Genomic DNA, 57,671 nt, shown 5'->3' on the forward strand with positions numbered 1-57,671 from the left:
GGATGAACACTTCCTCGAAGGGGATGTTGTTGGCGCGCAGCGCCAGCCATGGCCGCATCGACCATGACGAGTAGTTCTTGTTGCCGATGACCAGTTTCAACATTTGCGGGAAAAATCCTGTTGGAGCCGGCATCTTGCCATAGTGCACCGCACGCGTTCAACCTGTACATCACGATTGCCATAGCCACCATCGGGGATGCCGCCACACATGGGCGCCTATTGGATCGATATCGCCGCCGTCGCTTTCTTCGTCGTGGAGTGGCTGGTCTACGGCTTCACCCTCGAGCGCACCGCCTATGGCCGCGACAGCCTGTCGGCGCGCATGAACCGCTACCGCGAGGTCTGGGTGCGAAACATGCTCGACCGCGAGGCGCGGATGGTCGACATGCAGATCATGGCCTCGCTGCAGAACGGCACCGCCTTCTTCGCCTCCACCAGCCTGATCGCGATCGGTGGCGGGCTTGCGCTGTTGCGCGCGACCAACGATGCCCTGGCCGTGCTTCGTGAGCTGCCGGTCGATCTCACCCCCTCGCCTGCGCTGTGGGAGATCAAATGCGTCGGGCTGATCCTGATCTTCATCTATGCCTTCTTCAAATTCGCCTGGTCGTATCGCCTGTTCAATTATGTCGCGATCCTGTTCGGCGCGATGCCGCCCTCGTCGCAGCGCGACACCGCGGAAGCGGAAGCCCATGTGATGCGCACGACGCGCCTGTTCGAGGCGGCGGGCCGGCATTTCAACCGCGGCCAGCGCGCCTTTTTCTTCGCGCTCGGCTATCTCGGCTGGTTCGTCAGCCCCTGGGTTTTGCTGCTAACGACCGCGCTCGTCGTGATCGTGACCTGGCGGCGGCAGTTCGCCTCCAACGCCTGGCGGGCGATGGGGAGCTAGGCGCGGTGTCAAAATTCAGATAGTGGCCCCGGCAAGCAGGAAAGCGGACCCGAGCGCGAGCAGCGCAAGACCGGGCCAGTTCGATTTGAGCTCAAAGCCGCCACCCGGTCTTTCAGGTTCCAGGGTGTCGCCGGGTCGCCCGGCGCGAAGTCGCTTTCTACCGCTTAGCCGGCCATGCCAGATTGGCTGAAACGCCAGCTGCAGTATCCCGCCGAAAACAAGAAGCACACCAAGCCAAATGAGTGTCATGCTCGTCTCCCGCCAGTGAATGGGCCGCGAGCTGCCGCCGGCCGAAGGCTCGGCGTCTCTTGGTCGATTATCAACGTCCGGCCGGTGCTTCCGGTTCGCCGATCGTGGTTCCATTTGGCCCTCAAAGAGCGACCTCCACCTCTCCCGAGGCCGGGATGATCACGCGCTAGGAGGCGCCAAAATCCTGCGGCGTGAAGCTGAGATCGAGCACTTTCCATTCGCCGTAGCGGTCCACCGGCAGCATGGCGTAGGGCTGACAGGCCTGTAGCGCGCCGATTGCTTCCTGCATCAGCAACAGAGCTTTCATCGAGGCCTTGCCTTCGATTGGGACCGGAGCGGCGGCGAGCCTACCGTCCGGCGCCATCAGCACGCGGAGTTTGACTTCGATGTTGTCGGCCTCCGACAGCGAGGGCGGCAGCTTCGAGCAGGTCTTGAGATGCCGCCGGAATTCCGCGATCAGCGTGCTGGAGATCTTGGCGCCCTCGATCGCCGGCCCGTCAAAATCGTCGTCGCCCTTGCTGCGCCCGGGTGCGGTGGCCGACGGCAGCGGCGAAAGATCGGGCGGCAGGCCGAGCAGCACTTGGTACTTGATCGAGATGTCGGGCTCGGGCGGCTTGTAGGCCGGTGCCGCCGGTTGTGAGTCCGGCCGCACGAGCGCGGCCTGCCGCTGCGGTTGCGGCTGTAGCTGTCCGGACGGCGGCGGCGTTCTGGCAGCAGCGGTCCTGTCCGGCACCGGGAGATCGAGGGTTGGCGCAGGTTCGGGCTTGGTCTCGGCGACGGCCTGTTCGACCGGCTTCGGCTGCTCCGGAATATCCTGCGGCGTCACGATCTCGACCGGAATTTGCTCGGCGGTCACCGCGCCGAACGGATGCGCTTCCGAAAACAGCAGCAGAAGCGTCAGCAGCGATACATGCGCGATCGCCGACGCCGTGATTTCAGAAGGTATGATCCGCCGCAGCTCCATCGCATCGCAACGATGTTCGATATTCCCCTGCCGTCAGCATAGGTTCGGTGGCGCAGCTCCTCAATCCCATTTCGGCGCGAAGCCGAAATCGGTGAGCCGACCGCCGGCGCTGCCCATGTCGGATATCTGCTGCATGTCCTCTTCGGACAGCTCGAAATCGAAGATCTCGATGTTCTCCGAGAGCCGCTCGAGTTTCGAGGTGCGCGGTATAGCCGCCACCCCCTGCTGCACCAGCCAGCGCAGGCAGATCTGCGCCGCCGTCTTGCGATAACGCTCGCCGATCCGCTGCAGCGCGCGGTCGCTCTTGATGCGGCCCTTGGCGACGGGGCTGTAGGCCACCAGTGCCATGCCGTGACGCGCGCAGGCTTCGCGCACCTTGGCCTGGTCGAGATAGGGGTGGTACTCGACCTGATCGCAAGCCAGCGGCTCGGGGCAAGCGGCCACCGCCTCCTCGATCAGGGCCACGGTGAAATTGGATACGCCGATATGGCGGGCGAGCCCCTGCTGCCTGACCCGTGCCAGCGCGCCCAGCGTTTCCACCAGCGGCACCTGCGGATTTGGCCAGTGCAGCAGCAACAGATCGACCTCGGTCAGGCGCAGCCGCACCAGGCTTTCCTTGGCGGAGCGCTCCAGATCATGGGGCGCGAAATGCGATGGCCAGATCTTGGTGGTGAGGAAAACCTGATCGCGCTTCACGCCCGCCGCACGCAGCCCCTCGCCGACCTCGCGTTCGTTGTCGTACATCTGCGCGGTGTCGATGTGGCGGTAGCCGAGCCGCAGCGCCTGCTCGACGATCCGCGCGCAGGCGCGCCCGCGCAATTCCCAGGTGCCCAGCCCGATCGCCGGAATTTTTGCGCCATTTGCTTCGATAAACAGCATTGGTTGTATCCGCGGACCGGCCCCATTATGGGCTGCGGGAACAGCCGTGCCAACAGATAGCGTTTCGCGACTTAAGCGAATTCGGCTTCGCGTGAAGAAAACGCGACAAACGCAGAGACTTAAGCGGGCGACGGCTCGGTGGCCAGCGCTGCGAAAACGGTGTCCGGCGAATGCGCGATCACAGCGAGCAACGCCCGCGCCGGTCCCCGCGGCGCACGCTTGCCCTGCTCCCAATTTCGGATGGTTTCGACGGGCACGCCAAGCCTTGCCGCGAATTCGAGCTGGGTCAGTTGGGCGCGGCGGCGCAGATCGCGCACCGCCGGGAGCGGCGCCGTTTCGTTCGACGCGGGGACCGTAGACCCGGTCTCGGGCTCGGGCATCGCAAGTGCGAGGCCGGGCATCGACGGCGCGAGCCCGGGCATCGAGGGCGCGAGCGGGAACTCCTGCCCGTCCCGCAGTTCGACAATCCGTCCATCCGCTTTCAGCCGCAAGCGCTGCATGTTGACCTCATGGGCCACCATCATCGGCCAAGCGCCTTAAGGTCCACTTAACGATAAATGAGGCGCTTGCCTGACGCGTTTTCTTCACGCGCGCCGGCAGCAGCTTGAAAACGCTATGTTACTTCAGCCCGAACCACAGCGTGGCGATGCCGAGAAACGAGAAAAAGCCGACCACGTCGGTGATGGTTGTGACGAAGGTCCCTGACGCCACCGCCGGATCGGCGCGCACCCGGTCCAGCACCATCGGGATCAGGATGCCGCCGAGCGCGCCGGCCACCAGGTTGCAGATGATGGCGAGGCCGATCACGACGCCAAGGCCCGGGATCTTGAACCACGCCACCGCGGCGACGCCGGTGATGACGGCAAAGGCGAGCCCGTTGACGAGGCCGACCATCGCCTCGCGCATGACGACGCGGAACGCATTGTTGGAACCGAGCTCGCGGGTCGCCAGCGCCCGCACTGCCACTGTCATGGTCTGGGTCGCGGCGTTACCGCCCTGGCTCGCCACGATCGGCGCCAGCACGGCGAGCGCCACCATCTTCTCGAGCTGGCCCTCGAACAGGCCAAGCACGGAGGACGCCAGGAACGCGGTCGCGAGGTTGACGAGCAGCCAGTTGAAGCGGCCGCGTGCGATGGTCCAGACATTGTCGGACAATTCTTCGTCGCTGGTGACGCCGCCCAGCGCCTTCAGATCCTCGTCGGCCTCTTCCTCGATGACGTCGACGACGTCGTCGATGGTGATGACGCCGACCAGCCGGTTGGTGGTGTCGACGACGGGAGCGGCGACCAGATTATACTTGCCGAACATCCGCGCGACCTCTTCCTGGTCGTCGAGTACGGAGACGCGGCGGCGGTCTTCCTCGATCAGGTCGGCAAGCGGCACAGGGCGGCGCGCCCGCAGCAGCGTGTCGAGCGAGACCGCGCCTTGCCAGTGCTTTTCGGCATCGACCGCGTAGACCTCGTAGAAGCGGTCGGGCAGATCGGGGGTATCTCGCATGTAGTCGATCGTCTGGCCGACGGTCCAGTCCGGCGGCACTGCGATAAACTCCGAGCTCATCCGCCGGCCTGCGGAATTTTCCGGGTAAAGCAGGCTGCGCTCCAGCGGCTCGCGCTCGGCCGGCGGCAGCTTTTCGAGGATCTCTTCCTTGTCCTCCTGGTCGAGGCCTTCGAGCAGTTGGACGGCGTCGTCGGACTCCAGTTCGCGGACGCCCTCGGCGACCGTCTCCGGCTCGAGCTCCTCGAGGATCTCCTCGCGGACGGCGTCGTCGACCTCGTTGAGCGCCGAGAAGTCGAAATCGGTGCCGGTGATCTCGACGAGGGTGACGCGGTCCTCGGGTTCGAGGGCGGCGATCAAATCGCCGAGATCAGCCTCATGGAGTTCCGCCACCACCTCGCACAGCAGCGGCCGGTCGGCGGCATGAATGGCGCGCGCGATCTCCTCGACGAATTCGTGACGGAGCTGGCCCTCCTCATCCCGCATCGGGAGATGGTCAAGCACCGAGCCTTCCGTGAGCCGCGCTGCGGCGGCTTGGGCAATGTCGATATTCTCGGCCATGCCGCGCCCTCGCCGGTTTGACAGAATGAGAGAAATGTCTGAGCTATCGCCCCGCATTACCCAATCGCCTGCGCCATGCGCAATGCCAAATATCGCCAACTGCAAATGATGCGAAATTTTAGCGCGGCGCTGTACGCGGCAGTCGCGACATTGATGAGCTCCGTCGCGCCGGCCGCCGCCGCCGAATGTCCCCGCAAGGACGCGCTCGGCACCTCGCGCGTCCTTGCGGTGGATACCGCTACCTACCCGCGCGTGGGGCTCAAGAGCTTTCCACAAACGTTGCCACTGGCAGACCGCGAGGTGGTGCTGACCTTCGATGACGGGCCGTGGCCTGCGACGGACAAGAAGATCCTGGCGGCGCTGGCGCAGGAATGCGTGCGCGCCACCTTCTTCCTGATCGGAAGGTCGGCCTCAGCCCATCCCGAGCTGGTGCGAAGAATGGCAGCCGAGGGCCATACCATCGCCCACCACACCTGGAGCCACCGCAATCTGAAATACATGAAGCCGGAGGCGGCCATCGGCGAGATCGACAAGGGTATCGCGGCGGCCGAAGCGGCGCTGCACGGGACGGCCACCACGACCCCGAGCACACCGTTCTTTCGCTTCCCCTATTTTGATATGTCGCCCGCCACGCTGGAGGCCTTGCAGAAGCGCGGCATCGCCGTGCTGGGCGCTGACCTCTGGGCCAGCGATTGGAATCCGATGACGCCGGCCCAGCAGTTGAAACTGCTCACCGATCGGCTGCAGGTCGCCCGCAAAGGCATCATCCTGCTGCACGACCCGAAGGGACAGACCGCCACCATGCTGCCGGCCTTCCTGCGCTATCTCCGCGACAACCATTACCGCGTGGTTCACTTGGTTCCGGCGGATGCCAAAACCGTGGCCAGCAAAGCACATTAGATCACGATCTGCTTGGCCAGCGCGGTTCTTGCCCCCCGGATCGGGCGCCAGGGCCAAATTAAGTCTGGAATTCAGGTGATTAAGACGGCATTCATGATGCAATTGTAAGCCGTTGCGTGCGCTTGGAATGAAGCCGGGGTTCAATGATCGCTAGCGTATTTGGGGAGCTGCGGTGGTCGTGGACCGCCTTGTGCGTGGGCGTCGTAACCTCTGTCGCCGCACAGGCTGCGTCGGCCGCCGATTGCCCAGGTCATCCCGACGCCATCGGCACGTCACGCACCATCGTGGTCGATCCGCGCGCCTACCCCATCATCGGCACCATGCAATATGGCAAGACGCTGCCGCTGCAGGACCGTGAGGTGGTGCTGACCTTCGATGACGGCCCGCTGCCGAAATACAGCAACCTGATCCTCGACATTCTGGCCGCGCATTGCGCAAAGGCGACCTTCTTCATGGTCGGGAGCCAGGCCAACGCCAATCCGGAAGGCGTGCGCAAGGTTCGCGATGCCGGCCATACGGTGGCCACCCACAGCCAGAACCATCCCGCCGGCATGGATCGACTGCCGTTCGACCGCTCCAAACAAGAGATCGAACAGGGCATTGCCTCGGTGACCGCGGCACTCGGCGACGGCACCGCGCCGGCGCCGTTCCTGCGCATTCCCGGCCTGCGCCGGACCGACGAGATCGAGGCATTCGCCGCTTCCAAGGGGCTTCAGCTGTGGAGCGCCGATTTCCCGGCCGACGACTGGCGCGACGTCTCCGCCAATCGCGTCTATGAGCTTGCGATGCAGCGGCTGGAGCGAAAGGGCAAAGGCATCTTGCTGCTGCACGACATCCAGCCGCGCACGGTCACGGCGCTGCCGAGAATCCTGCACGAAATGAAGGCGCGCGGCTATCGCATCGTCCATGTCGTGCCGGCGACACCGGGGCGGCCGGCGACGCCGACCGAACCGCAGCAATGGCTGTTGCATCCGCCGTCAGAGACGGTGGCGATTTCGCGCTGGCCGAAGGTTCCGAAATTCGCTGCAGCCGGCCCGGCCGCGCTTCCTATCCCAGCCTTGTCCGATCTTGACTGGCGCAATCCGGATGCCGTTACGCGCGCACATCGGCGCGGAGGCGCTGTGCCCTTGCCGCTGATAGCGCTGTGGCCGCGGCAGATCACCTTGCCGCCGAACGGCGTGCTGGCCACACTCCCGGTGCCGGCTGCGAGCATTTTCAGGATTCCGGATCCGTTGACGCTGACCTCGCCCGTACGCCGGATCGACACGGCAGCTAATGCCCGTGCCACCGAAGTCTCCGCCAAGCTGGCCGGCAAGTCGCGCCGCAACGGGCACCCGGCGGCGGCGCGGCCGGCGGCATCGGCCGCCCAGCCTGCGCCACCGGGCGCCGCAACTACGCCCAAGCCGGCAGATTCCAGAAAGAACGGGCGCTCGGTCCGGGTGGCCGGCTTGAAGAAGCGCTGATCGGCCGGTTCTGATCGAACGGATCAGGACCGCGCTCCAATCATTTGTATTTATGCATTTTCCTGATGCCTGCCCTTCGTACAGGCCGCAATCGGGCAGACTCAGTTCGTTACGATCTTGGCGAGACAGAGCAAGATGACGATGGCGAGAAACAGCAGGTCGATATAGGCCTTTATCTCGCCGGCATGGCGGAGGCCGCTGACCTCGGAGATGACCTGCTTGCGCGTCGACGTCGAATTCGGCCCCTCGCCCAGCGCCGCCACCAGACGGCGCGCCTCCAGTTCCAGCCGCTCGATGCGCTGGAAGAAGTGAAACGAGCGCAGCGCGGACGCCGCATGCATGCCGGCATAGACCAGCACGAGAACCGCCACGACCACGCGGTGCTGATATTTTTCGAGGAAGTTCAGAGCGAAATAGACCAGCGCCAGGAACACGAAATTGGAGAGGAATCGATAGGCATAGCTCAGAAACAGCATGAAGATGCTCCGGGTGGTCTCAAGTAGCGCGAACTCTTGGAAGCGCCGAACTGCGGCAGGCGCGCGGACCGGAATCACCGGCCGGCGGGCTGGCGCACTCTACGCGAACGATGCGACGGCAGGGCACTATTAACCCGCACTCGCTTCCAAAGGAATCGCGCCCGTGTCATTGCGGACACGCCAGCTCTCGCTCCCGATGGTATGAAGACAATACCGCAACTTGTGATAAGGATACGATCCTGCCGATCAGGGCTGCGGCCGCAGCGGCATTCTCAGCGACTACCTGACATCACAAAAGAGAACCCGTCATTTGCGACGGGGTGCAGGTCTAGGGAGGACTACAAACTAAGCTGATTCGCGGCGCGGAGGTGTACCGCAATTCACATACGCTATTGGAAACTCATGGCCTCCCGTCGGGACGGCAAATCTGATCGATGTTCCTGATATCTCACGGCGGCTACAATTTGCCGTCGATCATCTTGAGCTTGACGGTCTCGCAGGTCTTGCGCACTTGCTCGGTAAAGATCGAGCATTCCTCGATGCGCTTGAAAATCTTCTTGGCTTCCTCGCGGTACGACGTTGCGGTATCGCGCATGAAGGCAATGGCATTATGCACTTCGGCGGTCATTGCCTCGCATCTCTTCGCCGCGTTGATCAGCTCTGCGCCCATTGCTTCGATTTCCTTTGCGGCGGCTTCATAGTCACGGACCACGGCTTCGGCCGAGAGCGCGCCAACGCGCGTAACGCCCTCTTCATGCTCGACGTAATCCGGCATCGGGCCCGATGGAGCCGTCCTGATCACAGGATGGCTTCCCACGACGTCCTCTTCAAGTTTGGCTAAGTCCAGCGGCGCAGTTCTGTGTAGTCGTTCGACACTCGCCATAGGTCATTCTCCGTAACTCAATGAACAACCCCCAGAGCGTGAGCATGGCGACCGATTCGTGGCGGAAACCTGAATCAAAGAGAGCAACTAAAAGGCGAACGTGTGAATGCACGAGCCGCGACGTCGTGCCCAGGGCGCTCCTGTTCACGCGAAGCCACGCCGCTTCACGCATAGCCAGGCCCGGCGCATCGGGATGCGCGCGGCCTACGCTTAAGGGGCGATTAACAGTTTTGCATCAATGATTGAGGTTCCAGCGCAATATCCTTTCAAGCCGCAAGAATTGCGGAGCCGCACTCAAACCTCTTCAGGAGGATCGATTGAGGACGCTTCTTGTTTGCGCGATGGCTACGACCCTGGTCGGTTGCAGCAGCCAACAACCAACCCAGCCATCATGCGTTGGACTGAACCCGCTGGCCTGCCTGACTGCGGTTCATGTGCCGATTGAACCTGAAGCGCATGACAACGATGCTGCCGCAATCAGACCGGTGCCTGCCGTCGCCGAGCGCGGCGACACCCCGCCGCGATCCCATGCGCACCGTGAAGTCCGTCGGACACCGAGGCCAATCAAGGTCGCGGCGAAAGCCGCTTCTCCCGTTCCGATACCGCTTCCTTCACCGCAAACAAGCCAGCAGACGACGGGCAATGCCGTTGCCGGACAAGCGACACCAGCAAGTACCACCGATCCGCATTCAACGACCGACGTTCCGCAAACCCGAACGATCGAGGAGCAGGTGGCGGCTGCCTCTGCCGTTGCGGAGCGAATGTCGGTCCCGACGCTGGATGCGTCGCTGGACGCTCTCGTGGCCGTGCTCGTGGCTGATACGGGCGTCAAGTCGGTCTCCGACCTGACCGGCAAGACAATTGCGATCGACGATCGATATTCCGAACAGTCCATCAGCCGCGTCCGGACCGCGATGGTGGCGGCGGGCGCGCTCGAAGTCCAGGTGAGCAAAGGTCAAACCGCGGCGATCAATCGGCTGGTCAGTAAAGAAGTTCCGGCCGCCATCGTCGGTTTAGTCTCTGCCGCCGCCGCGGATAGCTTTCCCGAGCTCGCACGATACAGGACCTTTCAAGTCCCGCTTAAGCCTCGATCAAGCCAGGCCAAGCCGTGACATGTTTGCCCCTCGGAGGTTCACCAGCCCGCGACGGGATGCGGGCGGAGCCAAAAACCAACAAAGAACAGGGCTGATCTCCGAGGGGCGCTCCGAGAGAGAAGAAGACATTTAGCAATTTCAACAACTTGCATCTCGCGCCAATAAACGCTTTTCAACGCCGGCGTTCGAGAGCGGCAACACATCCCAATGGGCGGCTCCCGGAACTAGAGTCGAGCCGTGACTAGCGCAAAGCCTGTTCGAGCCTTGCGATATTCCTGAAGCCTCGGGCCGGAATTGAGCCATGTTCTTTAAATGATATTGCGGCATGCCGTCGATATTGCAGCTCGCCTGCCCTGCTCCAACGCTGGTTGAATTGATTGTTCGTGCAGCCGTGATCTGCGGACGCTACCATGATCCGAATCGATCCCTCCCGGGTTGCGAGAGATGCCTTCATCAAGCCGCGCTGATGCCAGCGTCGGCCCTCAATCAAGAATTCATGCATGTTTGATTTTCTCAAATCGGTAATCGGCATCGGCAAACCGGCGGGAATCGCCACCGAGGCCGACAACGCCACGGCCAGGGAGATCGTAACCGACCTCAAGCGACTGGAGACGGTCAGCCCGGATCTCGCGAAGCGAGCCATCGGCTACGTCCTGACGGGTGAAGGCAGCTCCGTGCTGCTTCAGATCGAGCAACAGGCCAGCGCCGTTCAAAATGCCCTCAGCCACTATCACTACAACACCCCGACGACGGCGGCTCAGACCACGGCGCAGGCGGCCATCAAGGCCCGCAGCAACGTTATCGGGCGTCGACATGGATCCGAAGCAACCTGGATACGTCGCTATTTCGAGGTGCTCACGCTACCTCACAAAGGTTCGCGCTGGGGTATGTTCTCGCATCAGGGACCGAGCCCATTGTGGCTTCGGGGCCTTTTTGCCCAGGGGGAGCTCAGCCTGCAAACGAAGCTGGCAACCGATTTCAACACGGTCTTGAGCTGGCGCGATGCTGAAGATAGCGCGACGGTTTTCGCGTTAGACCTGCTCGTTCTGGAGAAGGTCAACCAATACTACTTTAGCGGCCACGACATCGGATCGAAGTTTGATTTCAAGAGAGGCCTGCTCGCGGAGAAGCAGGCGGCCATGGAGTCGTTTGCGAAATATGACCGCCCGGGCCAGGCCATTTTCATTCATATCCTGAAGCAATTCGACCTGGTCAAGGACGAATATTTTCACTTCATCTACCAGCAGTACCTGCTGACAACCAGCAAGGCGGTTCGCGAGGCGGCCCAGAACGCGTTGCTCGCCTCACCGCCCGAAACATTGGCCGCAAGCGCCACCCAGACTCTCGCCGACGGCAACCCGACGGCACGTGCGCAGGCCGCGCAGATCCTGCCGCTTGTGATGGGTGAACAGGCCCGGCCGCTGCTCGAAAACCATCTTGCCAAGGAAACGTCAAAGACCGTCCGCAAGGTCATCGAACTCGGGCTGGGACCGGCGGTCGTGCGCGACGGCGCCGCCGAGACCGCGCGCACACTGAAGGGCGATGGCGCCGAAGGCTACCTTGCCGCTGACGGCACCGAAGTGCTTTCGCCGCCGCTCGCAGCGATGCCGGGACCGACGCCGCTGCCCGACAGCGTCAAGGCCGGATATTGCAATCTGCTCGACAAAGCCCACGCCCAGTGGATGAAGCACTACGAGTACCAGAAAGCACTCCACGAAAACGCGACGGCCGAGCAACGGAAGGCTTGGCGGAAACCAGAGCTGCCCAAACCGATCGAACACTCCGTTGCCGACAGATACTGTGCGTTGTTGGCCTCGGACCGTCCGATCGATGAGGATGTGGTCGTCAAGATCGGTAACATCTCCCCCTTTGCTCCCTACAACGCAGGGGCCGCGGCCGATCCACCGTTCAACAATCCAGACCTGACGCTGTGGCATCTCTGCCGCGCGCGTTCCGTTGAAGCGGGCAGGACAAGGAACCACAACTGGCTCATGGGGAATCTGCTGAATGGCCACGGGGCTATCCCCGCAGCTATTCATGCGCGACTGACCAACGGCCTCGATTTGCGCACTCTGGCGACACTGATGCGGCAGGACCTCGAACCGAAGGCGCTGGCAATCCACGTCGTGAACGTCGGCATCTCGGAAGACCTGCCTGCGGAGACAATCTGGCCACTTCTCGCAGCTCATTTCGATGTACTCGATCAGGCGCTCGGGCAAGTAGCAGCAACGGATTTTCGCGAACCGCCGGTCTTGAACGCGTTGAGCCGGCTCCGCCTGTTTCCGAAATTGCCGGCGCGCTATTTCAACACGGTCCTGATCCACGCGCTGTCGGCCAAGAAATCCGTCAACAAGCCGGCCCGCGCGTTGCTGCTCGGGATCGACGGTATAGAGCAACGTCTGCTGCCGTTCCTTTCGGACAGCAAGCAGGATGTCCGCTCGGGCGTCGCCCAGATGCTCGGCGCCATCGGTGCCGAGAGCGCCATCGAACCGCTCAAGAAGGCGCTTGGCAAGGAGAAGTCCGAACTGGTGCGGGCAGCTGTGCTCGGCGCGCTGCGCAGGCTCAATGTCGATATTTCCAGCTACGTCTCGCCGGAAATCCTGATCAAGGAAGCCACCACCGGCCTGAAAGGCAAGAAGGCCAAGGATATCGGCTGGTTTCCGCTCGATAGCCTGCCCGCCCTCAGTTGGGCGAGTGGCGGCACTGTGCCTTCAGACGTTCCACGCTGGTGGATCGCACTTGCGGGAAAGCTGGCGCAGGCGGGCGGCAACACGCTGTTCTCGCTCTGGCTCGATCAGCTCACGCCCGAGAGTGCCGAGGCGCTCGGTCGTCACATCCTCGGCAGCTTCCTGCGTTACGATGCAACGCACTGCTCTGAAGACGAAGCAAATGCCCATGCCAAGGCCCATGCCCAACAGCGCTACGAACAATACCAGGAATATGCGAAGCGCTGGGACAACGAGTTTTACCGCTCCTATACGTATGAAAAGGCGTTTGCCGATCTGCGTGCCGAGAAGCTTGGGATCTATCTCAACAATGCCCAGGCCGATCGCGGTATCCTTGGATTGGCGACGCGCGCGGAGGGTACCTTCGCGGTTCAGATGGTCCGCACCTATATGCGCGATCACTATAAGCGGACCGCGCAGGTCAAGGCGCTCACTGAATATCTGAGCGGCAACACGTCTTCGGCCGCGCTGCAGTTGCTGCTGTCGATCGCCCGCCGCCATCGCACCAACGCGGTCCAGGTGCTGGCGCAAGAGCTGGTCGAACGCCTTGCCGACGAACGGAACTGGACCACCGACGAGCTGGCCGACCGCACCATCCCGACGGCAGGTCTCGATGAGCGCGGCACGCTCGACTTGGAGATCGGCAGCCGTGTCTATCAGGCAAGGCTCGATGCCGAAGACGTGCTCACGCTCTACAACCCCGATGGCAAGGTGGTGAAGAGCCTGCCCCAGGTCAGTGACGGGCCTGACAAGGAGAGTGCCGCGGAAGCCAAGAAGGCGCTCTCGAACGCCAAGAAGGAATTGAAGCAGGTTCACGAATTTCAGGCCAAGCGGCTGTACGAAGCGCTCTGTGTCGGCCGGCGCTGGCAGCTTGCCGATTGGCAGCGCTTCCTGCTCGAGCATCCGATCGTCGGGCGGCTGGTGCAGCGCCTGGTCTGGCTCGGCCTGGACGCGCAAGGCGAAATCGTCGCTTCGTTCCGGCCGCTTGAGGATCTGTCATTGACCGATAGCAGCGACAATGCCGTCGATCCCGCCTCTTTCGCCGCCGTCCAACTCGCGCACCGCTCTCTGTTCACGGCCGAACAAAGCGAAGCCTGGAAGCAACATCTCGCCGACTACAAGGTCGACCCGCTGTTCAATCAGCTCGACCGCCCGGTGCTCACGAGCGCCGTTGGTACCTCCATCGAGGACCGCACCGGCCACATCATCGAGGCCTTCAAGCTGCGCAGCGCGGCACAGAAGCTCGGCTATGAGCGCGCGCAGGCCGAGGATGGCGGCTGGTTTACGCAATACATCAAGCCCTTTGGCGGCATTGCGATCAACGCCGTGATCGAGTTCACGGGATCTCCGCTGCCTGAAGAAAATCGGGCGGTGGCCCTGGTTGCGGCCAAGTTCGTGCGGGCGCGCAAGGGCGCGCGGTCGGCTTACGGCGTGCAGATTGCGCTCAACGAGGTGCCTTCGGTGCTGCTGAGCGAAGTCTGGAATGACCTTCATCAGATTGCAGGCGCCGGCAGCGGATTTGCTGAGGACTGGCGCAACAAGGTGGGCTGGTAATGGAACAACGAAACGCGTTGCAACTGCGCCCCAGCGCCGAAATCCGGTTCGCCGACGAGCTCGCGGCGCTGAAGGCAGCCGATCAGGGAAGACGGCCGCCGGGATGGGCGCTCTCCGCACGCGCGGTCCGCAGCTTCATCCTCGGCGACAGCAAGCTCGCCATTCGGCGCAAATTCTATGGTGACGATGCGCTGGTCGAACGAGCATTGGTCGCCTTGATGAGCGAGCAAGGCCTGATGCTGGTGGGCGAGCCGGGCACGGCCAAGTCGATGCTGTCCGAATTGCTGGCTGCAGCGATCAGCGGTTCGTCGATGCTGGTGGTACAGGGATCGACCGGCGTCACCGAGGACCATGTCCGGTACGGCTGGAACTATGCGCTGCTGATCGCCGAGGGACCGACCCCGCGCGCGCTCGTTCCCTCCCCGGTGATGGAAGCGATGCGTCTTGGCCGTGTCGTACGCGTCGAGGAGCTGACGCGATGCCCGCCGGAGATTCAGGATGTCCTGATCTCCGTGCTGTCGGAAAAGGTGATGGCGGTACCCGAGCTCGGCGAGAGCGCCAGCGTCTACGCAGCGCCCGGCTTCTCGGTGATCGGCACCGCCAATCTCCGCGACCGCGGCGTGCATGAAATGTCGAGCGCGCTCAAGCGCCGTTTCAACTTTGAAACTGTGACCCCGCTGACCGACCCGGCCCTGGAAACCGAGTTGATCCGTCAGGAAGTCGACAAGCGGCTCGGTCAGGCTGATATCTCAGTGAACTTCCCCGACGAGGTCACCGATCTTCTCGTCACCACCTTCCAGGATCTGCGCCGCGGTCAGACCAAGGACCAGGTGCCGCTGTCAAAACCGGCAGCCGTGATGTCGACGGCGGAGGCCGTGAACATCGCCCACGCGGCGGCACTCGAAGCAGCGTTCCTCGGCAATGGCGATGTCGGCGGCGCCCATATCGGACGCCAGTTGCATGGCGTCATCGTCAAGGACAATGCGGAGGACGTGAAGAAGGTTCGCGCCTATGTCGATCACATCGTCAAGGAGCGCGCCCGCCGCAGTAAAGTGTGGTCGGATTTCCTCGGCGCAGTGAAGGCCATGAAAGACGAGAGCTGAGGCTCACGGCATGAGCGCACTCGATCCGGCCGCGACCGCCATTCGCCTGTTTGATTCAGAACGCAACCTTCACTTCTTTCCGATCCGTCATCACTCGCCGGCCTGCGCGTTGCACCTGCGCGAAGCGCTGCGCGCCATCCGTCCCACCGCCGTCCTGATCGAGGGGCCGGTCGATTTCGAACCTCTCATCGGCGAGCTGCTCGCGCCGGGCGTCGTGCCGCCGGTCGCCATGGTAGCGTTGCCCGACAACGAGGCGCGTGCCGAGAAAGGCCGCGGCGGCACCACCTATTATCCAATCTGCCGCCATTCACCCGAATATGTCGCGATCCAGCAAGCGACCGACCTCGGCGCCACCGTCCGCTTCATCGACCTGCCGTCCCGCCACCCCGCGATGCTGTCGGACGGTCGAGACAGGCAGGACCAGCCGCTGCTGCCGATGCGGGAGACCATGTTCGATCGCGGCGCCTATGTGGAAGCGATGTGCGCGCGAGCCGGTTTTCGCGATGGCCTGGCGTTGTGGGACGGTCTGTTCGAAGCGCGCGCCCGCAGCACCGACTGGCGCGGCTTCTTTGCCAGCGTCGGCGCCTATTGCGCGGCATTGCGAGCCGCATCGGACAAGGATGAATTGCAGGCTGACGGAACGCTGGCGCGCGAAGCCATGATGCGCGCCTGCATCCACGACGCGATTGCAAAGGCCTCCGGACCGATCGCTGTTATAACAGGCGGCTTTCACACGCCCGCGCTGATCGACGCGCAACCGGACGCGCCACGACCGGCCGGCGCCACCACCCGCTCGAATGCCTGGCTCATTCGCTACGACTTCCGCGCCCTCGACCGCCTCAACGGCTACGGCGCCGGTCTACCACTGCCGGGCTTCTACGAGCGGATGTGGGAACGCCTGATCGGAACGAACGATGATGCCAATAGCTCGCTGACTGAGGAGATCCTGGTCGGCTTTCGCGCGCATCTGATCGCGAACGAACCGGCGCTGGCGTTCGCGTTCCCGACCCTTCGCTCCATGGTCGAGGCGGCAAGGCGGCTTGCCGAGTTGCGCGGACTGTCCGAGCCCGGGCGAACCGAGCTGTTCGACGCGCTGCGATCGTCAGCGATCAAGGAGGAAATCGAGGTCGGCGCTCATCCGCTGTTGGCCGCCTTCACGACATTTCTCCAGGGCGACCGGCTAGGTGACCTGCCACCCGGCAGCCGGCTGCCGCCGCTGGTCGAGCGAGCCCGGGGCGAAGCCAGAGCTCTCGGCCTGTCGCTCGAAGACGCGGTGCCCAAGACACGCGAGCTCGATATCTACCGAAAACCCCGCCACGGTCAGACAAGCCGATTTCTGCACGCCATGCGGCTGGTCGCGCCCGCCTTCGCTCAACGCAACAAAGGCCCCGACAGGGTGCATGGCTTTCGCGCCGACATGCTGATGGAGACCTGGACCTATGCCTGGTCGCCCGCCGTCGAGGCCTCACTGATCGAGCGGGCGGCCGATGGCGAAACCGTCAGGGATGCCGCCGCCACGATCCTGATCCGGCGCCTTGCCGATCTCGAGAAGGAAGGCCAGCGCAACAACGCCGAGGCGGCTTTCAACCTCCTGAGTGTCGCCTTCGATGCCGGGATCGGCAGCGCCGCTGACACGCTGGCTGCGGCCGTCGGCGTCGCGGTAGATGAAGACACCAATCTGGCGCGCTTGACCAACGCCCTGGTGATCGGTCAGGCCCTCAACAGCCGGGCCAAGGGGATGCAGTCCGACAACGGCGTCCGGGCTTTCGCCTCGCTGCTTCCTCCCCTGCTCGATCGGTTGGCGCGGCGCATCGCCGAGTTGCTGTACGGCCTTGCCGCCGTCAGCGCCGACAATGTCGGCGAAGCGACGGGTTGTCTGGCGGCGCTGGCGGAGGCAATGGCCGATCCCGATCCGCCATTTCCGACCCAACCGCTCCGCGATGCCCTGCAGCATCTGATGACCGTCCAGCTCGATCCGCAACTTGCCGGCGCCGTCATTGCGCTTGCCGCGCTGATCGGCCTGATCGATGAGCCGGAAGCAGGACGACGCCTGTCGGCCGCGCTGGCGGGGGCATTCGAGCGCCCTGGTGAAGCCGTGCGCACGCTTTCGGGCGTGATGGCGCTGGCGCCGCAGCTGTTCGTCAACGACAGCAGCGTCATCGCGGCGATCGATGGTTTGTTCGGCGCCGTGGACGACCAGGGATTTCTCGCGCTGCTGCCGCAACTGCGCATGGCATTCGCCGAACTGAGCCCGCACGAGACCGATCGGGTTGCCGCAGTTGTCGCGGCAGCCCATGGTGCCGGCGAAGACGACATCGCGATCCTGCAGCAGGTCCCGGATGCGCGGGTGCTGTCGGAGCACCTGGCTCTCGGCGAACGGCTGCGCAGCCAATGGCTCCAGGACGGCCTGGCTGCATGGCTGGAGCCCTCGCCATGACGCCGCCGAACGACAGAGCCGGTCAGCGATTGTCCGCAGAGCAGACGCAGCGCCTCTTGCGCTGGCGCATGGCGTTGGGGCGCTACGCGGACAATCAGCTCGGCAGTTCGGGCCTCACGGCTGAAGAGCTGCGTCGCGACCAATTGCTCGAACGCATCTATGCGGAGCGCGGCCGCCAGCGCGGCCTGCGCCTGGGCAGCGGCCGCAAGGGCTCGCTCGATCCGAGCCAGATCACCATTCCCGACTGGCTCAACGACAGCCGCCGGCTGTTTCCGGCCTCGGTGTTCGAGACCATTCAGGGCCATGCGCTGAATGACCTCGGCCTGGCCGGACTGTTCGCCGATCCAGCCTCGCTGCAGAAGCTGCAACCCAATCTCGACCTGATGAAGGTGCTGCTTGCCTTCAAGGGAAAGGCGGACAGGAACCTGGTCGAGGCGATCCGCGGGGTCGTCGATACCGTGGTCGAAGAGCTCAAGCGGAAACTGAAGGCGGAGATGGAACGTGCATTGTCGGGCCGGCGCGATCGCTTCCGCCGCGGCAAGCTGCGATCGGCGGCCAATCTCGACCTCCGCCGCACCATCCGAGACAATTTGCGGCACTACAGCCCCGAGCGTAAGGCCGTCATCGCCGAGCGGCTGCATTTTGTCGCCCGGAACAAGCGACGCATGCCATGGACGATCATCCTGTGCGTCGACCAGAGCGGGTCGATGCTCAACTCGCTCATCCACGCCACCGTGATGGCCTCGATCCTGGCGGGGCTGCCGGCCGTGGACGTGCGCTTCGTCGCTTTCGATACCTCGATCGTCGATATGTCCGACAAGCTTGCCGATCCGGTCGACCTCCTGCTCTCGGTCCAGCTTGGCGGCGGCACCGATATCGCGCGCGCCATGACTTATTGCGAGGGCCTTGTCGTCAATCCCAGCCGTACCGTCATTGCGCTGATCAGCGACTTTGAGGAAGGCGGCTCGCTTGCCGACCTGCTGCGCTGTGTCCGGCGCCTTGCGGAAGCCCGCACCCGGCTGATCGGCCTCGCCGCGCTCGACACCAACGGCGCGGCCGTGTTCGACCGCTCTGCCGCCGCGAAGCTGGCAGGCCTCGGCATGCACATCGCCGCCATGACGCCCGACCGCTTCGCGGAATGGCTGGTCGGCATCATGGACTAAGCACGATCATGTCCAAGCTCATCCCGCTTTACGCCCAGATCGACGACGCAACCCTGGAGGCCATGGCCTCCAAGGGCATTGTTCGCCGCGGGCGCGCCGATGCGGTCAATGTGCGGTTCGAAGCGATCGGTGCTGACGAGATCGTCGGTACAATCGAGGGCGCCACGGTGCGGCTCGACGACAAGGGCCTCGCCAAGGCGCGCTGCACCTGCCCGGCTGCCACCACGTGCCGGCACAAGATCGCAATTGTTTTCGCGCTGCGAACCCAGGCTGGCGAGCAACCAGCCGCGCCGGCGGTCGAGACCGATTGGCCGGCCCGCCTCGCGACCTTCGACCGCAAAACCCTGCTGAACGCCGTCGGCAAGACTGGCTTGCGCGAGGCCATCCGGCTGTTTGCCCTGGCCGAAGCTGCGACGATCCACCCCGGCGGCCTCTCGCTCAAAGTGGTGTTGCGATTGAGCGCGGAGGAAATTGAGGTCGCGGTGCCGGCCGAGGGCGATTTCAGTTCCGTGGTTTCCGGCCTGCCCGAGCGCCGACGACCAGCCGGCCATGCCGCTGCGATCCTCGCGGCGCGCCGCCATTTCGGCCACGAGACGATCGAGATCGACGAGACGGATACTGTTGTCGATCAAAAGGCATTCGTTCCCGACGGACCGCTGCTCGCCGCCATGCGGGACGCGGTGTGCCGCGCCTATTCGCAAGGATTTGCCGTACCATCGCGCGCGCTTGAAGAGCGGCTGATGCTGCTTTCGGTTTCCAGCCGCGCCGAGGCGATGCCGCGTCTTTCCGCCAGCCTGCGGCGCATCGCCGAGGGGCTGGAACAGCGCCGCTCGCGCAGCGTCAACCATGACCCGGTGGAGCTGCTGCGCGAGATCGCGTTCGCCCACGCCTTGCTCCATGCGGTTTCGCACACCAGCGATGACGCGCGTTTGCGCAGACTTGCAGGCACGGTGCGCGCCGAATACGAACCCATCGGCGATGTTGGCCTGATCGGCCTCGGAGCGACGCTGTTCGAGACGATCGCCGGCGCGGTCGGCGTGACCGGCCATTTCGCCGAACCGGCAACGGGGCGGCGGTTCACGGCCACGCTGGCCAGGGGTACCACCCACGACACGCGCTTTGACCCGCGCGCTGCCTATCGCACCCAGTCGATCTGGGGCCACACACTGGCCCGGCTTTCGTCGGCCACATTTCATCTTTCCGGCGCGCATGCTTCGTCCACCGGCCGGCTTTCCTTGTCGCAAACGAGCCGCGCCGAAGCGATCCAGCCGTTCAAGCCAGGCCCGGAGGAAATCGCCGGCTGGGCCCGGGATCGCAGTGGTCCGCTCGCCGATCTGGCCCATATGTCCTGGCCGATCCTTGCCGACCATCTCGCTCGCTGCTTCGCGCCGTCGCTCGACGCGCCACCGCTTTCGGCACAGCCGGTCATCCTGCTGCCAAGCCGCATTGCGCCCGTGACCTTTGACGATCTGACGCAGCGTCTGCGCTGGCCACTGATGGATCTGAGCGGCGCGTGGATTTCGCTCACGCTCGACCATGACGACGAAGGACGTGGACTTGGCGCCAGTCGCATCGCGGCGCTCGAGGCCGCGCTCGGCGACGGCGGCAACAAGCGGCCGTTTGCCATCGTCGCGATCGCAAGGCCCGAGGGTGGAAAGATAGTGCTGGAGCCGATCGCGCTTTGGGGAGAGACCCAGACGTCGCTCGACTTCCCCGATCGAATCCCCGCACAGGGCGCCGATGTTGTCTCCCGCCTCATGGCGGGCCTGCGCAGGAGGGTGACCCAGTTCGCCCCGCCGCCGCCGGCCGACGTTACCGTGCGCCAGACGTCTCAACTGCTGCAGGCCGGCGTCGATGCGTTGATCGGCTTTGCGGAAGCCGGGCTGCACAGCCCCGCCCAAGAGAGGCTGCTGGCGCCGATGGCAAAGACCTATCAGCTTGCGTCGCTGACGCCGCTTGCTCAACTGTTTTCGCGGACGGTCGCAAGCCGCGGAAGCGACGCCTCCTCTGCAGCCCTGGCCAGCGCCCAAGGACTGTTCACGCTGCAGAGCTTCAATAGCCGCCTTCAGATCTGGACGTGATCGGTGCGACCATTTCTGCGCAGCGCCGAAGTGGCGGGAACGGTGTGGCACCGCTGCGCGGGTTATGCTCGAGAAAAGCCTAGCGATTTCAATGCCAAAAGTGGGGTGGTGCGCTCGGAGGGCGGAGAAGAGGTTAGCAACTTCAATAACTTGCCGAGATGAGCCAAAGGCGAGGTGCATTTCCCGCCTATAGGTGCTGTTCAAGCCCAGTGCCAAGCTGAACTAACTAAATCGGGCGCGACGCCGATTCAGTACGCGCGCCTCGCAATCGACCCTGCAATCGGAGCAATCCTCCGGGGACGACATTTGTGGACTGTGCCGCTATTTTGAGAAGCACCAAAGCGAAGGGCACCCGTTTACGCTACGTGCCACCAAGATTTCGGCCAGTAACAACCGGGGCCGGGGCAAGCAGCAGCCAATGAACCGGGCCTGGGCTGGCTCGGTGCTTCTATATGAATCCATGGAGACATCATGCGGGTGGTGATTTGCGGAGCCGGCGTGATCGGAGCCTGCACCGCCTACTTCCTCGCTCGCCGCGGCATCGACGTCATCGTGGTGGAGAGGACCGAAGTGGCTGCGGCGGCGTCCGGCAAGGCCGGCGGATTTCGGGCGCTCGACTGGTCCGCTGGCACTCCGCTCGATGCGCTGGCGCGCCGCAGCTTTCATCTCCACGCCGCCCTACCCGACGAGATTGCGGGTGATTGGGCCTACCAGCGCATGACCGCCTATAGCGGGCTCGTCGTCCCCGATCATGCTCGTAGTCATTCACCGGCCAAACTCGATTGGCTTTCCGACGGCGTAGTCGTTGTTGATCGACTCGGCACACCAGAAACAACGGCAATTGTTCACCCGCGCAAATTCACTTCCGCTATGATGAGCGCCGCACAAAGCTACGGCGCTGAACTGCGCGCGGGACGGGTCACCGGGATGGTGCGGAGTGCGGATGGATCTGCAGTTAAGGGCGTGGAGGTCGATGGCGCCGTTTTGGAGGCGGATGCCGTCGTGATCGCGATGGGGCCTTGGTCGTTGATGGCCGCCGCGTGGGTGCATCTGCCCGCCGTCTTCGGACAGAGAAGCCCGAGCTTGGTTTACGACACCGGCACCGATGTCACAGCGGATGCCCTCTTCCTCGAATATCATGAAGGGAGCGCCGTGGCTGCAACGGTCGAAGTCTTCCCGCGGGCCGACGGCAGCACACTCATCACCGCCTCCTCAGATCAAGCGCCGCTGCCACTCGACCCCGCGGTCGTTACGGCGGACCAAAACGAGGTTGATCGTCTCCAGGCGATCTCCGAACGGCTGTCACCGTTCTTTCGCCCGGAGAGGATCATCGCGCGGCAAGCCTGCTTCCGGCCGGTCACGCAAGACAGTCTGCCGTTGATCGGCAAAGTGCCGCAGATTGAGGGCGTCTACGTGGCCACCGGCCATAGTGTCTGGGGCATCCTCAACGCACCGGCAACGGGTCAGGCCTTGGCGGAGCTGATCGCCGAGGGCGTTTCGCTCACTACGGATCTGGAGCCTTTCGACCCGGCCCGGTTCCGGGTCCCAATATATCGACCTGTCCGCTGAGTAGGTTCAAATCCCGGACCTGCAAGCGCGTTTGTTATAACTTCTGTTTTAGGGGATCTCTCGCGGCCAGCGGCAAGGTTGAGAATGGCCATCAGCTCGCCGCGTAGGGTGGCATGGCTCTCGCCCCGTTTCTCACCTGGGGTTATCACTACCTCGCCAATTAGCGAGCGGATGTTCTCCCGGGCTTCCCCATTTGACTCCGGCTCGGCCAGGGTTTCCGCTAGTCGTATCGCCCTGGCGCGGTAGTGCTCAGCGATATTCGGATGCACGTCCGGCATATCGGCTGGAGCCTCTGAAAGTCGCGCCTCGATCTCGGCTTTCTGTTGCGCCAGCTCCGCCATCCTCGCTTTCATAGCCGGCTGGTACATCCCATCCTCGATAGCATCCATGATCCCTTTGATGCCCCTCTCAATCTTCTCAAGGGCGCGGCGGTCCGCTTCTGCTTGCGCTCGTCGCTCATGGTTCTGGCGATTGGTCTCCTCCGCATAGGCGCGCACCGCGACCGCCACCGCCTCGGGCGACACCAGCTTGTCCGTAAGACCCGCCAGTACGCGCCGCTCGATGTCGTCGCGGCGAATAGTGCGGCCGTTGTCGCAGGTCCCTTTGCGGAAATGACCAAGACAGCCGTAGCAAGTCGCGGCCCGATCATCTGCCGCGCGAAGGCGTTCTGCTCAACGTTGATAGTGAGATCTGCGGCTGTCGCGGTGGCGCGCTTCATGCCATTGGCGAGAAACATTGGGCACCCAATTGACTTTCGTCAGCGGCATGAAGGTTACCTTTCTTGTGGCGAGTCGCCGATGTGCTCTGTCACCTGCTCCGGACCCGATGATCGGCTTCGGCCGCTACTTCATGACCCTTCTTTGCCCTGACTAGCACGGCTCCTGCCGCTCTCACCGAAGGCTGCCCGATAGATAATCCAATACATCGCGCCGACGAGGCCGGCACCACCTACGATATTGCCGAGCGTGACCGGTACAAGATTGTGAATAATGCCCGTCATTGTTATGACCGACGCGTCGAAATCAGGAGGGACATTTCCTGCTCGCGTCATCAACCAGGCCAAGGGCAGGAAATACATGTTGGCGACGCAGTGCTCAAAGCCGGCGGCGATGAAGGCGGAGATCGGAAATACGAGCGCAACAATCTTGTCGGTAACCGACCGGCCGGCATATGCCAGCCACACCGCCAAGCAAACGAGCAGGTTACACAAAATTCCCTTGAAGAATAACGTCACTGCATCGGGCTGGATCTTGGCGACAGCCGTATTCAGTATCGACAGGCCGACGCGGCCTCCATTCATGTCGAGATGATGCGAAAGGAAGACCAGGACCACAAGTCCGAGCGCGCCGATCAGGTTGCCGAAATAGACGACGCCCCAGTTGCGCAGCATTTCCTTCGTCGTCACATGTCCGCTCGCCCAGGCCATCACGATCAGATTGTTTCCCGTGAAGAGTTCAGCTCCGCCAACCAGAACGATTGCCAGCCCGAGCGAAAAAACCAGTCCGCCGAGCACACGCGCCGTGGCGAAGCTCAGACTCGCGTCGCTGACGACGACAGTATAGTACAGTGCGCCAAGTCCGATGCTGCCCCCTGCGATCACGGCCAGCATGAATGAAGCCAGAAAGGGAAGGTTCGTCTTCTTGACTCCGACTTTCTCGACAGCCTCCTTGATCTCGGCCGGGCTGTAGGCATTCAAATTGAAGATGGGTGGTTGCGGCGGGGATGCCCGATCAGCCATGCCGTGTCTCCCGTGCCTGGTCCATCGACGAGCGTAACCTTCCGGCGATGCCTTGCTCCGACGAGCGATCTTGACCTGGACCGCCGATCTGGAGATCCCGATCATGAATGAACGATGGCAAGGCCCTGTTCTGATAGGTCGCCTAGCCAGCGCTGCTGCCAACCATGAGGAGACCCACGATCTGCGCGGCGATCACCTTCACCAGTGTCATGGAAGGAAAGATCATGGCGTAGCCGATGTCGGGCCGTTCAGTGGGCGCCATCTTGGTCGAATAGACGAGGATCGCCGGATTTCCGGTCGCACCGGATGCCACGCCCACGAGATCGTCGTACGGGATTCTCAGAATGTAGTGGCCCACCAGTAAGACGATGGCTACCGTCGTCAGCAGAACCGCAACGCCGATAAAGAGCATCGTAAGCCCGGATTCGGCGACGGTTCGAACAAAGGGCTGCCCTGCGTTGACGCCGACCGTTGCAAGAAACATCGCAAGTCCGAAGTTTCGCAAGACGATGTTCGCTGGTAACGGCATGGTCCAGAGCATGGGACCTGTGCGCCGCAATTTGCCAAGAATGAGAGCGACGATCAGCGGCCCCCCTCCGATACCGAGCGTCACGACGCCCACTCCAGGAATCGGAATCGGAATGAGCCCAAGCAAGACACCCAGGACCATTCCAACGCCGAGCGAAACGTAGCTGAATTCGGCCGCCGCCTTCACCGTGTCGCCGAAGTGACGCCGAATTTCGTCCTTGCGGTCAGGAGGCGTCAGCACCCCTACCCGATCGCCGAATTCGAGCATCAGGTCGGGCGCCGGCACGAGGTCCGCATCATAGCGACGGACATGCAATAAGTGGGTTGGATAGCCGGCCGGCATGGGAAGACTGGCAAGGGGTACTCCCACTACGCTGGCCTTCCCGACGAAGACCCTGATGTAGTCGAGATCGGCGCGGTCGCTCGCCAGGCGGCCGGGCTCCAGTTTTCCAAGCGTGGCGGCCGCCCTGGCAATTGCTTCATTCTGCTCAGCGACCACAAGAATGGCGTCTCCGGCGGACAAGACGGTATCGCCCACAGGAACGAAATTGTGCCCGCCCTTTCGAACCATCGTGACCTGGACACCGCTGAGCGCCCCGGTCGTCAGTTCGTCCAATCTCTTTCCGGCATGGCCTTCGCCGATCGAAATTTCGCCCATGTGGAAGCGCTGCGCCTTGGCCGGAAATTTCGGCCTTACGATCCGGGTCATGAAGTAAATGCACAGGATCGGACCGATGACCCCGAAGGGGTAGGCAATGGAATAGCCGATCGATGGATCCTTGTTCTTCACGACGTCGAGGGCCGCCTGGAGCGTGGCGGTGCTCGTCATTGATCCGGCATAGATACCGAGCGTATGTCCGATCTTGATACCGAAGATGTGCCCGAGCCCAAGCGCAACGATCAAGCTGGCTAGGCATGCGACAAGCGCCAGCAGATTGTACTTCTGCCCGACGCCGAACATGCCTTCGAAGAACTGCCGACCGTAAAGAATCCCGATCCCATACAGGAACATGATCAATCCTGTCAGCCCGATCGGCCCCGTGATCTGCGCTTTGGGGGCAAACGCACCGATGGCAAGGCCCACGAAAAGAACGGCGCCAACACCGAGGGAAAATCCGCCGATGCTGATCTGACCGACCAGGTAGCCCAATCCGATCGCGAGAAATGCCGTCAGTATCGGCTGGCTTCCGATGATCTCGCGAGCAAGGTCCAACATGATGTCCGGTCTCCCCAGCCTGTCGTCAGCGCACCCGGCAGCCTGCCGCGCGGAATTGCCCGATCACCCGATCCACCAGCTCCCGGCCGGCCGTCGGAGTATCGAGAAGCTTGTAGTCGAGCCCCATCGCCTTCCACTTGAAAGCGCCCATCTGGTGGAACGGCTGCACCTCGACCCACTCGACGTTCTTCATCGGCGCGACGAACCGGGCGATGCCCTCGACGTTGGCGGGATCGTCGGTCTCGCCGGGGACGAGCGTGAAGCGGACCCACACCGGCTTGGATAGCGAAGCGAGGCGCTCGGCGAAGCGCAGCGTCGGCGCGAGGTCGCGAGCTGTCACGCGCCGGTACGTGTCGGGATCCGAACTTTTGATATCGAGCAGGACGAGATCGATGTTCGACAGGTAGTCTTCGTCGACACGATCGCCCAGAAATCCCGAGGTCTGAATGGCCGTGTGCAGGCCCATGGTCTTCGCTCCGGCGAATATCCGCCGGGTGAATGCAAGCTGAACCATCGGCTCGCCGCCGGAAATGGTGAGTCCCCCGCCAAGCGAAAGAAGTGCCGGCGCGAAATCGCCTAGGCGACGGAGCACGTGATCGGCCGAAACGTAGGTCCCGTCCTTCAGATGCCAGGTATCCGGATTGTGGCAGTAAGTGCATCGCAGCAGGCAACCGGAGACGAACAGCACCACGCGCAGCCCCGGCCCGTCGTATCGGGACGAGGTTTCGTAGGAATGGCAATATCCGAATGCGCCCTTCTCGTCCTTGAACTGGCTTTCGTCTGGCGCGTCGGGTGAAATCCCCACCCGGAGGTCATGACGACTTCCGGGTTCAAGTGTCTGCACCGTCGACATGGTGCACCTCGATTCAGATCTGGCCGTGGAAAGTGCGGCTGATCACATCTCTCTGCTGCTCCGGCGTCAGACGGACGAAGTTGACGGCGTAGCCGGAGACTCGAATGGTTAGCTGCGGGTACTTGTCCGGATTCTTCATGGCATCCTCGAGCGTGTCCTTGTCGATCACGTTCAGGTTCATGTGGAACCCGCCTCGATCGAAGTAGACGTCGAACGCCTTGACGGCTTCATCGATTAACTGGTTTTCTGACAGATGCGCCTTCTGCGGAGCGACGGAGACCGTGTAGCTGATGCCGTCCTGGGCGTCCTTGTAGGGAAGCTTAGCTACGGACAGGCAGGAGGCGAGCCAGCCATGGCTGTCCCGGCCGTGCATCGGATTTGCGCCGGGCCCGAACGGCTCGCCCTTGCGGCGGCCATCGGGGGTGTTTCCCGTAGCCTTGCCGTACACCACGTTCGAAGTAATGGTGAGGACGCTCTGGGTGTGCGTCGCGTTGCGGTAGGTGGGGTGCTTTCGTATCTTCCCCATGAAGCTGGTGACGATGTCCGACGCGATTTGATCGACGCGGTCATCATTGTTACCAAACTGCGGTGTCGCCTTGTTCCCCTCATTTTGATAATCGACCACCAATCCGTTCGCATCGCGGGCGACGCGGATCTTTCCGTACTTGATCGCGCTCAGGCTGTCGGCCACCACCGAAAGACCGGCGATGCCGAATGCCATGGTTCTGAGAATGTCGCGATCGTGGAGAGCCATCTCCAGGCGTTCATAGAAATACTTGTCGTGCATGTAGTGGATGCAGTTCATCGCGTGGACGTATGTGCGCGCCAGCCACTCCATAGTGGTATCGAACTTGGCCATCACGTCGTCATAGTCGAGGAAGTCGCCCGCGACCGGCATCGTCTCGGGGGCGACCTGCTCGCCTGAGACCTCGTCGCGGCCGCCATTGATCGCGTACAGCAGCGCCTTCGCCAGATTCACGCGGGCGCCGAAAAACTGCATCTGCTTCCCCAGGCGCATCGCCGAAACACAGCAGGCAATGCCGTAATCGTCACCCCAGAACGGACGCATCAGGTCGTCGTTCTCGTACTGAAGAGAGGATGTATCGCGGCTGACCTTGGCGCAGTAGCGCTTGAATGTTGCGGGCATGTGGTTGGACCAGAGAACCGTAATGTTCGGTTCGGGTGCCGGGCCAAGATTTGAAAGCGTGTGCAGCATGCGATAGCTGCTCTTGGTCACCAGCGTGCGCCCGTCCAGATCCATTCCGCCGATGCACTCTGTCGCCCAATAGGGGTCCCCGCTGAACAGCGCGTCGTAGTCGGGCGTGCGCAGGAAACGGACGATACGGAGCTTCTGAACCAACTGATCCCAGAGTTCCTGAGCTCTGGTTTCGTCTAGAACGCCTGCCTTCAGGTCCCGTTCGATGTAGATGTCCAGGAAGCTCGATATGCGTCCGATGGACATTGCCGCCCCATTGGCCTCCTTGATCGCCCCCAGATAGGCAAAGTAGGTCCATTGGAATGCTTCCTGGGCATTGCTAGCGGGCTTCGATATGTCGTGGCCGTATAGCTTCGCCATCGAGGCAAGGTCCGCGAGCGCGCGCATCTGGTCGGACAGTTCTTCGCGCAGCCGAATGATGTCATCGCTCGGCCACATGCCGTCGATCTGTTTACGCTCGGCACGCTTGGCCTCGAGAAGCCGGTCGATCCCGTAGAGAGCGACCCGCCGGTAGTCCCCAATAATGCGTCCGCGGCCATAAGCATCCGGCAGGCCGGTGATGATCCCGGAGCGTCGGCAATTCATGATTTCGGGCGTATAGGCGTCGAAGACGCCGTCGTTATGCGATTTTCGGTAGTTCGTGAAAGCCTTGTGGACAGCCGGGTCGGGCTCGAAGCCCGCGGCCTTGAGTCCCGCCTCGACCATCCGCAACCCGCCGAAGGGAAAGATCGCACGCTTGAAAGGCTGGTCGGTCTGAAGACCCACGATGATTTCGTTGTCGCGATCGATATAGCCGGCTTTATGGGCAAGCAACGTCGAGGGAGTTTGAGCGTCTACTGCAAGCACTCCCTTTTTTCTTTCCTCGGCGAAGTACGGCTGCAATTTCGCCCAGACGGCCTTGGTGCGCTGCGACGGCCCGGCGAGAAAAGCTTCGTCGCCTGTGTACGGCGTCACGTTACGGACGATGAAATCGCGAACGTTGATGGAGCTGAGCCAGTCTCCAGGCCGAAAACCGTTCCAGCAATCACCGGCATCAGCTTCCTTCCTCAGCGCTGCGCTTGCCTTCATGGTGCGTCTCCTACCGGATTGGACTGGTTGCTTAGATACCCTGATGTTGAGGGTTGCCATTCCGCGTGCCTGACCATCGGAGCGCTGGCACCTCCACCTTTGATTTAGGTCAAGCAAATGAAAGATTGGTCGGCCGCGATTCCCGGATGCGCCACATTGCCGCTGTTCATCGGGTATTTCTGTTGCGCGCGATCCAGAGTGTCTTCCCGAAACAAGTACGGGACCCGGTGACGCCAGCCCAGGCTCACTTGAGTGAAATTCTAACCCCGGTACGGTTCGCGGCGAACTCCATCCCTATCCTCGGCCCTTGCAGCGCGATCTTTACGCCCTTCTCGTTCCCTAACTGAATGCCTCCGAAGCCACCCACGAAGGCGCCCCCGCCACCGACCGAGCTGTAGGTGCCAGCAAAGTCGCTGACCTGCCTTATGCCTGAAGCCCATCCTTCCAGCAGGTTGATCGATGCGCCAGCGGTAACACCCAGGCTGAGACCGGATACTTTGAACGGATAGTCGCGGCCACGATACGTCAGGACGCCGCTGCCGCCACCGGCACCGACCATCAGGCCCGCCTTCACCAGCTTGACCCGGACATAGCCGGGCGCCTGCGCGGACGATGATGTCGCCGGAAAAGCAACGGTGAAGAGCGCGACCACGGCGAGCCGACCTATCCGTGAGATCGCTAGAGCGCCGCGTTCAAGGGGCCGCTGCATCGACCTTCTTCCAGGTCTGATCCGGATCGAACAGGTAAATGCGCTTGGCGATGCTCTCGGTCCGCTTTCCGAGATCCTTCTGGTAGACGGTACCGGCATGATTGACCATGAAGGTCATGACGCCGGAATTTCCGTACTCGGCGGGGTATGCGATCAGCCCGAAGCCGCCGATCATTTTGTCCTTGACGACGTAGTTCAGAGCTCCGCCCGGCGCGTTGGACCCCTGGCCCTTCAAAATTCGATAATAATAGCCATGATAAGGCGTCGCCTGCTCTCCGACCTTGTACCCTTCGGCGGATGCCTGCGCCGCCAATTCGCCCAGCGGGCTCGGCTCGCGATCGTCGCGCCAGAACAGCCCATCCTTCTTGCCCGGGCTACTGACGATGCGCTGTGCGTAGACCCCTACCCCCTGGCCGGTGCGATCCTTTTCGGCATATTCGTTCTGCGCATCTACGTAAGCCAGCGAGGTTTGAATCGCGTCCAGTTCATTGCGTCCGATGCGACGATACAGAACTTCGATACGACCCGCAGCCGGGTCGAACTCCCAGCCCGTCCTGTTGTTCACCAAGGGAATCGGGAATGGAAAATCGTCGGCGCCGAGGATAAGCGTAGCCTTCTTGTTTCCTTCGGCCTTGATGGAATGCTTCGCGTCATAGGCAGAGAGGAAACGTTGCCGCATCTCGGCATCGGCAACATCATCGCCGGACTCGATAATGTCTTGCCCGTCTTTGCCGAGGACCTTGAGCATCGCACTCCTCGTGCCGGTCTTGACCGCGGCAGCCAGCGCCGCCGCAGCGTCCTCCGGCGAGGGATAGGCCTGCTGCGCCTGGGACGCGGAGGCAGTCAACAGCGCCACTGCCACGATTGCAGCGAGACCCACCGAACCAGCGCGATGGAGCGATTTCAGCCTGATCATGGCGAGACCTCCGCTGGCATGGGTATCTTTGCGCCGCCGGCAAGCCAGTCGGTGTAGGAGCGGAGCTTCAATCCCAGCTGTTCGTAGTGGACGCGGAGATACCCGTCCCGGCCGCGGGTCACAGCTTCCGGCACCAGGTTCTGCACTTCCTGCGCGATGACGCCGACATAGGGCTTGCTGCTGCCGAGATAGCTGAAGCGGTAGTAGCCGAGACCATTCGCGAGGTAACCGAGTTGAACGATGTCGTGCTTCAGTGCGATGTCGGACCGCCGCCCACCGCCGCCGCGAAAACCTCCGCCGCCACCACCTCGGAAACCGCCACCACCTCTCATCATGGCGGCTCCGCCGCCAAAGCCGCCGCCGCGCCCGGCGAAACTCGGACCGCCGCCGCGCGGGCCCATGCTCGCCATGCTTGCCCGGCCGCGGGCGGATTGCGCAGCGGCAGCCCTACCCGACGAGACATTCATTGCCCCGCCGCGACCGCCTCCGCGATCTCCGCGCGCGGCGCCGCTGGCGCGATTGGCAGCCTTGGCACGATCGCCGCCGCCGGCTTTGGCGCGATCGCCACCACCTTTGGCACGATCCGCCGTGCCCGGCCGATTGCCGCCACGATCCCCGACACGATCGCCACCGCGGTCCCCTGCCCGATCGCCGACGCGATCGCCAGCGCCCGGTCGGTCCTGTCCCGGACGAAGCACCTGCTGCCCGTCACGGCCACGAAAATCCATCCGGTTGGAGGCGCCGGCCTTCAAGTTGTTGTTACCGAAGCGCTGCTGAACGTTCGCGTTGTTGTATCGCACGCCCTGGCGGTGCGCCGCGTTGTGCTGCCAGTTGTTTGTCCTGTTGTGGTGGTTGACGTAGAGGTTGCGGTTGCCCCAGTTGAATCCACCGCCCCAGTAATTGCCCCAGCGTCCGATCGCCCAGGCTGTACCGAAGGCGAGACCCGCTGCGATCACGCCGGCGCCGATATAGGACGGGTATCCGAAGTAATAGGGTGGATATTCCGCATAGGGCCAGGCTCCATAAACCGCGGCCGGATCGTAGTACGGCACGTACATTGTATTGGGATCGGCCGACTCGATGACGATCGCCTGCTTGTTTTCCTGTGTCTGAACGCTGACCTTCTGCTGCTTGGTGGTAACCAGCTTCTTGTTGTCATAGGCCTTGGAGCGCAGGCGCTGGACCGCGTCCATCACATCCGGCTGCTGCGCTAGCACGGCATCGCCCAGATTCTTGGTCCAGTCGACCTTGTCGCTCATCATCGCAATGACGTCTGCGGTGCTGGTGAGCGCCTTGACGCTGTCGTCCCAAGACTGCTTGTCGACCTCCTTCTTCAGCGCATCGCCCGTCAAGGTCTTGTGCGCTTTCAGCCAGCGATCGGCCTGCACCACTTCCAGCGGATAGGTCGATGCCGCCAGCACGTTTGCCAGCAACTCGTCGGGATAGAGCGCAATCGGCGCAACCAGCGCCTCGAGCTGTTCGGGTTTCAATAGCTCCGCACTCGGCGGCTGCTGGCTGGCCGGTTGCGCCGAACTACTCGGAACAGGCGGATTGTCGGTCGTTTGGGCGGAGACGGCGACTGGATTCGCCATCAGCAGCGCGAGCACGATAAGGGTCTTGCCGCAGCGGAACATCACATCCCTCCTTGGGCTCATCGCGGCAAGCATCGGTCCGAGGCGAGGTCGTTCTTTGATAAAGATCAAGGAACCAGCGGTGCGGCCTTGCTGCGGTGCAGGAGCACCGTGGCGGGCGTGTGTCAGGCCGAAGTTGACCGACCGCGGGCGATCGGAAGCGTGATCGTGAAAAGCGCACCGCCGGACGACTGATTTGTCGCAGAAATCTGTCCGTGGTGCGCTTCGACGATGGTGCGGACGATCGCAAGTCCCATGCCCATGCCTTGCGGTTTTGTCGTGAAAAACGGATCGAAGACACTCTTGAGATCGCCGGTCGCTATACCGGGGCCGGTGTCGCTAATCCTGATTTCCGCGCTGGCGCCTGAAAGGTTCGTGGTTACGCTGACTTCGCGCTCCTTTGCCTCCGCATCGGATATCGCGTCCATCGCGTTGATAATCAGATTCAGAACAACTTGTTGCAGCTGAACAGCATCGCCCTTGACTTTCAGATCGGCCGCGGTCGTGCCGTACTTCAGTGCGATACTGCGCCCGTGGGCCACGGCTGCGACGAATCCGATCGCTTGCCGTACCGTCTCGTTCAAGTCGATATATTTCATTTCAAAGGGTGTTTTCTTTAGCACGCTTCGTAGCCGGCGTATCACTTCGCTGGCGCGCTGGTCGTCGCGCCTGATGTCAACGAGAATTTCCCTCACTTCATCGAGATTCGGTGAAGCGCCCTTCAGCATGAGCTCGGCTGTCTCTGTGTTGGTAAGAATTGAGCCAAGCGGCTGATTTATCTCATGGGCGATAGAAGTCGTCATTTCGCCGGCAGCCGAATAGCGGTTGAGGTGTGCAAGCTCCGCCAGTCGTTGGCGCGATTCGACTTCGGCGAGACGGCGGCGACGCCGTTCGTGAAGCAATCCGGCGATCAACCCTCCCTGGATCAGAATTACGCTCGCAATCAGCGACATCTGCCAGCTGTACCTTTCCCATATGCCGGGCTCACGAAACAAGATTTCGCTTCCTGGAGGCAGGTTACTCTCGCGGATGCCCCAGCGCTGCATCTCCCGCCAATCGTACTTCGGTGACGCAAATCCGATCGGCTGCACCTTGATATCGGCTGGCTTCTCGCCACCGAGAATGCGGATGGCGGCATTAACAGTTTTGTTGCTCGAACCGCCGATTGAATGCATCGGGCCGCCGACGGTATCTCGGCCGAAAAAGGCTTCCTGGAAGGAAAAGATCGGGGCATTGGCGACCGCATGAAGGTTGCGCAAGGCAAGATCGCCCTCATGGGTGACACCTGCGCTATCGACCGACATCAAGCCCCAGAACAGAACGGTATGGGGCGGGAGCGTCGACGCCCGCTTCAGTATGTCCGCAAAGGAGAGATCGGCATACCAGACGAATGCGACCCGATTTTCGAAGGATTTGACTTCCCTCTTTGCCTCCTCAAGCCAGAATTTCTCCAGGGGCGAGGCGCCTATGACCACGGCAATCGTCTGCGTGTCCGGCAGGACCTGAAGAATGCTCTCGAAAAAGCCCGAGAAATCGTTGTAAACCGCTATGACGGTGTCGTTATCGGTCAGATCCGTCCGGTTCACCAGCCGCTGCTCGACCGCCGTCAGCACCATGGGCGTTTCAGGGAAAAGCTGCGCCCGATATTTCTGAACAAACCGGGCCGCAGGCGCGCCAATGCTCACCACGATGTCCGGCGGACGGCCAGAGTAAAGCGAACGCAGATAGTCGACAAACGGTGCTTCCGGTCCCGGGTTGTTAAACCGTGCCGACAGTAAATTGTGCTCCTGAACCTCCAGAGGCCACGGCGACTGCTGCTCGAGCTCAGTCCGGATGGTGCGGGCAAATGCGCTCCATGGCAGGAAGTCGCGCCCGAACGAGTGCAGCATCAGCACGCGTTTGGGTTCGCCGCGCGGCTCGCCGCTTGCCGGTCCGGATAGTATGGCCGCCAGGACCAACAGGCAGACGCAGAGACGGGCGGCCAGGCTTGGCCAGCCCGGGTTGATCGCTGCGGTCGGGACGCGTCCGCTCATCCACCTACCCCGGCATTCCGAACGGCTGCATTCCAGCACATTTCCAGTGCTAGCGACACTGCAGCCAGCCGCCTCAGCCGGGTCGGGCACCGACGTCAACAGCGCGTCGTGACCCGACCGTAGGCGTCCACGACCTGCATGCTTACCCCCGATGCGGATTGTTTGATTTGGATCAAGGGAACGACGTCGACCCCACCTAGCCTTATGGCAACGCTGACGCAGAACGCAGAACAACCACTCAGGAGCCACCAGTCATGCCTGGCAGCATCGATAATCTCATTCCCACTGCGAAGCAGATCCAGAAGGAAGCGGCCCTCAAGGAGGCCGAAAAGGCAGAACAATACGCGCGCCTGGCCGCGGCCGCTGAAGCTGAGAAACGTGCGCTGATCGAGCGGCTCAACCGTCCGTCAGGCAAATCCGAGGAGGAAAAGATCCAGCTCGCTTCGACCGTCATCCAGCGGGCGGTACGAAACGGGATGACGGAAGTGCAGGTCTATCGGTTCCCGAACTCGCTGTGCTCCGACAAGGGCCGTTCCATTATCCAGCAGGAGAAAGGCTGGGAGAATACCCTGACCGGAATTCCGAAGGAAATATTCCAGCTTTGGACCGACTACCTGAAACCGCGCGGCTATCGCATCAGCTACCAGGTCATCGACTACCCGGGAGGTGTTCCAGGCGACATCGCCATCACCATTGCCTGGGGAGACTGAGGACGGATTTGGCTTGAAACAATGGACCGGTGAGCATGCCAGCCGACACGCCCGCGGACGGGATGAAGCGCAAGGTCTATGAGAAAGAGCTGGGAAAGCTCCAGGTCGAGCTTTGTCATCTCCAGGAATGGGTGAAGGCGAACAAGCTTCGGGTCATCGTCCTGTTCGAAGGCCGGGATGCCGCCGGCAAGGGCGGCACGATCAAGGCGATCACGGAAAAGGTCAGTCCGCGCGTCTTTCGCGTGATCGCCCTGCCCGCGCCGTCTGATCGCGAGAAGACGCAATTGTTTCTTCAGCGCTACATGCAGCATTTTCCTGCTGCAGGCGAAATCGTGATCTTCGACCGCAGTTGGTACAACCGGGCCGGCGTAGAGTATGTGATGGGATTCTGTACGCCCGCCGAGCACGAGCGATTCCTTTCGCTTTGTCCCGAGATGGAGAAATACATCATCGAGGGCGGCATCATCCTGATCAAGCTCTGGCTTGAGGTCGGAATGGACGAGCAGGAGCGCCGCTTCAAGGCGAGAATTGACGATCCGCTGCGGCAATGGAAGCTGAGCCCGATGGACACGGAATCGTATCGACGGTGGTACGACTATTCGCGGGCCCGCGACCTGATGTTCAAGGCGACCAATTCGAAACACGCGCCGTGGCATGTCATCCGCTCCGACGACAAGCGCCGAGCGCGGCTCAACTGTATCGCGCATCTGCTGAATTCGATCCCCTACAAGCGCATGAAGAAGGACAAGATCAAACTGCCCAAGCGTTCCGACAAGGGACGCTACAATGATCAGGCAGGCTTGCGCGCGATGACGTTCGTTGAAGAACGATACTGATACTGAGCGATCAGGTCGCGCCGTGACGCGGCCTGATCGCCTCGCACCTATTTCAAACGCACTGTTACCCCACCGACTGCTGCCGACACTTCTGCGCCGACCCGCGGACCACTCAACTGCAAGACCACGCCGTTGGCGTTCCGCAATTGAACGCCTCCCGCCCCAGCCGCAAGGGCACCCCCGGCTCCGACAGCGGCGTACGAGCCTTCGATCGAAGCCGGTCCCCTCAAATTAAGGGCCCGTCCAACAAGCTTGGTTGTCGAGGCTCCGATCGTAAAGCCGACGCTCATGCCCGATACGGTGAACGGATAATTCCTGCCTCGCAACGTCAGGACGCCCTCGCCGCCTCCGACTCCGACGATGAACCCGCCCTTAGTGAAGACGACAGCGACCCGGCCGGTTTCAGCTCGGGATGGTGTACTGATGCCAGCCACGCCCGCGAGCAAAGCAACCAGGGCGACGCTACTGACAGATTTTTTCATGATGTTTTTCCTCGGGAGAGACGCGATGCGACGACCACCTATTTGGCTAGGAGCATAGCGAGGTTCTAAACACGGTGAGCAGCATGCCGGACACGGCATAGGTGATGGCTCGTCGGATCGTGACCCGCTGCCCGCCCACTCCTTTGATCCAAGTCAAGGGTCGCACTCTCTCGATACGAACTCGCCAAGCTGCGGCGAAAGCTGCGCTTCGCAATGCAATAGGCGTGAGGGATATCTGGTGGTCGCCGATATCAGCAGGGCTTCATGGTCCAGGCGGCCGTTGCTGGTGGAATTCGGATCGTTTCCCGGCGTTACCCTCACCCAACACACTGTCGAGCGTGCGGAGCCATTCGCTACTGTCCGTCTTCTCCGCCAGCCCTTCCGCCCGCAGCAAGTCACGCAACTGCGCATGGGCGCCGACGATGCAGAGCGCTACATGACGCGACGCCAGCTCATCATGGAGATCGAGCAGCATCCGCGCCCCGGCGAGATCGATGTAGGGGGACGCCGAGAGATCGCAGGCAACCAGCCTGACGTCGGGCGACTGTCGCAGCGCCTTTAAAACCGCCTCCAGAATCGTCTCGGCGTTGATGTAGAGCAGCGAGGCTTCGGGGCGGAACGCGATGATACCAACCAGCGGCTCCACACCTTCGTGTCTGGCGCTGTCGGAATAGCGACCCGTCCCAGGAAGCCGCCCGAGGAACGCAATGTTGGGATTCGATGCCCGGCCCAGCAGCAGGAAGATGGACGCGAGGGCGGCAAGCAGCACACCTTGGAGGATCCCAAGCAGCAGCACGGACACGAGCGCGATAACCGCGGCATAGAAGTCGATACGGCTTACCCTCCACATGCGAAGCAACGTGCGAATGTCGACCAGCTTGTAAACGGCAACGAAGACAATGCCAGCCAACACTGCCTTGGGAAGGTTGGTCAGCAACCCCGTAAAGAAAAGCAGGCAGAGCGCGAGGGCAAACGAGCAAACCACCAATGCCAGGGACGTGCGCGCTCCCGCCGTGTCATTGACGGCGGACTGCGACAATCCGCCGGCCACGGGATAGCCATGGCCAAACGCAACTGCGAGATTGGCGGCCCCAAGCCCCAGAAATTCCTGACGGACATCGAGGCTATACCCATGCTTCGCTGCAAAACTCCGGGCCGCCGAAACACCTTCTATATAGGCCAGGAGAAGACACCCGGCCGCTATTGGAAATAACTCCTGGAATTCCAGCATCCCGAAAGTGGGCACCTCGAAAGCCGGCAATCCCTCCGGGATGTTCCCGGTGACAGGTACGCCCAGTGCCGGAAGCCCGAAGAAGGTTGCCATGAGGATCGACAACGCCACCACGGCTAGTCCGACCGGCCTGCCCGTCAGAAATCGCTCGCCGAGGAGCAAGAGTAGGATCGCCGTGACTCCAATTCCCAATACGAGCAGATTGATGTCGCCAGCCTGACCTGCAAACCGGATCGCCCGGTCGAAGAAGTTGTGCCCACCACCGGCTACGCCGAACAGGCTTGGCAGCTGACTCATTATGATCGTGAGCCCGGCCCCCGCCTTGAAGCCGACGAGAATGCTGTCGCTGACCAGACGGACGAGAATGCTGAGCTTGAAAAGCCAGGCGATCAGGCAAAGCACCGCCACCGCGAATGCCGTAAGGCTCGCGATCTGTGCGAAGCGCATCGCGTCCCCTCCGGCGAGCGCCCCGACGCTGCCGGCGATCATGAGCGAGATTGCGGAGGTCGGGCCGACCGCAAGCTGGCGCGACGACCCAAGGAGAGCATAGCCCAAGCCGCCAAGCATATAGCCGTAAATGCCAACCTGCGGCGGCAATCCGGCAAGGCCCGCATAGGCCAGTGACACCGGAATCGCATAAGCGGCGAGCGTCACGCCGGCGATCGCATCACCGCGCAACCAAGACGGCTTATATTCGGCAAGCCAGGTCAACGGAGGAAAAATCCGTGTCAATCCCGTTCGCTGAAACGTGCGTGACTTCATGGCGCTTCCTCGTTGGGGCGCATCTCGCAGCGAAGCAGGACGATCAGCAGCGCCACCACGGGCAGTCCAAGCGCCAGGTCCGGGATAACCTTCGTTGCGTAGGCGCCGACAGCCGCCCCAGTGCCAAAAGCAACGCACAAGGCTGCAAAGATGCCGGGGCGGCGAAGCGAGCCGAGTTGCCCGGAGACCACGGCGAATACTCCCTCAATGGCCTGGCGCATATTGCCGGTGATCATTACCGAGCTATAGGCCACGCCTTCGACCTTGGTGAAGGTCGCCGTTTGCATGGCCGCAACGAATGAAATGCCGAGCGTGCCCGCCAGATCCGGCAGCCGATTGTGCAGGATGCCGACGGCCACCAGCAGCACAATTTCGATGAGCGTGCTGATCGCGCTGGCCCTGTCTCCTGTGGAGCGACGGAGCCAAGCGGCAATGACAATGCCCACCATGAACGCGGCCATCGGAGGAACGAACTGAACGGCTCGGTCCCACTCGCCGACGCTGCCGTGCACCCAGAGCAAGACCAGGTTGGCCGTCTGGGCATTGGCCATCACGTCGTGGATAATCCATGTATAGGCGTCGAGGTAGCCGCCCGCGAAAGCAAGCAGCAGCGATATTTGCACCGTTTCATCGCGGCGTATCGGCGGACTGGCGGCAATACCCAGAGAACTCATGTCAAGACGCTAGCTGTCGCGGGTCCTGGACGGCCATAGGCGACGTATCGAGCCCGACGTTGATTGATCTGGATCAAGCTTTACGTGAGTTCCCGGGATTCCAATCAACGGATAATCGACCGCGCGCCGGGGAAACGCGACCATGCCGTGAGGAGTCTCAACATGTGCCCGCAACGCTTACGGAGCTTGGTTGTCGCGATGCTTCTGCCCTTCGCCAGCATGATCACGCCGTCGCACGCAGACGATCACGCATCACGTCCTATCCAGGAAGAAATCTGGGCGCTACCATTGCCGCTTCCCATGTTCGCCTATCTGGTACGACCGGTCGGCGACGGGCCGTTCCCACTCGCAATCATGAACCATGGCGTTTCAATGAGTGCGACCGGCCGCAGCTTCTTCCCGCTTGTGGAATTCCGCGATGCAGCCAAGTGGTTTGCCAAACGCGGCTATCTGGTGGTGGCCCCCGTCGGCACCGGATATGGCGCAGCGGCGATCGACATACCCGAACATGGTCTCTACGGCCCGTTCTTCTCGAAGGTCGGAAAGTGCAGCAATCCCAATTTCCGCGCTCCCGGCATGGCGGTTGCGCAAGTCGATCTCTGGATCATCGACTACATGACCGCCGAAAAGCGCATCGTGCCGAAGGACGTCATCGTCGTCGGGCAATCCGCCGGCGGATGGGCCTCGATCGCGCTTTCAAGCCTGAACCCACCCCAGGTCAAAGCGATCATCATCTTCGCCGCCGGCCGTGGCGGCCGCGTCGACGGCAAGCCGAACAACAATTGCGCGCCAGACAAGCTGGTGGAAGCGACCGGTGAGTTCGGCCGCACGTCACGCGTGCCGATGCTTTGGATCTATATCGAGAACGACACCTTCTTCGGCCCTGCTCTGTCGAAACGCATGCACGAGGCCTTTAGCGCGGCCGGCGGCAAGGCCGAATATCATCTGGTGCCGCCGTTCGGCAGTGATGGGCATTTCCTTATCGGCTCTCCCGATGCCATTCCCATCTGGTCACCTCTGGTGACGAAATTTCTCGACAAACAGGGATGACAAGCAACCAAGCCCGGAGATGCAACCATGACAGGCTCAAATCGTATCGAAATGCAGCCACAACGCGAGTGCGCAACATTCTCCTTTGCAGTTGCATTCCTGGCGGCCGCAAGCGTTGCATCCAGCCAGCCTGCCATTTCGCAACAGACCGACATTCCAACCCGCGGGCAGCGAGAGGTAAAGGACGTCACTTATGAAGACTGGCGAAAACTCTGCTTCAAGCCGGGTGGTGCTCAGTTGCATTGCCGCACCTCGATCACCGGCAAGTTCTCAACCGGTCAAATAGCGATCCGTCTCGATATCATCGAGCGGGAGGGCGACGGCAGTGCACGGCTGCAGATATTCTCCCCCGTCGGCATGTACCTGCAAAAACCCGTCAGACTCACAGTTGACCAAGGGCAGCCCCATCTCGTGCCTTATACTTGGTGCCTCACCAACACCTGCATCGCGGGAACCGTGGCCGACCCCAAGATCATCCAGGAAATAGGTTCGGGACAGACGCTGCAGTTGGAATTCGTCGATTCAAACTTGTTGGCGCTCACGACGTCGCTTCCGCTGGCGCAGTTCGCCTCCGTCAACAGGGGCGCGCCGACACAGACGTTCGAGCAGGACATTGACGAATGAGAAGGCAGCTTGTCTTTCCCGCGACGGGAACCTCAATGGTAGAACAAAATGCCGACTAGCCGTCCAAATTGGCGCTACGATCGAGAAGGCCGAGCCGTTCCGCACTCGAAACCAATTCCGCGAGCGAGTGCACCTGCATCTTCTCCATCACCTCATGGCGATGTGCTTTCACTGTGCGCTCGGTCGTTCCCAACTCCGTGGCAATTTGTTTGTTGATCTTGCCGCGCACGATCAGATCGAACACCTGGCGTTCACGCGGCGTCAGTCTCGCCAAATGAGCGACAATCGAATCGAGCCTGCTGCGTTGACTGCGTTGGATCTCGTAGCGCGCCAGGGCGCGCTCGATGGCGGCAATCAGTTGTTCCGATGATGCCGGCTTGGTCAAAAAATCCTCGGCGCCCGCCTTGATGGCTCGCACCGTCGCCGGGATATCGGCATGGCCTGTAACAAAGACAATCGGCAGGATCGATCCGAGTTCGATAAGACGGCTTTGCAATTCCAGCCCGCTCAGTCCAGGCATTCGCACGTCCAGCAGGATGCATCCCGGTCTTTCAGCGGCCGGCACACGATCCAGCAATAGTTGGGCCGACGAATAGGTTTCGACTTCATAACCGGCAATTCTCAGCCGACGTTCGATCGCCGTCCGAAACGAAGCATCGTCGTCAACCACGTACACAAGGCCAGGCATTTCCCCTCCTAGCCGTCGATCAAAACCGCTGACGTCTCCTTGGATCAAAGTGAGGGGCAACATCGCATCACCTCCACACAGACCGTGCATCCTTGAGGCGACAACTAATCGAGTTCATCGAAACATTATTTACCCAAGACTCTATCAAAACATCCAAATCCAAGGGTTAGGACAGGTATCCGTACTTTTTTTGGCAGGGTATTACAGACTTTGGCAGGATATTACAGACCTGTCCCTTGGTACAATGACCCTTCAGACAATAGTCAGAAATAATGCCTTCGTTAGAAGATCAATTATTGCGAGAGGGCCATTGCTTCCGACGAAACATTTCCTAGAGGCAGACCACCGGCACAACCAGTAGCGTTCAGGAGTTGGCCATGTTTGTCCGCATCACGACTGATCCGGCCCCCCGCCCCACTTCCCTCGGTGAACTCGGAATAGCGAGTGAGTCAAATCCGAAGGTAGGTTTAAACGAATTTACCTACAAGAAAGGTACTGAAATCTACGGCGAAAAAGAACCGGCGGACTATGTCTACCAGGTGAAGAAGGGCGCGGTGCGAAGCTACAAGCTGCTTTCGGACGGCCGTCGCCAGATCGGCGCGTTTCATCTTGCCGGCGACATCTTCGGTCTGGAAAACGGAAGCGAGCATCGGTTTACCGCGGAGGCGATCGTGACCACCACGGTTCGCCTGATCAAGCGCCGCAGCCTCGAGATGGCGGCTGAGAGCGATGCCTTGGTTTCGCGAAACCTGCTCAGCATGACCACGGACAACCTGCAGCACGCTGAAAACCACATGCTCCTGCTTGGCCGCAAGACTTCGCTGGAACGGGTCGCCGCCTTCCTGATCGAGATGGACCGACGGCTTACCGCGGCCGGCGTCATGCCGTTGCCGATGTCACGGCGCGATATTGCCGACTATCTCGGGCTGACACTGGAAACCGTGTCCCGCGCACTGTCGCGGCTGCATGAACTCGATATCATCGGATTCATAGGCAGCAACCAGCGTCAGATCATCCTTCTGGACCGGCGGCAGCTCACTGACCTCGATCTGCAGAACTGAACCAGGAAGGGCCGATCGACACGAGATGCTCAAGGGTCTTGCGCAGCACCTCGAACAGAACCGCCGTCGACCAACCGAACATCAGGATACCGTTCATCGCGGTCATCGGCCCAGTCAGCCGCCAGGCCTGCACGGGCGTGATATCTCCGTAACCGAGCGTAGTGTAATTGACGAAGGCGAAATAGAGCAGATCGCTGCCGGCAGGCGCCGCGCCGACGATCGCATAGGCCAGCACCCAGACGAAAACCTCCAGCGTGTGCGCCACCATCAGCGCCGCCGCGGTGCCGACCATCACGGCCATCAGGTGCAATCGCGGCCACTTGGTGTGCCGCAGGCCCGCGGAGCGGGCAATGCCGACCGCGCCGACGGTCACCAGCGCATGGATCATGATGTTGATCGCGCTGACGAGGCCGCCAACCAGGAACTGAAGCACCATCGCATTCTCTTGATGGATGTTACCTTGAAAGCCCCCCGAACCAGGCACCGAAATACCCGGCGTAGAGTGCCGGCAGTTCGAGATTCATCGAATGCCCGATACTGGGCATAACGACGAGTCGGCAATCCGGCATTGCCGCGGCCATCGTCCGGAGGTCTGTTGGTGCAATCCAGCCGTCGCACTCGCCCCACAGCACCAGATGCGGATGACGGATCTCCGTCATGCGGCGCTCGAGTTCGCCGCTTTCCCGCTCGCGGGTGAGATTGACCGGCGTACCGATCCAGATGCCCTCGGAAACTCCAAAGGTCTGCTCCACAATTCGCTCGAAGAGCGCCTCGATCTCTCCGACTCCCTCGCGGAATCGTGGAATCGCATTCGGTGCAAGACTCTCCGGAACGAACAGCGAGGACGCCGCCGTAGCCATCACCGCCCGTGTCAGCTCCCTGCTCGCCATCATCGAACGGAAGAGGCCGATCTGATCGGCATTGAACAGCATGCCAAGCGGCGTGACCGGATCGAGTGCGAGTACCCGCCCGAACCGCTGCGGCTGCATCAGGAGCATTCGCGCGGCGATGATGCCACCTGTCGAATGGGTGGCAAGATGACAGAACCCGACATCCAGGGCGTCGAGTGCCGCCAGCATGTCCTCGGCATGCTGCTGCATAGAGTAGTTGGAATAGTCGGCATTCGCTCTTGGCCGGTCGCTTTCGCCGCATCCGCGCCAGTCGATCCCGATCACCCGCAGGCCGATGGGAAACAGCGGTGCGGCAAGTCCGATCCAGTCCTTGCTGGCGAGGTTGCCGTGGATGAAGACGACGGTGACGTCGCCTCCACCCCATTCTCGCCAACCCAACTGGACCTCGCCCGCCTGCAACCGTGCCATGACGGCCCTATTTGTTCAGGCCCGCCGTGGGCGACGCGCCGGGTGGCGTCGGCGCCACCGGGAGTGCCGATACGACTGCCCCGCGGATCATGCGATCGATCGCAAGCGGTGAGCTGGTGTCGATCGTTCCCCTGGTCACGAAGTCCACGACATCGACGGGATACTCCACCGGGTTGTCGGTATGGATGAAATGCCCGGTATCCGGATAGATCTTCAGGATCGGCCGGTTGCCCGCATTCGTCATCCGGGTCATGAACGGCGTAATGATGTCGCGTCCGAGATCGGTGAGGCCATTGAAGGCGGTACCCGGAATAAACGGCTCCTTGTCACCAAAGGCAAGGAAGATCGGGACCTTGATCTGGGTAAGCCGTTCGTAAAGGTTCTTCGGATCGTCCTGCTGCAGCTCCGCCACCATGGTGTAGATGTCGAAGATGAAGACATTGGACCATTGCTCGAGGTCCTTCGGATTCGCCTTGGTCAGCCCAACGCGCTGCTCGGTATGAAACTTGGCGTACTCGCTGTCGTTCATGAAATAGCCGCTCTTGGACGCAGCCACGACACCGGTAGCCGGATCCCGCTTCTTGAAGTAGTAGAAGTCGCGGATGTTCTGCTCGGAACGTGCGATCTCCGCGGCGAGAATGCCGGTCTGATCCCATGTTTGCTTCCACTTGTCGAAGTCGCGGGCGAATGACTCGTCGAACAGCCGCACCTTCTTGTCCTTGGCAAGCGCGATCTCGCGCGGATATTCCTCCAGACCGGCGGGCGCCTCGAGCGCGAGGCTCTGCACTGCATCCGGCCAGGTCAAGGCGTAACCGATGACCAGCTGGCCGCCGAGCGAGTGGCCCAGATAGGTTGCCTTCTTAACCCCGAGCTGGTTGACCACGAGGTCATATGCGACTTCGCGCATGTCCTGCATGGTGCGAGCCGGACTCATCTCGAGATTGCCGGGTCCGGACATACCGTAATGCGGCAGATCAGGCACGATCACGCGCAGGCCGTTGCGCAAGGCATACTGCATGATGTTGCCGTAATGTCCGCCGAACGCCCCCTTGCCATGGATGATAACCAGGACCTTCGGATTCCTGTCGGTGCCGGCATATTCATCCATGTAGCCGATCTGCCAGGACGTGCCGCGGCTGTCCTTTGCGGTCGCGTATTTGACCGGATAGGGATAAGTAACGAAATCCTTCCAGAACGACTTCTTCGGATCGATGTTCGCGGCCACGCCGGGCACGCGATAGTTCTTGTCCATGAACTGCTGGGCCCGGTCGAGGCTCGCAACGTCGTCCATGAACGCGACGAATTTCGGATCGTTCTTTCGGTGGTTGACGATCGAGAACACGCCGTAGTGAGCGACCGGGCTTTCCTCGGCAATCAACTGCGCTCCCGGCACCCGGTCAACGGCACGCTCGGCCAGCTTGAAGTTCAGCCACAGGTCATTGGTGATGTGCATCACCATGGTGCGGGCCTGGATGCGGCCGAGATAGGGATTGACGTTGTGGGTCTCGCCGACCCGGTTTCGCCACACGAGATCGACCGCGTCGTAAATCTTGGCGCGGTTGGTCACGCTGAGTCCGGCCTTCTCGTTTGGCGGATCCCAGTAGAAGACTTCCGGCTGCACCGAGGCGAAGCTCTGGGTCGTGCGATACGCAAAATCGTAGCCGGTCAAGCCGAGCACCGACCAACCGAAGGCAACGCCCGGTACGGGATGCTTTTCCTTGGGCAGTTTGTAGTAATCGCCCTTGGTGGTCTGCCACACCGGATCGGACTCGATTGCGGCGGTCATCATCTGGAAGGTCCAGTTGCCGACGGGGTCTTCGGCGTCCGATTGCGTCGTACCGCCGATGGGCATCAGCGCGCCCATGAATTCCGGATGCATCACGCCCCAGACATACGTCTGTGTGCCGCCCATCGAGACACCGGTGATCAATGCCACGCGCGCGACCTTCAGATGATCGCGCAGCATGCGATAGTTCGCCTGCACCATGTCGTAATAACTGTACTGCGGAAACTTGATCCCCAGCCCGTCGGATGGCTTGCTGGCGCCCCAAGTCCCCAGCGGATCGACCATGATGACGTAGTAGCGGTCGGTATCTATCGGCCTGCCAGGGCCGATCACGGGATCGCCGCCCGACAGCGCGGTGCCCTTGACCCACTGCTCGTACATATCGGTGGAATCGCCGGAATAATACGAGTTGATGACGACCGCGTTGGTGATCTCGTCCGCCGAGTTACGCCGGGGCGTACCGATCGCGATGTAGGCCGTTCGCAATTTGCCGGCTCCGAGCGATTCCAGCGTTGTGCCGCCCTCGCCGCCGTTTTGCCACTTGGAAGGATCGGATAGATCGTACTTGCCGCCGAGACGGAAGTTGGCGATCTCGTAAGTTTTCTTCAACCCATCATGCTGCACTTGCGACGAGCGCCGCGTGAATGGCTGTGCGAAGGCGAGTGAGGTACCGATCAAAAGCAACAGCAAACTGATGAAGCATTGCTGGATGGCTTGTCTTCCGATCATGGCGAATTCCTCCTAACCAGTCCTTGCGCGGACGCTAGGCACGGCGGCCATCCGACCTTTGATCTAACTCAAGGGAATCCCCGCGGGTGCGGGCAACGATGTGAAGGCCATTATCGCTGGACGCCGGGATGCCTTTCCTCAGCCACGGATCCTATCGAATCCGCTACGAGCTAGACGGCCCCGCCAACGGCCCCACCTATGTCCTGGTGAACGGGCTCACCCAATATTCCGAGCTGTGGGCGGCGTATCGCGACGCACTGGTCGCCAGGCAATTTCGCGTCGCAACATTCGATTTGCTTGGCCAAGGCGTATCAGACAAGCCGGCTCTATTCATCAACCAGGACGACCAGGTTGCCGCGCTTGATCTGCTGATCGGCGAGCTTGGCGATGGTCCGGTTTTTCTCAGCGGTATCAGCTTCGGCGGCCTGATCGCGCTTCGCTACGCTATCCTACATGGCAAGCGACTATCCGGACTGGTGCCGATGAGCTGCTTCGCGGAGCTCTCGCCGCAGCTCTTGCTGCTAGGCACCGCCATGCGTACCGGGCTCATCCTGGGGGGCACCGGCTATCTCCAGGATCTTCTGCTGCCGATGAATCTCTCCGATCAATGGCTGAAGCCATTGCTGGACAAGCTCGACAGCGTGAAACGGCAGGGTTGGCTGGTCAATGACCTCTACGCCCTGCAGAACCTGATGGACTCCTTCCTCGATTTCGAGCCGTTGACGCCGCAGCTCGGCTCGATCGGCGCGCCGACGATGATCCTGAACGGCGAGTTCGACTTTCTGACGCCGCGCGCCCTGCACGAAACCCTGCGCGCCAACATTCCCAACAGCTCGCTCGTAATCATTCCACGCGCCTATCACGCCTTCACCCTGGAGAAGCCGGCTCTCACGGCCGATCTGCTGGCGCGTTTCGCGCAAGACGTTCTGGCCGGCCGTTGGCAGGGCAACAAAGCCGTCTGGATCGCGCCGGAAGAAGCGGGCGGCGCGCTTGCGCCGTTTCCAGCCGGCCACGACCACCTGCGCGCCATTCCCACGCAGCGGACGAATCCATGAGCCGGCTGTTCGGACCGCTAGATTCCGGAGGATGCGTGCCACCGCGTCAGCAGACGCGGGTCGCCGCGTTCCTGATCTCCGCCCACGGCGCATTGGCAAGGCAGTTTGCGTTCACCCTGCCGATCAAGCTCAAATCCGCCTGGCAAACCGAATTGAACGCGCAGGTCTATCGCGAGACCGAGATCATTTCCCTGCTGCTGCGCGCGACCTCGTGGGAGCCAGATCTCACCCTGGGCTATATGACTGCATCCTGGGAGACGGCTTGGTTTCCAGCACCGATCGAGGAGATCCCGGATCGAACTCTGGCAGCAGCGGCCGGTCTCGCGGCGTTCGCCCATGCCGTACATGCCGGCATCCGGCCGGCCGCCCTGCTCCCGCTGGAAGCCAACGCCAATGATCCCTTCGCGATGGCGCTGCGCCGCATCGAATTCGAAAGCGGCCGCCTGTTGCAGGCGCAAATCCTCTTCCTGAAGGGCCCGGAGCTCGTGCCATTTCGCAACGCTGTGAGCGCAGCCCTTGAAAGGCGTCACACCGAGATTGACAAACTATGGGCTCAAGCGCTCGAAGGCGTCGGCATCACCATTCCCCGCACGGAATAGCGGAAAGCCTTGACACAGATCAAAGGTGTGCCGGGGGCCCTCGCCAAACATCGCGGTCACTTCCGCCCTTTCATTGATTTGTCGACCGGAGTTTCAATCATGAGGGCCGTTTCCGTCGAAGAAGCCGTTGCGATGATCCCAGCCGGGGCGAGCATCATGGTTGGCGGATTCATGGGTGTCGGAACGCCGGAACGCCTGCTTGACGAAGTCGTCAGGCAGCAAAAGACCGGCCTTTCGGTCATCAGCAACGACGCCGCGACGCCCGGCAAAGGGATTGGCAAGCTGTTTGACGCGGCTCTCGTCTCGCGCCTCACGGCGACCCACATCGGCCTCAATCCAAAAGCGCAGCAGCAGATGCTGGCCAACCAGCTTGCCGTCGATCTCGTTCCGCAAGGGACCTTCGCCGAGCGCATTCGCGCGGGCGGATGCGGTCTCGGAGGGGTGCTCACGCCGACCGGCGTCGGCACCTTGGTGGCGGAAGGCAAGCGCCAGGTCGAGATAAACGGAGCGACGTTTCTGCTCGAAACCGCGCTGCGGGCGCAATTCGCCCTGGTTCACGCATTCCTGGCAGATTACCTCGGCAACCTCTCCTACGCGCTGACGGCGCGCAACTTCAACCCCATCATGGCGATGGCGGCCGACACCGTGATCGTGACGGCGGAGCACATCGTGCCGGTAGGCGTCATCGCGCCCGACCATGTCGTAACGCCGGCGCCGCTCGTCGACTACCTCATTACGAACGGGTGAACCATGGATGCACAGACAGTCATCGCCCGGCGTGTCGCAAAAGAACTGCGTGCCGGCGACCTCGTGAATCTGGGGATCGGTATTCCGACGCTGGTGGCCAACTACGTTCCGCCTGACCTCAAGGTGTTCTTTCAGTCGGAGAACGGATTGATCGGCACCGGACCGATACCGGAGCAAGGCCTGGCTCACCCGCTTCTCACGGATGCCGGCGGACGCCCGATCAGCGCCCTGCCGGGTGCCTGCACCTTCGACAGCGCGATGTCCTTTGGATTGATCCGCGGCGGCCATGTCGATGTGACGGTCCTTGGCGGCCTGCAGGTCGACGCACATGGACATCTCGCCAACTGGATGATCCCCGGCAAGATGGTGCCGGGAATGGGTGGCGCGATGGACCTCGTCAGCGGCGCCAAGCGGGTTATCGTCGCCATGCAGCACGCCGCGAAAGGCAAATCGAAGATCGTCGCCAAATGCACCCTGCCGCTAACGTCGACAAGGCCGGTGAGTTTGGTCGTGACGGACATGGCTGTCGTCGCTTTCCCCGAGGGTATAGCGACCCTGCTGGAAACCGCGCCGGGTGTCAGCATCGCCGAGGTCGTGGCCGTAACGGATGCCGAACTGGTCATTCCCGACACCGTCCTCGAAATGAAGATCTGACCAGGTAACGAGCATGCGGATATTCAGCGACTTCAACGAGATCAAATCAGCCCTCGGCACCGAGATCGGCACAAGCGACTGGATCGAAGTCTCTCAGCAACGAATCAACCAGTTCGCGGAAGCGACCTGCGACGAGCAGTGGATTCATATCGACCAGGAACGCGCAAAGAAGGAGCTGCCCGGAGGCAGCACCATCGCCCACGGCCTGTTGTCCCTCGCGCTGGCGCCGCTCTTCATTCGGTCGGTGATTGGGCTGAAGGGTTTGCGCAACACACTGAACTACGGTGCGGACAGGATACGGTACCTGGCGCCGGTTCCGGCGGGTTCAAGGTTGCGCGGCCGCGTGACGGTTGCGGAAGCGGAGGACGTGCCGCCAGACGGCTTGCGCGTGAACTATCACCTCGTGATCGAGATCGAGGGCGGTAAGCGCCCTGCCTGCGTCGCCGAGTTGATCGCCCTGCATTATCGCTAGACGGCGCGTCGATCGCGTCAATCGATGATGTGATAGCCTCCATCGATATAGAGCACGCCACCGGTGATGAGCTTGGCGCCGTCGAGCGCCAGAAATGCGGTGGCGTTGCCGACGTCGTCAATGCTGACGAGGCTGCGCGACGGGGCCTTCGATTGCGCCTTGTCCATCAGCTCATCGAATTCGGGGATACCTGACGCTGCACGCGTGGCGAGCGGCCCGGGTGAGATCGCGTGAACGCGGATGCCCTTCGGGCCCAATTCCGCGGCCACGTAGCGAACGGCCGCTTCGAGCGCCGCTTTCGCCACGCCCATCACATTGTAGTTCTCCACCACCATCTGGCTGCCGTAATAGGTCATGGTGAACATGGTTCCACCATTCTTCATCAGCGGTTCGGCCAGATGGGCCATTCGCATGAACGACCAGCACGAGACGTCCATCGTCTTGAGGAATCCGTCGCGGCCGACGTCCACCACACGTCCATGGAGCGCCTCCTTCGGAGAGAAGGCGATCGAGTGCAGCAGGAAATCGAGCTGCCCCCATTCCTTCTCGATACGTTCGAACACCTGTTCCGTCTGGCCCTCGACCATGACATCCATTGGCATGAAGAGCGGCGCCTCCAATGCCTTTGCGAGCGGCTCGACGTGCTTTTTGGCGCGGTCGTTCAGATAGGTGACGGCGAGATCAGCCCCGAGCGCACGAAAGGCCTTGGCGCACCCCCATGCGATCGATTGGTCGTTGGCGATGCCGACGATCAGGCCTTTCTTGCCTTTCAAGGCGACCTTGGTATCCGGGAATACGGGAATCATGACACCCTCACATGTCTAACATTGGACGATGGCCTGTTCACCAGCAGCGACAGGGTGTGCTGGGCGATCATCAGTTCCTCGTCGGTCGGTATGACGTAGACCGGAATACGGCTGTCGGAACGCGATATCAGGCGCGCGTGGCGGGAATTCTCGGCTTCGTCGAGCGTCACGCCGAGCCACCGCAGTTGTTCGGCGATCCGCGCCCGGATACGCACCGAGTTTTCCCCAATACCGGCTGTAAAGACGAAAGCGTCCAGCCCCTGCAATGCGGCTGCAAGCATGCCGGCGTTGAGGCCGATCCGATAGACGAAATACTCGACCGCCAGTTTCGCCTTTGGATCCTCGCTCGTCTCCAGTTCACGCATATCGTTGCTAATGCCTGAGAGTCCCTTCAATCCGCAATCGCGGTAGAGGAAGTTCTGTGCCTTGGAGGCCGACATTCCCTTTTCGGAGATCAGATAGAGCACGACACCAGGGTCGATTTGCCCCGGGCGCGTGCCCATGGGCAGCCCGTCGAGCGCGGTGAACCCCATGGTGCTCTCGGTGCTGCGTCCTCCCTTCAGCGCGCACATGGAGGCGCCACTACCGAGATGCGCCACAATCACCCGCCCCTTTGCGATCTCGGGTGCGACCTGCGGCAAGGTCTTCGCGACATATTCATATGAGAGACCGTGGAATCCATAACGCCGCACGCCCTCGGCATGAAGCTGATGCGGTATTGCATAGTAGTCAGCGACGGCGTCATGCGTGCGGTGAAACGCGGTGTCGAAGCAGGCCACCTGCGGAAGCGCTGGAAAATTGGCCAGAAGCGACCGGATCGGGGCCAGGTTATGCGGTTGATGAAGCGGGGCCAGCGCGACGAATCGCTCCAGCCGGGCTACGACGCCGTGGTCGATCAGCACCGGCCGGTCAAAGTCCGGACCGCCATGAACGACACGATGACCGACGGCCACCGGGCTGATGCGAAGCTCGTCCCGCAGCCATCCGCCTGCGATACCCATCGCGGCCGGAAGGTCCGGAACGGCTTCGATCGGATAGACGCGGTCGGCCAGTGCATCGTTGTCCGCGCCGCTCGCCCGCAGGCGAGGACGACTGCCAATGCCATCCATCTGGCCCTTGATCAGGCGCCGCAGCTTCCCCTCTCCCTCGACCGAAAAGATCTGGAACTTGACGCTCGAGGAGCCAGCATTGACGACGAGGATCGTATCCATGGCGATCACGCGGCAACATTTGGGGCATGCTGGCGCCTGGCATTTGCATAGAGAGCCGCAACTGCGCAGGAAGCCATCCGCGCGCGCGCTGTGTCCGCACGCGACGTCAGGACGACGGGCACCCGGGCGCCGAGCACGATGCCAGCACTATCCGCCTTGGCGAAGTAGGCGAGATTCTTCGCCAGCATGTTGCCGGCTTCGAGGTCGGGAACGAGCAGGATCTGCGCCCGGCCGGCAACCTCGGATTTGATTCCCTTGATCCGTGCCGCTTCCACATCGATCGCATTGTCGAAGGCAAGTGGCCCGTCGAGCACGCCGCCGGTGATCTGCCCGCGATCTGCCATCTTGCAGAGCGCCGCCGCCTCGATCGTGGATGGAATCTTGGAGGTAATGGTTTCGACCGCCGACAGGATCGCCACGCGCGGTGATTTACCAAAACCGGCTTGCGTATAGAGATCAATCGCGTTCTGGATGATGTCCCGCTTGGCATCTAGATCTGGAAAGATGTTGATGGCCGCGTCCGTTACAAGGAGGGTCTCGGCATAGGCCGGCACATCCATCACGAACACATGGCTTATCCGCCGGTCAGTCCGCAGGCCGCCCACTTTCGCCGTAACGCTGCGCATCAGCTCGTCGGTGTGCAGGCTGCCCTTCATCAGCATCTCGCCCTTGGCGGCATGGATGAGCTCAACACCCTTTGCAGCTGCGGCCTCGCTGTGCGGAGCATCGACGATCTCGAAGCCGGAGATATCAAGGCCGTATTTGCTGGCCGTATCTCTGATTTTCCTTTCGGGCCCGACCAACACTGGCCGGATAATACCCGCCGCCGCGCTGTCGACGACGCCGCGCAGCGAGGTTTCATCGCAGGGATGCACGACAATGGTCGGCGCCGGCGGCACCGCCTTGGCCGCTGCGATCAGACGGTCATACTTGCTGGGAGAGCGCGCTTTTCCTGAATCAGCTGGCATGGCTTTCATGGTGTCGCTCCGGATCGTTCCAATTAACGCTACGATGCCTTCGCCTTGGGATCGAAAGGGGCGACGTTCGAAGCCCTATCCGAAAATTCACCCGCATCGACGCCGAACAGCTCGGCAACACGCTTCAGCCGCTTGGCGACCTCACCCGATATTGCGGCACTAGCGGACAGCACTTCGCGAATCGCCCCGAAAGCCGCCTGGCGTGCTTTTGCATTGTCGGGCAACAGCTTCGGTATCGCGGCCAGTGCTCCCTCCTGATCCAGCAGAAGCATGAAGAATTGCTCGCGAACCAGCACCTTGAACTCTGTCAGCGTTAGCCGCGCACCGGCGTCGCTACGGCGAACGTTGCGCAATGCTTCGAGGCTCCGCTCGTCCACCATCCCCCTCGCCGACCCGACATACAGAAGGCCGCGAATGGCCGCTTCGCGAAGGCCCCCTTCGCTGATTCTGGATTTCAGCTCCGCGATTCGCCTCTCAAGCTTTTCACGGTGTGAAGCAGACATTTCCTGCCGGCGGGATGGGGCCGATTGGGGATCGATTCCGACAGCTGCTTGCAACGCCGGCGAGCCGTAGATCGCAAGGAAGGCCGCCTCGCTGAGCGCCTCCTGCGAATCCCGCCAACTGTCCAGCGCATTAACGATTTGCTTGGAGACCTGCTCCTGAAAGGCAACGAAGGGATTGTCTGTCGAGACCTGCTTGCGATCCTCGCTCACCCGCTCCGCCAGCGACTTCACCATAGCCATGAGCGGATTCCGGCTGCTGAAAGCTTCATACTGAAGCCGCAACGGGTGCAGATTGCGCATCATCTCCGCCATCTGAGGCTTCACCATGCCCTTGATCCAGGGCTGGAGGAACTTCTGGTAGGCCGCGAGATTGATTTCCGATACGCGCTTGGCGGCGGCAAACCGCCGCTCATCCTCGGGGGAATTGCCTCCCATGGCCCGGATGTCGTCGAGCGTCCGCGCCTCGCAGCGCATTACCCACTGGCCGACGGCGAGATCGGCATTCGTCGTGTCGACGTCCTTGGCCTCGAAAGTTGCTTCGTAGAGACCGGGCGGCAAGACATCGATCAGATCGATATTGCTGGAAAATTCCGCATGTTCCTTCTTGGCAATGCCACCGGAAACGAAAATACCGAGATGGCCAACGCTCTCGTGAACCGTGTAGACGATCGTCTGACCGTAGGCCCTGATTTCGTTGACGTCGGCGTAGAGATCGAGGATCCAGTGCAATGCCTGTTGCGGCGGGGTTATATTGTCCCCCTTGGAGCAGAACACCACGATCGGCGATCTGATATTGCGCAAATCGACCGGCTGACCGTCAGACATCACGATGCGACCGGCAGCGAGATTATTGCCGACGAACAGTTCATCGACGATGAACTGAATTTCCTCGGCATTCAGATTGACGTGCCCGCCCCACCAGCGTTCGAATTCGAGGTATCGGTCGGCCTCGGTATCGACCTTTGAATAGACGTTGTACTGTTTGGTCCACAGCGTATTCGACGGATTCTGCCCCTCGAAATTTTGCACGAGCCAGGCGCCGTCGAATTTGCCGGCTCCGAGATCGCTCGTCAGCGCCGTTAGCCAACTTCCTCCCAGCAGGCCACCCGAGTACCGCATCGGGTATTTGCCATGCACGCCCGCCCAATAGGCAAGCGGCGCCCCTGCGATGATGACGGGTCCGAACAGTTCCGGCCGGAGCGATGCGAGGATCATGACGGCCCAGCCCGCCTGGCAATTTCCGATCACGCAAGGCTTGCCGTTGGCTTCCGGATGGCGGCTGATGACTGTTTCGATGAATACCGCTTCGGCGCGCGCGATGCGTTCGATCGTTTGTCCTGGCATCGGCTCGGGCAGGAAGCCGATGAAATAGCAGGGATGGCCCGCCTTCATTGCGACGCCGATTTCACTGTCCGCCTTGAATCCGCCGATCCCCGGACCGTGACCTGCGCGCGGATCGACCACGATGAACGGGCGCCGCTTGAGATCGATTTCGACGCCTTTGGGCGGAATGATGCGCACCAGCGCATAATTCACCGGTTCATCCAGCTTGCGGCCGTCAATGATCAACTCGGCTGCATATTGCAGGACATGCGGTGCCGTTTGCGCGATGTGTTCCCGGTACTGGTCACCGCGTCGACGCAAGACGTCCAGGAACAGGACGCTGCGCTGGCTCGCATCCATCATGTACTCTACGGCCGAAGCGACAAGCCCTGACATCGGGCCGCCCGGCAGCTTTGCGTTTTCCATCTGCATGTTTCGACCTCACTTGTCGCGAAGTTCACTCAACGAGCCTCGCGGCATCGAACGTTGATCTAGGTCAACGTTCGAAAGTTGGTTCGGCGATGTCGCGTCGGCACGATCGGTGCGTATCCAGGCGACCGTCAATTCCCAGGCCACGGAGAGAATGATCGGTCCGATAAAGAGACCGACAATTCCGTGTGCGAGCGTTCCTCCGATCACCCCGACGAAGATGACGAGCGTCGGCGTCGTCAGGCCGCGCCCCATCACGAGCGGTTTCAGGATGTTGTCGAGTATGCCGACGATACACAGGAACACCGTCATCAGAAGCGCAGTGGTAAAATCCTTGTCTATCCAAATCCAGATGATCACGGGAACCAGGACGATTGCCGCGCCGATCTGCACGATTGTCAGGATCATGACCACAAAAGCCAACAGGCCGGCGCCGGGAATGCCAGCCAGCTTGAAGCCGATGCCCGCTAGCAGTGATTGGATGATTGCGACGCCGATAACGCCCTGGGATACCGCGCCTATGGTCGTACCCGCCAGCTCCAGAAAATGTTCGCTCTGCTCGGGCACGATGCGATAGAGAAAGCCCCTGCCCGCCGCCACTAACTGCGAGCCGTAGGGAAAGAGAAAACCAGCCAGCGCCACAGACAGAAGAAACTTGAGCGTTCCCACGCCGGCATCGCCAGCGAGGCTGAGCATGGTGCCAGCCAACGGCTTCAGATGGGGCGCCACCTCGCGCAAGGCCGCTCGAATGTTGTTGGACGCTTGGTTCCAGAGCTCGAAGAACTGCGGACCGATGACCGGCCAATCCTTGACGCCCTTCGGCGGAGATGGAACCACCAGGTTACCAGCAACCAGAGTTGCGGCGAGATCCTTCACCCCTTCCACGGCACTCAAGCCAAGCCAGGTCGCCGGCCCGATGACGATGCCGAGATTGATGACGGTGAGAATTACCGCTGCGAGTCTCTGGCGACCGCCGAGAAGCTTGGAAAGGAGATTAAAGACAGGATAGAGCGCAACGGCGAGTACGATGCTCCAGGCCAGGATCGGCACAAAGGGACGGATGAGAACGAACGTCCAATAGATCAGGAAGGCGAGCAATCCTAGCCGGATCGCAAGCTGGATGAGGTCCTCTCCGGACCGGATCTGGCGAGAGGTTTTCAAGGACGCGCCTTCACCTGCGAGTGCGGATGCGGTCGTCAAGCTACCGGCTGCTTTTCGCCCTGAAGTCTTGATCCAGATCAAACGATCGCAATCCGGCCCGGGCTTCATCGGCGAGCGCCGAACGAGACGGCTGCACTTGTTCGCCAGCACACGAGGCCCAATGTCTGAGGCGATCAACTACACCGCACGCGAGCTCCTGCGCGACGGCAGCCAAGTCGAAATCCGCGCTCTCCGGCGGGAGGATGAAGCCGACATGCTCGCTGCGGTCGAAAGGACCAGCGCGCAATCCCTGCAGCGCCGCTTCTTCGTCATGAAGCGCCACTTCTCGGAGAAGGAGCGCGCCTTCTTCATGGACGTCGATTTCAAGAATCATGTCGCGATTGTCGCGCTAGCAGAGGAAGCCGGCCGTAAGGTGATTGCCGGGGGCGGCAGGTACATTGTCTTCGAGCCCGGGCGGGCCGAAATGGCATTTGTCGTCGTCGATGCTTGGCAGGGACGAGGCGTCGGCTCGATCCTGATGCGTCATCTCGCCAGGTTTGCGAACGATGCGGGACTGCAGGAATTGACGGCTGAGGTTCTGCCCGAGAACGCCGCGATGAGAAAAGTATTCGAAAAGTTCGGCTTCAGGCCCGCCCCGCACCGAGACCCGCAGACACTACATCTGGTGCTGAAGCTCGGTTAACGCGCGCTTCCAGTGCGACATTAACTCCGTCCCGACCTGAACCTGCGCGGGGCGCTTGGAGCGCGCTGCCGTGTCGAGAGGTAGCGGAAGGCACGGCGCGTCCGGCGCACCAGTTCAGGCCTACCTCAAGCCCAAGGGCGAGCGCCGGTAGCCGCTATTCCGGGCCTCATTTCTACATACGAAACTACCGGTATATCCCGACGCGTAGCGCCTCTGACCTTTCAGATAGTAGCGCCCTCTTCCGAAGTCGAGCCAGACGATCGTGTCCCCGGGACAATGGCGTTGCGCCTGCGATTCATAGCGGAACGGCGTGAGAACTTGCGCCATCGCGCTAGGTGGCGCAGATGAAATGAAGGCGAGAAACGCAGCGGAATAACCGTAAAAATTTGCTCGCATGTAGCGCCTGTTTCATCGACCTCAAACCGGTACACCGCGGCACCCTTGATCCCCATAGTGCGCAAACGATGTCGTTCAGCCACGCGCGAGACAGGGCGCGACGACCTCAGACCGGTCCGTGCGATCCGGGCGGGACCATATAGAGTGTCATGGCGAATATGACATAGATGAATATCAGCAGAGCACCAATGAACCATGCTGAGCGGCCGCTGTTCGTAACAAAGGTCGCCGTCACGGTAGCGATCATTACCATCGTCACTGCACCCGGCCAAAACTGCAGATCCATTGGTTTGGGCCCGACGACGTAGCTCAGG

General features: G+C 61.7%; 50 protein-coding genes (2 of these 50 only partly in view). 21 read left to right on the forward strand and 29 right to left on the reverse strand.

Annotated features, from left to right (window positions below; genetic code table 11):
* Window positions 1–103, reverse strand: the 5' end (the start) of a protein-coding gene (locus ACH79_RS35670; protein WP_161855113.1) for a glutathione S-transferase family protein. 554 nt of this gene lie to the left of the window's left edge; the window shows 103 of its 657 coding nt (coding positions 1–103); its start codon is at window positions 101–103; its stop codon lies beyond the left edge, outside the window.
* 105 nt (window positions 104–208) lie between these two features.
* Here ACH79_RS35670 and ACH79_RS35675 point away from each other — a divergent pair, with 105 nt between their 5' ends.
* Window positions 209–886 (forward strand): DUF599 domain-containing protein, encoded by a 678-nt coding sequence (locus ACH79_RS35675; RefSeq protein WP_161855114.1) that lies wholly within the window; start codon window positions 209–211, stop codon window positions 884–886.
* Window positions 887–1,301: 415 nt separating this feature from the next.
* On the opposite strand, the gene ACH79_RS35680 is transcribed toward ACH79_RS35675, so the two are convergent.
* The 4 genes from ACH79_RS35680 to mgtE form a co-directional block, all read right to left on the reverse strand.
* On the reverse strand, window positions 1,302–2,099 hold the full coding sequence (locus ACH79_RS35680; RefSeq protein ID WP_161855115.1) for a hypothetical protein: 798 nt from the start codon (window positions 2,097–2,099) through the stop codon (window positions 1,302–1,304).
* A 60-nt stretch (window positions 2,100–2,159) separates the two neighbouring features.
* Window positions 2,160–2,978: an aldo/keto reductase gene (locus ACH79_RS35685; RefSeq protein WP_161855116.1), complete on the reverse strand. Its 819-nt coding sequence runs from the start codon at window positions 2,976–2,978 to the stop codon at window positions 2,160–2,162.
* A gap of 119 nt (window positions 2,979–3,097) precedes the next feature.
* Complete coding sequence (locus tag ACH79_RS35690; protein WP_161856731.1) at window positions 3,098–3,478, reverse strand: DNA-binding transcriptional regulator; 381 nt, start codon at window positions 3,476–3,478, stop codon at window positions 3,098–3,100.
* A gap of 118 nt (window positions 3,479–3,596) precedes the next feature.
* Window positions 3,597–5,033, reverse strand: a complete 1,437-nt coding sequence (mgtE, locus tag ACH79_RS35695) for a magnesium transporter (RefSeq protein WP_161855117.1) — start codon at window positions 5,031–5,033, stop codon at window positions 3,597–3,599.
* A 153-nt stretch (window positions 5,034–5,186) separates the two neighbouring features.
* Here mgtE and ACH79_RS35700 point away from each other — a divergent pair, with 153 nt between their 5' ends.
* Both ACH79_RS35700 and ACH79_RS35705 read left to right on the forward strand, forming a co-directional pair.
* Window positions 5,187–5,933: a polysaccharide deacetylase family protein gene (locus ACH79_RS35700; RefSeq protein WP_246738258.1), complete on the forward strand. Its 747-nt coding sequence runs from the start codon at window positions 5,187–5,189 to the stop codon at window positions 5,931–5,933.
* A gap of 194 nt (window positions 5,934–6,127) precedes the next feature.
* The gene (locus tag ACH79_RS35705) at window positions 6,128–7,396 is read left to right on the forward strand and encodes a polysaccharide deacetylase family protein (RefSeq protein WP_371419314.1); all 1,269 of its coding nucleotides are present in this window, start codon (window positions 6,128–6,130) and stop codon (window positions 7,394–7,396) included.
* A gap of 101 nt (window positions 7,397–7,497) precedes the next feature.
* Here ACH79_RS35705 and ACH79_RS35710 read toward each other — a convergent pair whose 3' ends face one another.
* Entirely contained in the window at window positions 7,498–7,872 is a 375-nt protein-coding gene (locus ACH79_RS35710; RefSeq protein WP_057839254.1) for a hypothetical protein, read from the reverse strand.
* Window positions 7,873–8,329: 457 nt separating this feature from the next.
* Complete coding sequence (locus ACH79_RS35715; protein WP_202639104.1) at window positions 8,330–8,689, reverse strand: hypothetical protein; 360 nt, start codon at window positions 8,687–8,689, stop codon at window positions 8,330–8,332.
* Window positions 8,690–9,096: 407 nt separating this feature from the next.
* On the opposite strand from ACH79_RS35715, the gene ACH79_RS44430 reads away from it, so the two are divergent.
* From ACH79_RS44430 to ACH79_RS35750, 7 genes are all read left to right on the forward strand, one after another.
* On the forward strand, window positions 9,097–9,867 hold the full coding sequence (locus tag ACH79_RS44430; protein WP_246738259.1) for a hypothetical protein: 771 nt from the start codon (window positions 9,097–9,099) through the stop codon (window positions 9,865–9,867).
* 482 nt (window positions 9,868–10,349) lie between these two features.
* Window positions 10,350–14,129: a DUF4132 domain-containing protein gene (locus tag ACH79_RS35725; RefSeq protein WP_161855120.1), complete on the forward strand. Its 3,780-nt coding sequence runs from the start codon at window positions 10,350–10,352 to the stop codon at window positions 14,127–14,129.
* Entirely contained in the window at window positions 14,129–15,232 is a 1,104-nt protein-coding gene (locus tag ACH79_RS35730; protein WP_161855121.1) for an AAA family ATPase, read from the forward strand. The genes ACH79_RS35725 and ACH79_RS35730 overlap by 1 nt, the downstream gene beginning before the upstream one ends.
* A 10-nt stretch (window positions 15,233–15,242) precedes the next feature.
* Window positions 15,243–17,669 carry a DUF5682 family protein gene (locus tag ACH79_RS35735; protein ID WP_161855122.1) on the forward strand — a complete coding sequence of 809 codons (2,427 nt, stop codon included), beginning with the start codon at window positions 15,243–15,245 and terminating at the stop codon, window positions 17,667–17,669.
* A complete protein-coding gene (locus tag ACH79_RS35740; RefSeq protein ID WP_161855123.1) occupies window positions 17,648–18,832 on the forward strand; it encodes a VWA domain-containing protein in 1,185 nt (394 codons plus the stop codon). The genes ACH79_RS35735 and ACH79_RS35740 overlap by 22 nt, the downstream gene beginning before the upstream one ends.
* 8 nt (window positions 18,833–18,840) lie before the next feature.
* Window positions 18,841–20,913 (forward strand): SWIM zinc finger family protein, encoded by a 2,073-nt coding sequence (locus tag ACH79_RS35745; RefSeq protein ID WP_161855124.1) that lies wholly within the window; start codon window positions 18,841–18,843, stop codon window positions 20,911–20,913.
* Between the two features lie 471 nt (window positions 20,914–21,384).
* A complete protein-coding gene (locus ACH79_RS35750) occupies window positions 21,385–22,482 on the forward strand; it encodes an FAD-binding oxidoreductase (protein WP_161855125.1) in 1,098 nt (365 codons plus the stop codon).
* 847 nt (window positions 22,483–23,329) lie between these two features.
* Here ACH79_RS35750 and ACH79_RS35755 read toward each other — a convergent pair.
* The 8 genes from ACH79_RS35755 to ACH79_RS35790 all read right to left on the reverse strand — a co-directional run bounded on the left by ACH79_RS35755 (window position 23,330) and on the right by ACH79_RS35790 (window position 34,390).
* Window positions 23,330–24,220: a formate/nitrite transporter family protein gene (locus tag ACH79_RS35755; RefSeq protein ID WP_161855126.1), complete on the reverse strand. Its 891-nt coding sequence runs from the start codon at window positions 24,218–24,220 to the stop codon at window positions 23,330–23,332.
* 142 nt (window positions 24,221–24,362) lie between these two features.
* The gene (locus ACH79_RS35760; protein ID WP_161855127.1) at window positions 24,363–25,964 is read right to left on the reverse strand and encodes an aspartate:alanine exchanger family transporter; all 1,602 of its coding nucleotides are present in this window, start codon (window positions 25,962–25,964) and stop codon (window positions 24,363–24,365) included.
* A gap of 25 nt (window positions 25,965–25,989) precedes the next feature.
* On the reverse strand, window positions 25,990–26,817 hold the full coding sequence (gene pflA, locus ACH79_RS35765) for a pyruvate formate-lyase-activating protein (protein ID WP_161855128.1): 828 nt from the start codon (window positions 26,815–26,817) through the stop codon (window positions 25,990–25,992).
* A gap of 13 nt (window positions 26,818–26,830) precedes the next feature.
* Window positions 26,831–29,101, reverse strand: a complete 2,271-nt coding sequence (gene pflB, locus ACH79_RS35770) for a formate C-acetyltransferase (protein WP_161855129.1) — start codon at window positions 29,099–29,101, stop codon at window positions 26,831–26,833.
* Between the two features lie 244 nt (window positions 29,102–29,345).
* The gene (locus tag ACH79_RS35775) at window positions 29,346–29,810 is read right to left on the reverse strand and encodes a hypothetical protein (protein ID WP_161855130.1); all 465 of its coding nucleotides are present in this window, start codon (window positions 29,808–29,810) and stop codon (window positions 29,346–29,348) included.
* Window positions 29,794–30,726, reverse strand: coding sequence for a DUF2950 domain-containing protein (locus tag ACH79_RS35780; RefSeq protein ID WP_161855131.1), 933 nt, complete (start codon window positions 30,724–30,726; stop codon window positions 29,794–29,796). The genes ACH79_RS35775 and ACH79_RS35780 overlap by 17 nt, the downstream gene beginning before the upstream one ends.
* Complete coding sequence (locus tag ACH79_RS35785) at window positions 30,723–32,360, reverse strand: DUF3300 domain-containing protein (RefSeq protein ID WP_161855132.1); 1,638 nt, start codon at window positions 32,358–32,360, stop codon at window positions 30,723–30,725. Before ACH79_RS35785 ends, ACH79_RS35780 begins: the two co-directional genes overlap by 4 nt.
* A gap of 122 nt (window positions 32,361–32,482) precedes the next feature.
* A complete protein-coding gene (locus ACH79_RS35790) occupies window positions 32,483–34,390 on the reverse strand; it encodes an ATP-binding protein (RefSeq protein ID WP_161855133.1) in 1,908 nt (635 codons plus the stop codon).
* A gap of 254 nt (window positions 34,391–34,644) precedes the next feature.
* On the opposite strand from ACH79_RS35790, the gene ACH79_RS35795 reads away from it, so the two are divergent.
* Both ACH79_RS35795 and ppk2 read left to right on the forward strand, forming a co-directional pair.
* Window positions 34,645–35,100, forward strand: coding sequence for a hypothetical protein (locus tag ACH79_RS35795; RefSeq protein WP_161855134.1), 456 nt, complete (start codon window positions 34,645–34,647; stop codon window positions 35,098–35,100).
* Between the two features lie 35 nt (window positions 35,101–35,135).
* Window positions 35,136–35,936 (forward strand): polyphosphate kinase 2, encoded by an 801-nt coding sequence (gene ppk2, locus ACH79_RS35800; protein WP_161855135.1) that lies wholly within the window; start codon window positions 35,136–35,138, stop codon window positions 35,934–35,936.
* Between the two features lie 47 nt (window positions 35,937–35,983).
* On the opposite strand, the gene ACH79_RS35805 is transcribed toward ppk2, so the two are convergent.
* From ACH79_RS35805 to ACH79_RS35815, 3 genes are all read right to left on the reverse strand, one after another.
* On the reverse strand, window positions 35,984–36,418 hold the full coding sequence (locus tag ACH79_RS35805) for a hypothetical protein (RefSeq protein WP_161855136.1): 435 nt from the start codon (window positions 36,416–36,418) through the stop codon (window positions 35,984–35,986).
* Window positions 36,419–36,680: 262 nt separating this feature from the next.
* Window positions 36,681–38,411: a SulP family inorganic anion transporter gene (locus tag ACH79_RS35810; protein WP_161855137.1), complete on the reverse strand. Its 1,731-nt coding sequence runs from the start codon at window positions 38,409–38,411 to the stop codon at window positions 36,681–36,683.
* On the reverse strand, window positions 38,408–39,085 hold the full coding sequence (locus tag ACH79_RS35815; protein WP_161855138.1) for a YoaK family protein: 678 nt from the start codon (window positions 39,083–39,085) through the stop codon (window positions 38,408–38,410). Before ACH79_RS35815 ends, ACH79_RS35810 begins: the two co-directional genes overlap by 4 nt.
* A 219-nt stretch (window positions 39,086–39,304) precedes the next feature.
* On the opposite strand from ACH79_RS35815, the gene ACH79_RS35820 reads away from it, so the two are divergent.
* Entirely contained in the window at window positions 39,305–40,135 is an 831-nt protein-coding gene (locus ACH79_RS35820) for a S9 family peptidase (protein WP_246738762.1), read from the forward strand.
* 27 nt (window positions 40,136–40,162) lie between these two features.
* Window positions 40,163–40,759, forward strand: a complete 597-nt coding sequence (locus ACH79_RS35825; RefSeq protein ID WP_246738260.1) for an invasion associated locus B family protein — start codon at window positions 40,163–40,165, stop codon at window positions 40,757–40,759.
* Between the two features lie 55 nt (window positions 40,760–40,814).
* On the opposite strand, the gene ACH79_RS35830 is transcribed toward ACH79_RS35825, so the two are convergent.
* The gene (locus tag ACH79_RS35830) at window positions 40,815–41,447 is read right to left on the reverse strand and encodes a response regulator transcription factor (RefSeq protein ID WP_161855140.1); all 633 of its coding nucleotides are present in this window, start codon (window positions 41,445–41,447) and stop codon (window positions 40,815–40,817) included.
* A 377-nt stretch (window positions 41,448–41,824) separates the two neighbouring features.
* Here ACH79_RS35830 and ACH79_RS35835 point away from each other — a divergent pair, with 377 nt between their 5' ends.
* Window positions 41,825–42,508, forward strand: a complete 684-nt coding sequence (locus ACH79_RS35835) for a helix-turn-helix domain-containing protein (protein WP_161855141.1) — start codon at window positions 41,825–41,827, stop codon at window positions 42,506–42,508.
* Here ACH79_RS35835 and ACH79_RS35840 read toward each other — a convergent pair.
* Genes ACH79_RS35840 through ACH79_RS35850 form a run of 3 tightly spaced genes read right to left on the reverse strand, consistent with a single transcriptional unit; the run spans window position 42,483 to window position 46,342 of the window.
* On the reverse strand, window positions 42,483–42,944 hold the full coding sequence (locus ACH79_RS35840) for a potassium channel family protein (protein WP_161855142.1): 462 nt from the start codon (window positions 42,942–42,944) through the stop codon (window positions 42,483–42,485). The genes ACH79_RS35835 and ACH79_RS35840 overlap by 26 nt on opposite strands.
* 19 nt (window positions 42,945–42,963) lie before the next feature.
* Window positions 42,964–43,827, reverse strand: coding sequence for an alpha/beta fold hydrolase (locus ACH79_RS35845; protein ID WP_161855143.1), 864 nt, complete (start codon window positions 43,825–43,827; stop codon window positions 42,964–42,966).
* Window positions 43,828–43,834: 7 nt separating this feature from the next.
* On the reverse strand, window positions 43,835–46,342 hold the full coding sequence (locus ACH79_RS35850) for an alpha/beta hydrolase (protein ID WP_161855144.1): 2,508 nt from the start codon (window positions 46,340–46,342) through the stop codon (window positions 43,835–43,837).
* Window positions 46,343–46,470: 128 nt separating this feature from the next.
* Here ACH79_RS35850 and ACH79_RS35855 point away from each other — a divergent pair, with 128 nt between their 5' ends.
* The 5 genes from ACH79_RS35855 (at window position 46,471) to ACH79_RS35875 (ending at window position 49,869) form a co-directional block, all read left to right on the forward strand.
* Window positions 46,471–47,397: an alpha/beta fold hydrolase gene (locus ACH79_RS35855; protein ID WP_161855145.1), complete on the forward strand. Its 927-nt coding sequence runs from the start codon at window positions 46,471–46,473 to the stop codon at window positions 47,395–47,397.
* A gap of 35 nt (window positions 47,398–47,432) precedes the next feature.
* The gene (locus tag ACH79_RS35860) at window positions 47,433–47,996 is read left to right on the forward strand and encodes a hypothetical protein (protein WP_371419315.1); all 564 of its coding nucleotides are present in this window, start codon (window positions 47,433–47,435) and stop codon (window positions 47,994–47,996) included.
* Between the two features lie 99 nt (window positions 47,997–48,095).
* Window positions 48,096–48,743, forward strand: a complete 648-nt coding sequence (locus ACH79_RS35865) for a CoA transferase subunit A (protein WP_161855147.1) — start codon at window positions 48,096–48,098, stop codon at window positions 48,741–48,743.
* A gap of 3 nt (window positions 48,744–48,746) precedes the next feature.
* On the forward strand, window positions 48,747–49,397 hold the full coding sequence (locus ACH79_RS35870; protein WP_161855148.1) for a 3-oxoacid CoA-transferase subunit B: 651 nt from the start codon (window positions 48,747–48,749) through the stop codon (window positions 49,395–49,397).
* 13 nt (window positions 49,398–49,410) lie between these two features.
* The gene (locus ACH79_RS35875; protein WP_161855149.1) at window positions 49,411–49,869 is read left to right on the forward strand and encodes a MaoC family dehydratase; all 459 of its coding nucleotides are present in this window, start codon (window positions 49,411–49,413) and stop codon (window positions 49,867–49,869) included.
* A 17-nt stretch (window positions 49,870–49,886) separates the two neighbouring features.
* On the opposite strand, the gene fabI is transcribed toward ACH79_RS35875, so the two are convergent.
* Genes fabI through ACH79_RS35900 form a run of 5 tightly spaced genes read right to left on the reverse strand, consistent with a single transcriptional unit; the run spans window position 49,887 to window position 56,279 of the window.
* Window positions 49,887–50,675, reverse strand: coding sequence for an enoyl-ACP reductase FabI (fabI, locus tag ACH79_RS35880; RefSeq protein WP_161855150.1), 789 nt, complete (start codon window positions 50,673–50,675; stop codon window positions 49,887–49,889).
* A complete protein-coding gene (locus ACH79_RS35885; RefSeq protein WP_161855151.1) occupies window positions 50,672–51,886 on the reverse strand; it encodes an acetate/propionate family kinase in 1,215 nt (404 codons plus the stop codon). The genes fabI and ACH79_RS35885 overlap by 4 nt, the downstream gene beginning before the upstream one ends.
* 5 nt (window positions 51,887–51,891) lie before the next feature.
* Window positions 51,892–52,854: a phosphate acetyltransferase gene (locus ACH79_RS35890; RefSeq protein ID WP_161856734.1), complete on the reverse strand. Its 963-nt coding sequence runs from the start codon at window positions 52,852–52,854 to the stop codon at window positions 51,892–51,894.
* A gap of 38 nt (window positions 52,855–52,892) precedes the next feature.
* On the reverse strand, window positions 52,893–55,121 hold the full coding sequence (locus tag ACH79_RS35895; RefSeq protein ID WP_161855152.1) for a DUF3141 domain-containing protein: 2,229 nt from the start codon (window positions 55,119–55,121) through the stop codon (window positions 52,893–52,895).
* Between the two features lie 9 nt (window positions 55,122–55,130).
* Window positions 55,131–56,279 carry an AI-2E family transporter gene (locus tag ACH79_RS35900; protein ID WP_246738763.1) on the reverse strand — a complete coding sequence of 383 codons (1,149 nt, stop codon included), beginning with the start codon at window positions 56,277–56,279 and terminating at the stop codon, window positions 55,131–55,133.
* 160 nt (window positions 56,280–56,439) lie between these two features.
* Between ACH79_RS35900 and ACH79_RS35905 the strand changes: the two genes are divergently transcribed.
* Window positions 56,440–56,961: a GNAT family N-acetyltransferase gene (locus ACH79_RS35905; RefSeq protein ID WP_161855154.1), complete on the forward strand. Its 522-nt coding sequence runs from the start codon at window positions 56,440–56,442 to the stop codon at window positions 56,959–56,961.
* Window positions 56,962–57,081: 120 nt separating this feature from the next.
* On the opposite strand, the gene ACH79_RS44435 is transcribed toward ACH79_RS35905, so the two are convergent.
* Window positions 57,082–57,357: a hypothetical protein gene (locus tag ACH79_RS44435; protein WP_246738261.1), complete on the reverse strand. Its 276-nt coding sequence runs from the start codon at window positions 57,355–57,357 to the stop codon at window positions 57,082–57,084.
* 106 nt (window positions 57,358–57,463) lie between these two features.
* Window positions 57,464–57,671: the 3' end of a calcium/proton exchanger gene (cax, locus tag ACH79_RS35910; RefSeq protein WP_161856735.1), read on the reverse strand. It continues 896 nt past the right edge of the window; 208 of the gene's 1,104 nt are visible here — the last part of the coding sequence; the start codon falls outside the window, past its right edge; its stop codon occupies window positions 57,464–57,466.

It is taken from the genome of Bradyrhizobium sp. CCBAU 051011 (assembly GCF_009930815.1).
Lineage (GTDB): Bacteria > Pseudomonadota > Alphaproteobacteria > Rhizobiales > Xanthobacteraceae > Bradyrhizobium.

What these genes read in the sequence shown, in the direction of transcription:
- ACH79_RS35675 (WP_161855114.1), top strand. Translation starts at nt 209, where the DNA reads ATGGGCGCCTATTGGATCGATATCGCCGCCGTCGCTTTCTTCGTCGTG.
- ACH79_RS35680 (WP_161855115.1), bottom strand. Translation starts at nt 2,099, where the DNA reads ATGGAGCTGCGGCGGATCATACCTTCTGAAATCACGGCGTCGGCGATC.
- ACH79_RS35685 (WP_161855116.1), bottom strand. Translation starts at nt 2,978, where the DNA reads ATGCTGTTTATCGAAGCAAATGGCGCAAAAATTCCGGCGATCGGGCTG.
- ACH79_RS35690 (WP_161856731.1), bottom strand. Translation starts at nt 3,478, where the DNA reads ATGCAGCGCTTGCGGCTGAAAGCGGATGGACGGATTGTCGAACTGCGG.
- mgtE (WP_161855117.1), bottom strand. Translation starts at nt 5,033, where the DNA reads ATGGCCGAGAATATCGACATTGCCCAAGCCGCCGCAGCGCGGCTCACG.
- ACH79_RS35700 (WP_246738258.1), top strand. Translation starts at nt 5,187, where the DNA reads ATGAGCTCCGTCGCGCCGGCCGCCGCCGCCGAATGTCCCCGCAAGGAC.
- ACH79_RS35710 (WP_057839254.1), bottom strand. Translation starts at nt 7,872, where the DNA reads ATGCTGTTTCTGAGCTATGCCTATCGATTCCTCTCCAATTTCGTGTTC.
- ACH79_RS44430 (WP_246738259.1), top strand. Translation starts at nt 9,097, where the DNA reads ATGGCTACGACCCTGGTCGGTTGCAGCAGCCAACAACCAACCCAGCCA.
- ACH79_RS35725 (WP_161855120.1), top strand. Translation starts at nt 10,350, where the DNA reads ATGTTTGATTTTCTCAAATCGGTAATCGGCATCGGCAAACCGGCGGGA.
- ACH79_RS35730 (WP_161855121.1), top strand. Translation starts at nt 14,129, where the DNA reads ATGGAACAACGAAACGCGTTGCAACTGCGCCCCAGCGCCGAAATCCGG.
- ACH79_RS35735 (WP_161855122.1), top strand. Translation starts at nt 15,243, where the DNA reads ATGAGCGCACTCGATCCGGCCGCGACCGCCATTCGCCTGTTTGATTCA.
- ACH79_RS35740 (WP_161855123.1), top strand. Translation starts at nt 17,648, where the DNA reads ATGGCTGGAGCCCTCGCCATGACGCCGCCGAACGACAGAGCCGGTCAG.
- ACH79_RS35745 (WP_161855124.1), top strand. Translation starts at nt 18,841, where the DNA reads ATGTCCAAGCTCATCCCGCTTTACGCCCAGATCGACGACGCAACCCTG.
- ACH79_RS35750 (WP_161855125.1), top strand. Translation starts at nt 21,385, where the DNA reads ATGCGGGTGGTGATTTGCGGAGCCGGCGTGATCGGAGCCTGCACCGCC.
- ACH79_RS35755 (WP_161855126.1), bottom strand. Translation starts at nt 24,220, where the DNA reads ATGGCTGATCGGGCATCCCCGCCGCAACCACCCATCTTCAATTTGAAT.
- ACH79_RS35760 (WP_161855127.1), bottom strand. Translation starts at nt 25,964, where the DNA reads ATGTTGGACCTTGCTCGCGAGATCATCGGAAGCCAGCCGATACTGACG.
- pflA (WP_161855128.1), bottom strand. Translation starts at nt 26,817, where the DNA reads ATGTCGACGGTGCAGACACTTGAACCCGGAAGTCGTCATGACCTCCGG.
- pflB (WP_161855129.1), bottom strand. Translation starts at nt 29,101, where the DNA reads ATGAAGGCAAGCGCAGCGCTGAGGAAGGAAGCTGATGCCGGTGATTGC.
- ACH79_RS35775 (WP_161855130.1), bottom strand. Translation starts at nt 29,810, where the DNA reads ATGCAGCGGCCCCTTGAACGCGGCGCTCTAGCGATCTCACGGATAGGT.
- ACH79_RS35780 (WP_161855131.1), bottom strand. Translation starts at nt 30,726, where the DNA reads ATGATCAGGCTGAAATCGCTCCATCGCGCTGGTTCGGTGGGTCTCGCT.
- ACH79_RS35785 (WP_161855132.1), bottom strand. Translation starts at nt 32,360, where the DNA reads ATGTTCCGCTGCGGCAAGACCCTTATCGTGCTCGCGCTGCTGATGGCG.
- ACH79_RS35790 (WP_161855133.1), bottom strand. Translation starts at nt 34,390, where the DNA reads ATGAGCGGACGCGTCCCGACCGCAGCGATCAACCCGGGCTGGCCAAGC.
- ACH79_RS35795 (WP_161855134.1), top strand. Translation starts at nt 34,645, where the DNA reads ATGCCTGGCAGCATCGATAATCTCATTCCCACTGCGAAGCAGATCCAG.
- ppk2 (WP_161855135.1), top strand. Translation starts at nt 35,136, where the DNA reads ATGCCAGCCGACACGCCCGCGGACGGGATGAAGCGCAAGGTCTATGAG.
- ACH79_RS35805 (WP_161855136.1), bottom strand. Translation starts at nt 36,418, where the DNA reads ATGAAAAAATCTGTCAGTAGCGTCGCCCTGGTTGCTTTGCTCGCGGGC.
- ACH79_RS35810 (WP_161855137.1), bottom strand. Translation starts at nt 38,411, where the DNA reads ATGAAGTCACGCACGTTTCAGCGAACGGGATTGACACGGATTTTTCCT.
- ACH79_RS35815 (WP_161855138.1), bottom strand. Translation starts at nt 39,085, where the DNA reads ATGAGTTCTCTGGGTATTGCCGCCAGTCCGCCGATACGCCGCGATGAA.
- ACH79_RS35820 (WP_246738762.1), top strand. Translation starts at nt 39,305, where the DNA reads ATGATCACGCCGTCGCACGCAGACGATCACGCATCACGTCCTATCCAG.
- ACH79_RS35825 (WP_246738260.1), top strand. Translation starts at nt 40,163, where the DNA reads ATGACAGGCTCAAATCGTATCGAAATGCAGCCACAACGCGAGTGCGCA.
- ACH79_RS35830 (WP_161855140.1), bottom strand. Translation starts at nt 41,447, where the DNA reads ATGCCTGGCCTTGTGTACGTGGTTGACGACGATGCTTCGTTTCGGACG.
- ACH79_RS35835 (WP_161855141.1), top strand. Translation starts at nt 41,825, where the DNA reads ATGTTTGTCCGCATCACGACTGATCCGGCCCCCCGCCCCACTTCCCTC.
- ACH79_RS35840 (WP_161855142.1), bottom strand. Translation starts at nt 42,944, where the DNA reads ATGGTGCTTCAGTTCCTGGTTGGCGGCCTCGTCAGCGCGATCAACATC.
- ACH79_RS35845 (WP_161855143.1), bottom strand. Translation starts at nt 43,827, where the DNA reads ATGGCACGGTTGCAGGCGGGCGAGGTCCAGTTGGGTTGGCGAGAATGG.
- ACH79_RS35850 (WP_161855144.1), bottom strand. Translation starts at nt 46,342, where the DNA reads ATGATCGGAAGACAAGCCATCCAGCAATGCTTCATCAGTTTGCTGTTG.
- ACH79_RS35855 (WP_161855145.1), top strand. Translation starts at nt 46,471, where the DNA reads ATGCCTTTCCTCAGCCACGGATCCTATCGAATCCGCTACGAGCTAGAC.
- ACH79_RS35865 (WP_161855147.1), top strand. Translation starts at nt 48,096, where the DNA reads ATGAGGGCCGTTTCCGTCGAAGAAGCCGTTGCGATGATCCCAGCCGGG.
- ACH79_RS35870 (WP_161855148.1), top strand. Translation starts at nt 48,747, where the DNA reads ATGGATGCACAGACAGTCATCGCCCGGCGTGTCGCAAAAGAACTGCGT.
- ACH79_RS35875 (WP_161855149.1), top strand. Translation starts at nt 49,411, where the DNA reads ATGCGGATATTCAGCGACTTCAACGAGATCAAATCAGCCCTCGGCACC.
- fabI (WP_161855150.1), bottom strand. Translation starts at nt 50,675, where the DNA reads ATGATTCCCGTATTCCCGGATACCAAGGTCGCCTTGAAAGGCAAGAAA.
- ACH79_RS35885 (WP_161855151.1), bottom strand. Translation starts at nt 51,886, where the DNA reads ATGGATACGATCCTCGTCGTCAATGCTGGCTCCTCGAGCGTCAAGTTC.
- ACH79_RS35890 (WP_161856734.1), bottom strand. Translation starts at nt 52,854, where the DNA reads ATGCCAGCTGATTCAGGAAAAGCGCGCTCTCCCAGCAAGTATGACCGT.
- ACH79_RS35895 (WP_161855152.1), bottom strand. Translation starts at nt 55,121, where the DNA reads ATGCAGATGGAAAACGCAAAGCTGCCGGGCGGCCCGATGTCAGGGCTT.
- ACH79_RS35905 (WP_161855154.1), top strand. Translation starts at nt 56,440, where the DNA reads ATGTCTGAGGCGATCAACTACACCGCACGCGAGCTCCTGCGCGACGGC.
- ACH79_RS44435 (WP_246738261.1), bottom strand. Translation starts at nt 57,357, where the DNA reads ATGCGAGCAAATTTTTACGGTTATTCCGCTGCGTTTCTCGCCTTCATT.